The sequence below is a fragment of the Methanimicrococcus blatticola genome (assembly GCF_004363215.1).
Classification (GTDB): domain Archaea; phylum Halobacteriota; class Methanosarcinia; order Methanosarcinales; family Methanosarcinaceae; genus Methanimicrococcus; species Methanimicrococcus blatticola.
The window spans coordinates 172,490-230,160 of the sequence record NZ_SNYS01000008.1 but is presented as its reverse complement, the minus strand read 5'-3'; the positions used below and the strand labels follow the sequence as shown (position 1 = coordinate 230,160).

At 40.9% G+C, this 57,671-nt stretch carries 58 protein-coding genes and 1 tRNA gene (2 of these 59 running past the window's edge); 24 read left to right on the top strand and 35 right to left on the bottom strand.

The window, feature by feature from the left end; genetic code table 11:
- Positions 1-45 carry the 3' end of a hypothetical protein gene (locus C7391_RS08325; RefSeq protein ID WP_166627422.1) on the top strand. Its footprint begins 114 nt before the window's first position, so the window shows 45 of its 159 coding nt (coding positions 115-159); its start codon lies beyond the left edge, outside the window; it ends in the stop codon at positions 43-45.
- A gap of 19 nt (positions 46-64) precedes the next feature.
- Here the strand turns inward: C7391_RS08325 and C7391_RS05555 are convergent, their stop codons facing one another.
- Together C7391_RS05555 and C7391_RS05550 are read right to left on the bottom strand one after the other, a co-directional pair.
- Positions 65-784, bottom strand: coding sequence for a DUF169 domain-containing protein (locus C7391_RS05555; protein ID WP_133517555.1), 720 nt, complete (start codon positions 782-784; stop codon positions 65-67).
- A gap of 111 nt (positions 785-895) precedes the next feature.
- Entirely contained in the window at positions 896-1,489 is a 594-nt protein-coding gene (locus C7391_RS05550) for a lactate utilization protein (protein ID WP_133517554.1), read from the bottom strand.
- Positions 1,490-1,947: 458 nt separating this feature from the next.
- On the opposite strand from C7391_RS05550, the gene C7391_RS05545 reads away from it, so the two are divergent.
- The 3 genes from C7391_RS05545 to C7391_RS05535 are packed head-to-tail and all read left to right on the top strand — an operon-like array spanning position 1,948 to position 3,436.
- Positions 1,948-2,688, top strand: a complete 741-nt coding sequence (locus C7391_RS05545; protein ID WP_133517553.1) for a hypothetical protein — start codon at positions 1,948-1,950, stop codon at positions 2,686-2,688.
- 14 nt (positions 2,689-2,702) lie between these two features.
- On the top strand, positions 2,703-3,005 hold the full coding sequence (locus C7391_RS05540) for a hypothetical protein (RefSeq protein ID WP_133517552.1): 303 nt from the start codon (positions 2,703-2,705) through the stop codon (positions 3,003-3,005).
- On the top strand, positions 3,002-3,436 hold the full coding sequence (locus C7391_RS05535; RefSeq protein WP_133517551.1) for a protein-export chaperone SecB: 435 nt from the start codon (positions 3,002-3,004) through the stop codon (positions 3,434-3,436). Before C7391_RS05540 ends, C7391_RS05535 begins: the two co-directional genes overlap by 4 nt.
- 136 nt (positions 3,437-3,572) lie before the next feature.
- Here C7391_RS05535 and C7391_RS05530 read toward each other — a convergent pair whose 3' ends face one another.
- Together C7391_RS05530 and C7391_RS05525 are read right to left on the bottom strand one after the other, a co-directional pair.
- Positions 3,573-4,754: a hypothetical protein gene (locus C7391_RS05530; RefSeq protein WP_133517550.1), complete on the bottom strand. Its 1,182-nt coding sequence runs from the start codon at positions 4,752-4,754 to the stop codon at positions 3,573-3,575.
- 687 nt (positions 4,755-5,441) lie between these two features.
- Positions 5,442-5,562: transfer RNA gene (locus C7391_RS05525), tRNA-Met, on the bottom strand.
- Between the two features lie 163 nt (positions 5,563-5,725).
- On the opposite strand from C7391_RS05525, the gene C7391_RS05520 reads away from it, so the two are divergent.
- Positions 5,726-6,265, top strand: coding sequence for a flavodoxin family protein (locus C7391_RS05520; RefSeq protein WP_133517549.1), 540 nt, complete (start codon positions 5,726-5,728; stop codon positions 6,263-6,265).
- A 100-nt stretch (positions 6,266-6,365) separates the two neighbouring features.
- Complete coding sequence (locus tag C7391_RS05515) at positions 6,366-6,950, top strand: malonic semialdehyde reductase (RefSeq protein WP_133517548.1); 585 nt, start codon at positions 6,366-6,368, stop codon at positions 6,948-6,950.
- Between the two features lie 75 nt (positions 6,951-7,025).
- Here the strand turns inward: C7391_RS05515 and C7391_RS05510 are convergent, their stop codons facing one another.
- The 10 genes from C7391_RS05510 to C7391_RS05465 form a co-directional block, all read right to left on the bottom strand.
- Positions 7,026-7,700: a DUF4367 domain-containing protein gene (locus C7391_RS05510; RefSeq protein WP_133517547.1), complete on the bottom strand. Its 675-nt coding sequence runs from the start codon at positions 7,698-7,700 to the stop codon at positions 7,026-7,028.
- Between the two features lie 78 nt (positions 7,701-7,778).
- A complete protein-coding gene (locus tag C7391_RS05505; protein ID WP_133517546.1) occupies positions 7,779-8,417 on the bottom strand; it encodes a hypothetical protein in 639 nt (212 codons plus the stop codon).
- A 120-nt stretch (positions 8,418-8,537) separates the two neighbouring features.
- Positions 8,538-9,170 (bottom strand): hypothetical protein, encoded by a 633-nt coding sequence (locus C7391_RS05500; protein WP_133517545.1) that lies wholly within the window; start codon positions 9,168-9,170, stop codon positions 8,538-8,540.
- Positions 9,171-9,337: 167 nt separating this feature from the next.
- On the bottom strand, positions 9,338-9,946 hold the full coding sequence (locus C7391_RS05495) for a hypothetical protein (RefSeq protein WP_133517544.1): 609 nt from the start codon (positions 9,944-9,946) through the stop codon (positions 9,338-9,340).
- 88 nt (positions 9,947-10,034) lie between these two features.
- Positions 10,035-10,268 (bottom strand): 4Fe-4S dicluster domain-containing protein, encoded by a 234-nt coding sequence (locus C7391_RS05490; RefSeq protein ID WP_166627421.1) that lies wholly within the window; start codon positions 10,266-10,268, stop codon positions 10,035-10,037.
- An 81-nt stretch (positions 10,269-10,349) separates the two neighbouring features.
- Positions 10,350-10,937 (bottom strand): hypothetical protein, encoded by a 588-nt coding sequence (locus C7391_RS05485; RefSeq protein ID WP_133517542.1) that lies wholly within the window; start codon positions 10,935-10,937, stop codon positions 10,350-10,352.
- Between the two features lie 36 nt (positions 10,938-10,973).
- Positions 10,974-11,216, bottom strand: coding sequence for a hypothetical protein (locus C7391_RS05480; RefSeq protein WP_133517541.1), 243 nt, complete (start codon positions 11,214-11,216; stop codon positions 10,974-10,976).
- A 341-nt stretch (positions 11,217-11,557) separates the two neighbouring features.
- Positions 11,558-14,095, bottom strand: a complete 2,538-nt coding sequence (locus C7391_RS05475; RefSeq protein WP_133517540.1) for an S-layer protein domain-containing protein — start codon at positions 14,093-14,095, stop codon at positions 11,558-11,560.
- 471 nt (positions 14,096-14,566) lie between these two features.
- Positions 14,567-16,864: an S-layer protein domain-containing protein gene (locus C7391_RS05470; RefSeq protein ID WP_133517539.1), complete on the bottom strand. Its 2,298-nt coding sequence runs from the start codon at positions 16,862-16,864 to the stop codon at positions 14,567-14,569.
- Between the two features lie 309 nt (positions 16,865-17,173).
- On the bottom strand, positions 17,174-19,351 hold the full coding sequence (locus C7391_RS05465) for an S-layer protein domain-containing protein (protein WP_133517538.1): 2,178 nt from the start codon (positions 19,349-19,351) through the stop codon (positions 17,174-17,176).
- Between the two features lie 861 nt (positions 19,352-20,212).
- Between C7391_RS05465 and cptIN the strand changes: the two genes are divergently transcribed.
- A complete protein-coding gene (cptIN, locus tag C7391_RS05460) occupies positions 20,213-20,707 on the top strand; it encodes a type III toxin-antitoxin system CptIN family toxin (protein WP_133517537.1) in 495 nt (164 codons plus the stop codon).
- A 60-nt stretch (positions 20,708-20,767) separates the two neighbouring features.
- On the opposite strand, the gene C7391_RS05455 is transcribed toward cptIN, so the two are convergent.
- Positions 20,768-21,646 carry an NAD+ synthase gene (locus C7391_RS05455; RefSeq protein WP_133517536.1) on the bottom strand — a complete coding sequence of 293 codons (879 nt, stop codon included), beginning with the start codon at positions 21,644-21,646 and terminating at the stop codon, positions 20,768-20,770.
- 202 nt (positions 21,647-21,848) lie between these two features.
- On the opposite strand from C7391_RS05455, the gene C7391_RS05450 reads away from it, so the two are divergent.
- The 5 genes from C7391_RS05450 (at position 21,849) to C7391_RS05430 (ending at position 25,797) form a co-directional block, all read left to right on the top strand.
- A complete protein-coding gene (locus C7391_RS05450) occupies positions 21,849-24,302 on the top strand; it encodes a CDC48 family AAA ATPase (protein WP_133517535.1) in 2,454 nt (817 codons plus the stop codon).
- A 68-nt stretch (positions 24,303-24,370) separates the two neighbouring features.
- Positions 24,371-24,700, top strand: coding sequence for a hypothetical protein (locus C7391_RS05445; RefSeq protein WP_133517534.1), 330 nt, complete (start codon positions 24,371-24,373; stop codon positions 24,698-24,700).
- Between the two features lie 119 nt (positions 24,701-24,819).
- Positions 24,820-25,083, top strand: coding sequence for a PRC-barrel domain-containing protein (locus C7391_RS05440; protein ID WP_133517533.1), 264 nt, complete (start codon positions 24,820-24,822; stop codon positions 25,081-25,083).
- 291 nt (positions 25,084-25,374) lie between these two features.
- Positions 25,375-25,509 (top strand): hypothetical protein, encoded by a 135-nt coding sequence (locus tag C7391_RS08585; protein WP_263295313.1) that lies wholly within the window; start codon positions 25,375-25,377, stop codon positions 25,507-25,509.
- A 57-nt stretch (positions 25,510-25,566) separates the two neighbouring features.
- A complete protein-coding gene (locus C7391_RS05430) occupies positions 25,567-25,797 on the top strand; it encodes a hypothetical protein (protein WP_133517531.1) in 231 nt (76 codons plus the stop codon).
- Positions 25,798-25,831: 34 nt separating this feature from the next.
- Here the strand turns inward: C7391_RS05430 and C7391_RS05425 are convergent, their stop codons facing one another.
- Complete coding sequence (locus C7391_RS05425) at positions 25,832-26,605, bottom strand: phosphoglycolate phosphatase (protein ID WP_133517530.1); 774 nt, start codon at positions 26,603-26,605, stop codon at positions 25,832-25,834.
- Between the two features lie 134 nt (positions 26,606-26,739).
- Here C7391_RS05425 and C7391_RS05420 point away from each other — a divergent pair, with 134 nt between their 5' ends.
- From C7391_RS05420 to C7391_RS05400, 5 genes are all read left to right on the top strand, one after another.
- Positions 26,740-28,338 carry an aminotransferase class I/II-fold pyridoxal phosphate-dependent enzyme gene (locus C7391_RS05420; RefSeq protein WP_133517529.1) on the top strand — a complete coding sequence of 533 codons (1,599 nt, stop codon included), beginning with the start codon at positions 26,740-26,742 and terminating at the stop codon, positions 28,336-28,338.
- A gap of 69 nt (positions 28,339-28,407) precedes the next feature.
- Entirely contained in the window at positions 28,408-29,448 is a 1,041-nt protein-coding gene (locus C7391_RS05415) for a cobalamin biosynthesis protein (RefSeq protein ID WP_133517528.1), read from the top strand.
- 48 nt (positions 29,449-29,496) lie between these two features.
- Positions 29,497-30,039, top strand: coding sequence for an alpha-ribazole phosphatase CobZ (gene cobZ / locus C7391_RS05410; protein ID WP_133517527.1), 543 nt, complete (start codon positions 29,497-29,499; stop codon positions 30,037-30,039).
- Positions 30,036-30,923, top strand: a complete 888-nt coding sequence (locus C7391_RS05405) for an adenosylcobinamide-GDP ribazoletransferase (protein ID WP_133517526.1) — start codon at positions 30,036-30,038, stop codon at positions 30,921-30,923. Before cobZ ends, C7391_RS05405 begins: the two co-directional genes overlap by 4 nt.
- Positions 30,911-31,522, top strand: a complete 612-nt coding sequence (locus tag C7391_RS05400; protein ID WP_133517525.1) for an NTP transferase domain-containing protein — start codon at positions 30,911-30,913, stop codon at positions 31,520-31,522. The genes C7391_RS05405 and C7391_RS05400 overlap by 13 nt, the downstream gene beginning before the upstream one ends.
- A 112-nt stretch (positions 31,523-31,634) precedes the next feature.
- On the opposite strand, the gene C7391_RS05395 is transcribed toward C7391_RS05400, so the two are convergent.
- Together C7391_RS05395 and C7391_RS05390 are read right to left on the bottom strand one after the other, a co-directional pair.
- Positions 31,635-32,447 carry a helix-turn-helix transcriptional regulator gene (locus C7391_RS05395; RefSeq protein WP_133517524.1) on the bottom strand — a complete coding sequence of 271 codons (813 nt, stop codon included), beginning with the start codon at positions 32,445-32,447 and terminating at the stop codon, positions 31,635-31,637.
- Between the two features lie 577 nt (positions 32,448-33,024).
- Entirely contained in the window at positions 33,025-33,732 is a 708-nt protein-coding gene (locus C7391_RS05390) for a DUF5591 domain-containing protein (protein ID WP_133517523.1), read from the bottom strand.
- A gap of 147 nt (positions 33,733-33,879) precedes the next feature.
- Between C7391_RS05390 and rnhB the strand changes: the two genes are divergently transcribed.
- Positions 33,880-34,545, top strand: coding sequence for a ribonuclease HII (gene rnhB / locus C7391_RS05385; RefSeq protein WP_133517522.1), 666 nt, complete (start codon positions 33,880-33,882; stop codon positions 34,543-34,545).
- A 474-nt stretch (positions 34,546-35,019) separates the two neighbouring features.
- On the opposite strand, the gene C7391_RS05380 is transcribed toward rnhB, so the two are convergent.
- The 5 genes from C7391_RS05380 to C7391_RS05360 all read right to left on the bottom strand — a co-directional run bounded on the left by C7391_RS05380 (position 35,020) and on the right by C7391_RS05360 (position 41,587).
- Positions 35,020-36,234 carry an ABC transporter permease gene (locus tag C7391_RS05380; RefSeq protein ID WP_133517521.1) on the bottom strand — a complete coding sequence of 405 codons (1,215 nt, stop codon included), beginning with the start codon at positions 36,232-36,234 and terminating at the stop codon, positions 35,020-35,022.
- A 12-nt stretch (positions 36,235-36,246) separates the two neighbouring features.
- Positions 36,247-37,461, bottom strand: a complete 1,215-nt coding sequence (locus C7391_RS05375) for an ABC transporter permease (protein ID WP_133517520.1) — start codon at positions 37,459-37,461, stop codon at positions 36,247-36,249.
- A 227-nt stretch (positions 37,462-37,688) separates the two neighbouring features.
- Entirely contained in the window at positions 37,689-38,897 is a 1,209-nt protein-coding gene (locus C7391_RS05370; RefSeq protein ID WP_133517519.1) for an ABC transporter permease, read from the bottom strand.
- 70 nt (positions 38,898-38,967) lie between these two features.
- On the bottom strand, positions 38,968-40,173 hold the full coding sequence (locus tag C7391_RS05365) for an ABC transporter permease (RefSeq protein WP_133517518.1): 1,206 nt from the start codon (positions 40,171-40,173) through the stop codon (positions 38,968-38,970).
- 112 nt (positions 40,174-40,285) lie between these two features.
- Positions 40,286-41,587 carry a COG1361 S-layer family protein gene (locus C7391_RS05360; protein WP_133517517.1) on the bottom strand — a complete coding sequence of 434 codons (1,302 nt, stop codon included), beginning with the start codon at positions 41,585-41,587 and terminating at the stop codon, positions 40,286-40,288.
- A gap of 193 nt (positions 41,588-41,780) precedes the next feature.
- Between C7391_RS05360 and C7391_RS05355 the strand changes: the two genes are divergently transcribed.
- Positions 41,781-42,341 (top strand): GNAT family N-acetyltransferase, encoded by a 561-nt coding sequence (locus tag C7391_RS05355; RefSeq protein WP_166627420.1) that lies wholly within the window; start codon positions 41,781-41,783, stop codon positions 42,339-42,341.
- A 150-nt stretch (positions 42,342-42,491) separates the two neighbouring features.
- Here C7391_RS05355 and C7391_RS05345 read toward each other — a convergent pair whose 3' ends face one another.
- Positions 42,492-43,283: an ABC transporter ATP-binding protein gene (locus tag C7391_RS05345; RefSeq protein ID WP_133517515.1), complete on the bottom strand. Its 792-nt coding sequence runs from the start codon at positions 43,281-43,283 to the stop codon at positions 42,492-42,494.
- A gap of 333 nt (positions 43,284-43,616) precedes the next feature.
- Between C7391_RS05345 and C7391_RS05340 the strand changes: the two genes are divergently transcribed.
- Positions 43,617-44,114 carry a ferritin gene (locus C7391_RS05340; RefSeq protein ID WP_133517514.1) on the top strand — a complete coding sequence of 166 codons (498 nt, stop codon included), beginning with the start codon at positions 43,617-43,619 and terminating at the stop codon, positions 44,112-44,114.
- Between the two features lie 292 nt (positions 44,115-44,406).
- Positions 44,407-45,096, top strand: coding sequence for a zinc ribbon domain-containing protein (locus C7391_RS05335; protein WP_166627419.1), 690 nt, complete (start codon positions 44,407-44,409; stop codon positions 45,094-45,096).
- A gap of 912 nt (positions 45,097-46,008) precedes the next feature.
- On the opposite strand, the gene C7391_RS05330 is transcribed toward C7391_RS05335, so the two are convergent.
- Positions 46,009-46,515 carry a nitroreductase family protein gene (locus tag C7391_RS05330; RefSeq protein ID WP_133517512.1) on the bottom strand — a complete coding sequence of 169 codons (507 nt, stop codon included), beginning with the start codon at positions 46,513-46,515 and terminating at the stop codon, positions 46,009-46,011.
- Between the two features lie 230 nt (positions 46,516-46,745).
- On the opposite strand from C7391_RS05330, the gene C7391_RS05325 reads away from it, so the two are divergent.
- Positions 46,746-47,288 (top strand): zinc ribbon domain-containing protein, encoded by a 543-nt coding sequence (locus tag C7391_RS05325; protein ID WP_133517511.1) that lies wholly within the window; start codon positions 46,746-46,748, stop codon positions 47,286-47,288.
- Positions 47,289-47,393: 105 nt separating this feature from the next.
- Here the strand turns inward: C7391_RS05325 and C7391_RS05320 are convergent, their stop codons facing one another.
- Both C7391_RS05320 and C7391_RS05315 read right to left on the bottom strand, forming a co-directional pair.
- A complete protein-coding gene (locus C7391_RS05320) occupies positions 47,394-47,681 on the bottom strand; it encodes a zinc ribbon domain-containing protein (RefSeq protein WP_208107064.1) in 288 nt (95 codons plus the stop codon).
- Positions 47,682-47,717: 36 nt separating this feature from the next.
- Positions 47,718-48,146, bottom strand: coding sequence for a pyridoxamine 5'-phosphate oxidase family protein (locus C7391_RS05315; protein ID WP_133517510.1), 429 nt, complete (start codon positions 48,144-48,146; stop codon positions 47,718-47,720).
- A gap of 235 nt (positions 48,147-48,381) precedes the next feature.
- On the opposite strand from C7391_RS05315, the gene C7391_RS08320 reads away from it, so the two are divergent.
- Entirely contained in the window at positions 48,382-48,534 is a 153-nt protein-coding gene (locus C7391_RS08320; RefSeq protein WP_166627417.1) for a hypothetical protein, read from the top strand.
- A gap of 60 nt (positions 48,535-48,594) precedes the next feature.
- On the opposite strand, the gene ilvC is transcribed toward C7391_RS08320, so the two are convergent.
- From ilvC to C7391_RS05295, 4 genes are all read right to left on the bottom strand, one after another.
- On the bottom strand, positions 48,595-49,602 hold the full coding sequence (gene ilvC / locus C7391_RS05310) for a ketol-acid reductoisomerase (RefSeq protein WP_133517509.1): 1,008 nt from the start codon (positions 49,600-49,602) through the stop codon (positions 48,595-48,597).
- Positions 49,603-49,766: 164 nt separating this feature from the next.
- Positions 49,767-50,270, bottom strand: a complete 504-nt coding sequence (gene ilvN, locus C7391_RS05305; protein ID WP_223611003.1) for an acetolactate synthase small subunit — start codon at positions 50,268-50,270, stop codon at positions 49,767-49,769.
- Between the two features lies 1 nt (position 50,271).
- A complete protein-coding gene (locus C7391_RS05300; protein WP_133517508.1) occupies positions 50,272-51,984 on the bottom strand; it encodes an acetolactate synthase large subunit in 1,713 nt (570 codons plus the stop codon).
- 296 nt (positions 51,985-52,280) lie between these two features.
- Positions 52,281-53,759, bottom strand: a complete 1,479-nt coding sequence (locus C7391_RS05295) for a (R)-citramalate synthase (RefSeq protein ID WP_263295316.1) — start codon at positions 53,757-53,759, stop codon at positions 52,281-52,283.
- Positions 53,760-53,989: 230 nt separating this feature from the next.
- Between C7391_RS05295 and C7391_RS05290 the strand changes: the two genes are divergently transcribed.
- The gene (locus C7391_RS05290; protein ID WP_133517506.1) at positions 53,990-54,415 is read left to right on the top strand and encodes an acyl-CoA thioesterase; all 426 of its coding nucleotides are present in this window, start codon (positions 53,990-53,992) and stop codon (positions 54,413-54,415) included.
- Positions 54,416-54,566: 151 nt separating this feature from the next.
- Here C7391_RS05290 and fic read toward each other — a convergent pair whose 3' ends face one another.
- From fic to pheA, 4 genes are all read right to left on the bottom strand, one after another.
- Complete coding sequence (gene fic, locus C7391_RS05285; RefSeq protein WP_133517505.1) at positions 54,567-55,175, bottom strand: protein adenylyltransferase Fic; 609 nt, start codon at positions 55,173-55,175, stop codon at positions 54,567-54,569.
- 32 nt (positions 55,176-55,207) lie between these two features.
- Complete coding sequence (locus tag C7391_RS05280) at positions 55,208-55,810, bottom strand: TIGR00296 family protein (RefSeq protein WP_133517504.1); 603 nt, start codon at positions 55,808-55,810, stop codon at positions 55,208-55,210.
- A gap of 15 nt (positions 55,811-55,825) precedes the next feature.
- Complete coding sequence (locus C7391_RS05275; protein ID WP_263295312.1) at positions 55,826-57,079, bottom strand: phosphoglycerate kinase; 1,254 nt, start codon at positions 57,077-57,079, stop codon at positions 55,826-55,828.
- A gap of 96 nt (positions 57,080-57,175) precedes the next feature.
- On the bottom strand, positions 57,176-57,671 hold the 3' portion of the coding sequence (pheA, locus tag C7391_RS05270; protein ID WP_133517503.1) for a prephenate dehydratase. Its footprint extends 473 nt past the window's final position; only the last 496 of its 969 coding nucleotides appear in the window; the start codon falls outside the window, past its right edge; its stop codon occupies positions 57,176-57,178.

Sequence of the window (57,671 nt, the reverse complement as noted above, 5' to 3'; positions counted from 1 at the left end):
TTTTCAAACCAATCGATAAAAACATCCCATGTTTTTAGAAAATAAAAAAGAAAAGAAGCAGGAATTACAATCTCTTCTTAATCCCTTTCCAAATCGGCGCAATAAAGAAACATTCATCGGCATCCGAAAGCATATTTTTAAAAGCTGTTGCCGGAATCGTGAAAAAAACGGTTTCTTTGGGGAAATGCGGCCTTGAAAAAATATCCATATTCCCGATAACCGCGCGCGGCTTTTCCCGCCCAAGTTCTCCAAACGGAATTCGGAAAATGGAAGCGCAGCCGGAAAGCATCGGCGCGATAACATTGTCATAATCAATACCCCGATAGCTGAAAAGCGTCACGAGTGCTGCCAATTGATCAGGATTGACCAAAAAAGAAACGAGGTCGGAATCGTCGCCGTCTTCATACGGTTTGATTTCGATGAATTCATTTTCATTTAAGACATTCATCGGCTGATTGAGAAGCATTTGTTCCCCGATTTCAGGCGTTGCCTTAATGCGCTCGCCTGCCGGAAACCCTCCACCGCGACCGGAAGATAAAAACCAACCGACTCCGCCGGGTGTCGGCGGCAATTCGTCATCAAACCCGAAACCCCGATTACCGCCGCGGCAAGAAGTTGTTTTCGCCGACAAAACGATTGTTTCGCCGTCGTTTAGAACTTTATTCAAACCGCGAAGTGTGCAACCCGCTTTAACCGGATCGGCGGCTTCAGAATTGTTTTTCCTTGTGATTGCTAAAATGTGAGTTTGCAGGTTCAGTTCCTGCGCAAGCTCTTTATGATTCATAATAACCCTCCCAAAATATCAGCAATAATTGCGTTTTTTAAAGACAATGTTTTGTTTTGATATTGTCTTTTTGTTGACTTACAGCAAATCATTCGCTGAATTCGATTCAGATTAAAAGCCCAATTCCTCATCCACAAAAATAATTTCACATTTCATACCTAGTGGCGCTCGTTCTATTACTGAAATAATACGGCAAATCCGATCTGGACTGTTGCAATCATAGCATTTGTCGCCCTTGGCAGCACATGGTGTTTTGGCGCAGACCCGCTTGGCATTCAAAGGGGCTGCGACATTCTTGCACCGGTGATAAGCATCGCTGATATTTGCAGTGATTTTATTTTTCCCGACAATGTAGTAACAGGTTTCCGGACCAAAAGCAGTCATTGCGACACGATTTCCGGTTCCGTCGATATTTACAATCCCCCCGGTTTCCGTTACCGCGTTTGCGCTTGTTATGTAGATGTCAGCGCAATTTGCAAGTTTTCGAACGCGTACGCCTGGAGTTTTATTATGCCATATGACAGCGTTCTTTTGTTGCAGAATTTCAAAAAGTCCCATTTCCGTCAAGGTTTCGCTTCCGCCAAACCCGATGGTTTGATTTTGTAAAATATCGGCAAGATAAGTGCAAACCTCTTCCTTTGAGGAAAAAAGCTGTGTTGTAAATCCGTGGCGCTCAAAGTTTTGCCTGATTTGTGAATATTCCATTATGTATCTCCATTACAAATTCCAAGATTTGTAGAAAAATATCAAGAAAGATTGAATATTTTTTGTAAAAGGACAAAGGTCTGAACTTTAAATAATGTCTTCTATTCGTTTGTTATTTATTATGATAAAATGAGATTCCTTGACCGTTCTGAAATTTCAAGATAGAAAAGCAGTCAAGTAAAAGTGTAAAAAAGCAGATATATAGTAGCTCGGGTACGTGACCCGAACCACTAAATCAATGTCCAGAGCGCACTTTGACTCAAGTGTTCAATGCCTACAACTTTTAATTGATTTAATTTGAAAAAAAGATGAAATAGAATATTAAGTTTTTGAGATAATTGCAATTAATTTCAAATAATCCAACTTCTAAAATAATGTAAACATTTAAATTTTTAAGGATAAAATATATAAAATGGCAAATTTATTTATGGTAAAAGTATAAGTTGGGTGTTTTTGGAATGATAGATCTCACAAATGCATTTTCTTTGACAACAGTTAATAATCTGTCATTATTTCATGGTACAGACCGAGAACATGTTAGAAATATCGTCTCGGGTGGTTTTCTTCCTTCAACCAGTGAAATTTATTTAGGGGAGGGAGTTTATTTTTTTGATGGAGAATGTTTTTCGATTTTATGGAAATTTCAGAGAGACGAGTGTTTGGCAAAACCAATTAAAACATTACTGGGTGAAGAGGACTTAACTGAAGATGAATTAAACCAACTGTTAGCAGTATTTTTAGAAAAATATGCAGTATTGTCAGTTAAAATGGATAATTTAAATATGCTGGATATGGATAATTTCAAACACAAAGAAATGTTTGACATTATTTATGAAGAGTTTTACAAAAAAAGCTCTTTAGAATCAATATTTGAAACTAGTATTTACAACACAATGTTTGTAAAAATGGGTTTAAATAACATGTTTGATGGAGTAATATTAACAACAAATTTATATAAATTGACAGATAATGAACCGTTTAAAGATTATGCACCACAAGCAATAATACCTTATAGGATATATTGTATTAAGAAATTGGATAAAATCGCCACAGTCTGTGAATGTTCATTGGATGAAATACACATAGATACTAGCCTGCGTTTAATGGTTTTAAGAAGAATAATGGCTTTAAAAAAAATACGTGCGTTAAAGAGAATACAAGCTTCTTTAAAAATAAGAGCTTTAAGAAGAAAGCAGTAAAAGAGGTAATTAAAATGCAAGAATTCATAAAAAATGTTCAAGCATTCCTGGACAGTATGACTCAAGAGGAGTTTGACCAGATGTTAATAGAGATGGGAAATGAGAATGGAACTCCCGGACCCATGTTTAAAACAAGAGAAGATTTCAAAAAGAAAGCATCGAAATCTTTGTTTAAAAACACTTTCCATTTAAAAATCGAGACAAAAAAAGAAGTATCTTCGATTACAATTAAAGTTACCAAAGATAATAAAGATCGACAAAACTTCATGGGTTTTGAAATAAATAATAATGCCCAGTTATGTGAAATGGTATCATGAATATGGAAGAAATCAAATCACCTATTTTGCTTTTTAATTCATATGGAATAAAAAGCATTGATATGGATATTATTCCTCCACAACTTTCAGCACAAGCCCAAAATACTGAAGTAGAATTAGATGCAAAATTTTCGAAAGAAATTATAAAATTAAATGATAAAAATTTTGCTGTTGATTTAAGTGTGGAAATTTTAGGAAATGATTCCAATTCAAAAAAGGTAATTGACTTAAAAATATGCATGGAAGGATATTTTGAGTTAGTAGGTGACCTTACAGAAAAAGAATTTGAAAACAATTTAAATATAAATGCTGTTTCAATTCTTTTTCCATACTTAAGAACGGCGGTTTCTACAATTTCAATATTAAGTAATTTTAGTAGAATTGATATTCCACCAATGAATATCATACAATGGTTTGAATTAGAGAAATGATAAATAATTTATATCACTTTTTTCGTTTTTCCATTTTATTATTAGAATAGATCAAGTCTCTTCCTCCTTTTTTTTCAAAATTTTATATTTTAGAAATAATCCAGCATTTCATGATTTTAAATTTTAGTAAAAAGAATTATGATTCGATTCTTTTTAGTTCCACATATTTTTCATCAATTTTTTTGTTGATTTCGTTAGTTGCAATATTTATTTTATCAGAAGAAATTTGCTGCTTTTTTATTAATAATTCTAAGATGATTCGATTTCGATCATTTATGTATTCTAAGTCTAAAGCTGTTGCTTTTCCCTTAAACAACCTATTTATTACAACTAATTCTACATTGAGCCAAATTTGTAAAATACTTAAGTACTTACGAATTAAAATATTGAAATTATTATTATTTTGAGTTGAAAAAACAATTTCTTCAGTGTTGATTTGACGTTCATCATGCGCAATATCTTTAAACTCTATATTTGAATTAAAAATATCACCCAAATCACTAATAAAGATAGATTTATATTTATTTAAAAAATCATTAAAAAAGCATAAATCGTTGATGATTACTGAATCCTTAAAAATAACAGAATTGATTTCGTCAGTGTTTAGATACGAATATTTATTTATAATGTTTGCAGAATCATCAATACATTTTCTTATATTATATGCTCTTTTTATAAAATTACGAGTTTCTTTATTTCCGCTTTTGGAAAACTTTTTAAAATTAATTGTATCTAAATTTTCATAATGAGTAGTATAATCTACTAAATGTTCTGAAATCTCTAAAAATTTTTCAGATAATGGAATATAATATTTGTCTAATTGTTTTTCATAAAATTCAATATCAGATCGAATATTTTTTTCTTTGGATTCTTTCTGTGACTTTTGATTTGTAAGAAATAAATTTGTCCCGGTAAAAATCACTAAAACAATATTAGAAATTAAAATAATATAATTGAATATGTTTGCTATTTTTTCAGATGGTAAAAGTGTGCTATCATTGATTACCGAACCTAACAACAATATCAATAAACAGAAAAATATCATGAAGATAAATACGACGATACCTGTAACGATTGATTTTTTATTGATTTTGAAATTTTCAAAATGGTAATAAAGGTAATACGAAGACATTGAATAAACGATGAACCATACAATCAAAAGAACGAATAGTTGAAATAATAATTGAATACTTGGATTTTCTGTTTTTGCATAATAAAAAGAAAAAACAATAAAAGTAAGCAACCCAATTACCAAAAAAAGTGAATTAATTGATTGATATATTTTATTTAGAGATTTATTAAAAATTTCTTTCATCATTTTTCCTCTTTTATGATGCATGATTATTAATTGTACAAGATATTGAAATTCAAAATCGTCAAGTAATTTTATTTCATGCATTCGATATGTGATAAAATTTTTGAAAATTTGGTCTAGTTGGTTTAAATTTGTAAATATAATCATAAATATTGGTTAATTTAATCGAATATTATCGATTTGGTTTTTCCAAAAAACGAAGTATTATATTCATTCGGATTAAAAAAACGACGTTGGTTGTTGAATTCGTTTCCAATATAATGAAGGAAATAAGTATCTAAATTGCACCAAATGAATGAATTTGAATGAGTGATAATTTCGGAATCATCTTTATTACGCTGTATCATTTTTTCAATACATAATGTGGTAAAAAATAGAGTTCCGAATAATCTTCGCCATTAATGACAAAAGCATAGATATTCATATAGCGGAAAACACGAGCTATTGAAAGATTTTTAGAAAAAAAGGTTTCAAAATCAATTGCTGAATTTTTTTGTTCCTGCGATAAAGTGCCAGAATATCTGATACGACCCTCTATCCGTTGTAAATCTTGTTCGTTTCGATAAATTAATTGACCTTCCTTGCACATCCGTAAGTTGTAAGGTAAAAGAGAAATCGAGAAAGATGTGAAAGAATTGATGCGATTGTAATTTGTGGCAGTCCAAGTGCGTGACTTGAACTGCCAATTAGTGCCCGGAGCGTGACTCGAACACGCGACCTCCAGATGTCTCAGGAATTTTGAAATTCCAACAAGACGCCGTCATTTATTTCCCTATGAGTCTGGCGCCCCAACCGACTAGGCTATCCGGGCAGTCGAATGACTTAGAATAGACATTTTGATATTAAAAGATATTGATTGAAAAGGCGTTTTTTTCGAATCCGATTCATTTTTATAAAAATATAAATAAGAGTCAGGCTAATTTTAAATTGCTTTTGAGCGATTAAAAAATTAAAAACACGACAAGAGGATTATAATGGTCAAAATAACAGGCTTCAGCGGAAGCCCTCGGAAAAACGGTAATACGAATTTTTTGGTACAGACAATCTTAAAAAAAGCGGCAGAGAAAGGTTATGAAACTGATTTTGTTTCACTCAATAAAGCCGACATCGGATTTTGCGAAGCATGTGACGCTTGCCATAAATCCGGAAAAGGATGCGTCAAAAAAGACGGCATGCAGGAACTCGGCGAAAAAATGAAAGAAGCGGATGTCTGGGTTCTCGGAACGCCCGTTTACTGGTGGGGGCCGACCGCGCAAATGAAAGTTTTCACTGACAGATGGTACGGTTTGCCGCGCGAAACGTTCCAAAACAAAAAAGTGATATTGGTCGTTCCGATGGAAGACACGGAAGAAAAAACGGCGTCTCACGTGATCGGCATGTATCAGGATAGTTTTGATTATATCGGCGTTGAAATCGCAGACATCATCGTGGCAAAAGGTGTGATGGAAGCGGGCGCCGTTCAATCCAAGCCCGACATCATTCAGCAAGCCGAAAATGCGGTTGACAAAATTTAAGAAAATAAAACAAAATAAAGCAAACATAAAACAAACATAAAGCGAAATAAAACAAAATAAAGCAAAAATAAAAACAATAAAAGATTCGGAAGACGGTAAAATGAAACTTGACAAAGAATCCATGGACATCATCTTCGATGAAGCCCGAACACACAAATATTTTGAGAAAACGGATATTTCCGATGATTTGCTGATTCAAATTTACGATGAGCTGAAAACAGCGCCAACCTGGGCGAATTGTCAGGCGGGCCGTTTTATTTTTTTGAAAAGCCCCGAAGCAAAACAAAGGCTGATTCCGCATTTGGACCCGAGCAACGTCAAAAAAACAGAAGACGCGTCAGTCACCGTCATCATTGCGCATGACACGAAATTTTATGAATATATGCCTCGCCTCTATCCGCACGGCGATTATTTGACAATGTTTGCCCAAAACAAAGATTTCGCCGACAAAGCGATGCTTTTAAGCAGCAGCCTTCAAGGCGCCTACCTGATTATCGCGGCGCGCGCGCTCGGCCTCGACTGCGGCCCAATGGGCGGCTTTGACAATGCCGGCGTGGACAAAGAGTTTTTCCCTGACGGGCGCTGGAAATCAAACTTTTTGTGCAATCTCGGAATCGGTGACAAAAGCAAACTTCACCCGCGCGATGACAGATTCAAGTTTGATGAAGCGTGTAAAATTCTTTAATTTTAAAAAAATGAAAATAAAAAAATGAAAATGAAAAAAAGAGAGACAAAAGTCTCTCATCTGTTTTATTAAATTTTAATATCCGGTCGCTATCGCCAATGACTCCAGTGCCGATTCATCAACTGCGCCGGTCACCGTGACAAACATACCGTCGCCGAGCGTCCAGGCAATCATGTATCTGCCGTATTGAGGCACTTCATCCGTTGTTGCTTCAAACAATGTCGCGTCGTGACCGTTGATTTGAATGGTTGAAATTTTGCTGTCGCTGTCATATTGTTTGACATGACTGTCTTTCATCATCTGAATATAATCCTCAGACGTTTTTGTTGTATTCGCAATCGCGACATCATAATAAGTCAGAAAAACAGGCGTTTCATTATCGCCGTAGTGATAAATTCCCTGGTAACCGTAAAGAGCATCAGTCACGCCGATATGTTGGCCGTGAGATTTGACGGTTGCCGTTGATAAAAACGTAAATCCTGTCGGGATCGGATCAACCAAAGTTAAATTAGAATCAAACGTCGGAACAGGTTTAGATTCATTAGAAGAATTATCAGACCCGGATCCGTTGGTTGAATTGTTTGTCGAATTATTCGTTGGATTATCTGAATTATTCGTAGAGTTATTCGTAGAATTGTTCGTTGAATTATTGGTTGTGTTATTGGCATCATCATCGCCGCCCAAACAGCCGGAAATACAGACTGCCAAAACGACCGCAAGAAGCAAAACAACAAGAATGTGTTTTTTCATTATTGGTCCCTCGTATTGTTTTTTGAATGCAGCCGAAATTAAAAAACGAAATTAAAAAATCGGCTGTGGTGTGTCAAATTAAAGATTGGAAGCGGTTGCAAGCTCTTCGATAACAGAATAATTGACTTGTCCGTAAACAACAACCAAATAACTGTCATCATACTCATCTCCGGACCAGTTGGTCCAAGCCAACATATAACGGCCTTCTTGAGGCGTTTCTTGAACAGTTGCTTCAAAGCGTGTTGCGTTGTGACCGTTGATTTGAACGGTTGAGATGTTGCTGTCACCGCCGTATTTAGAAGCATGAGAAGCAGTCATTTCTGAGATATAATCGTCAGCCGTTTTTTCCCCACTGCATTTGAAAACGGAAAGATAGACATTGCTGTTATTGTAAGTCAGCATGTTTCTGTAACCGACAACCGGATCGGAAATGCCGATTTTTTCACCGTTTGCGTTAACAGTACGGGTTGCCAAATGCGTGAACCCTCCCGGAAGCGGATTTACCGTAACAATGCTGGCACTGAAATTGGTAATGATTGTTGCGTTGCTCTGATTGGAATTGTTTGATTCATTCGACTCAGTTTCATTTAACGGCGGCTCGGTTGTGTTGTTTGACGTGTTGTTATCTGTTACATTATCACTGCTGTCAAGACAGCCGGAAACGCCAACAAACGCAGCTGCGATAAGAATGATGAGAATAAAAAATGCTTTTTTCACAAAAATCCCCCTTGGATTTAACAATTAAGCATATTCAATTATATTATAAAAGAAATTGGAAGAAAAATCATAGAATTGAGACGAAAAAGAAAAAAATAAAACGGATTTTCGTTTTCAAATTCAGAGTTCGGATGCAATAACCAAAGATTCCAAGGTTGCGTAATCAATTTGACCGGCAACTTGTCCTTTCGTTACAAAAATCAGATTGCTGCGTGTCCAGACAATCATGTCCGAGCCGTTTTCGGCCGTTGTTGTAAATTTTGTTGCGTCGTGTCCGTTTAACTTAACCGTTGAAACCGTTCCGCTATCGCCGTAATTTTCGATATAAGAGTCTTTCATTTGCCGAGAATATTTAGCGGCATCCTCTGTTGAATTTGTCTTGAAACAGTAGAAATAAACGGTTGCGTTTGAAACAGAATCGTTTGTGAATTTGTAGTAACCGCGGTAACCGGATAAGATATCTGTCATCCCAATGCCTTCACCGTGTGATTTTACCATTTGCGTTGACAAAAATTCGAACCCTGTCGGAAGATCACGAACGGTGACAATGTTTGTACTGTAATTTAAGTCGTCGTCATCAATGCCTGTTGAATTGTTTGATGGATTGTTGCCGGTCGAATTGTCGGCGTCGTCACCGCCCAAACAGCCGGAAACGCCGACTGCAATGAAAATGACAAGAAGTAATGTTAAAATTTGAATGATTTTTTTCATAATAACCCCTCTGAATGTAGAATCGGCTGTTGAATCAGCCATAAAGAAACTGATTTTATGTTATATTAACCGAATGCTTCATTCAAAAATTTAGAAAGAGCGACAAGCGATGTCTCGAAAAAACATTTAGAGAAAAAAGCAATGTCGATAAAAATAAAATTAAAAAAAAGAAATTGAAAAAGGAATTAAAAAAGAGGAAAATGAAAAAATTAGAGGTAAGAACAAATGGCAAAATCCTCCAGATTATCAAAGTCGACACCTTTCACCTGCCCTTTGATAACAAAAAGATAATCGCCGCGCGTCCATGAAATCATATCAGGGCCGGAAATTCCGACACCATTTAAACCGGATTTAAATACCACTGCTTCATGACGGTTTATTGATATTTCAGAAATAGAAACCGACGTGTATGTTTCTTCATAAGAATCAATCATCTGCCGATAATATATTGAAGCGTCTTCGATTGAATTTGCTTTAAAACAATAGAAATAAACGGTTTTGTTGCTGACGGTGTCATTATTAAATATATAATCGCCGCGATAGCCATCCAAATCGCCGTTGATTCCAATATTTTCATTTTTTGCCTTAACGGTTTGAGCGGATAAAAATTTAAACCCCGCCGGTTTTAAAAAAGGTTTGACAACGCCCTCCCCATAGTTGATCTCCTCATAAGGAATTGTAGAATTATATTCGGAATTATCTACAGAATAATTTGCATAAAAATCATTCCTTGACCATCCTGAAAGAATAAGCGCCATAGAGAGAACAAGAATCAGAATCAGACCCAGAATCAATACCAACCAATAAATTCGTTTCATACAGAACCCTTCTAAAAAGTAAAGAATGTAAAGACAACAAATAAAAATTGTTATGATGGTATATTAACCGAATGCTTAACTCAAAAATTTAGAAAGAGCAGCAATCGCACGGTTTTGCCGGCCGGATAACGCCGACGGCATTGTTCGGACACGCTTGAGCGCATTTAAAACAGTTGACCGGGCATAAATCGGAATCTGAGAGAGAGGGTATTGAATCGGCAGAATCATTGAATTTAAGGATTTCAAAAGGACAAGCAGAAAGACAAGTTTTGCATTGTTTGCATTTTTCGGAAGAGAAAACGGGATACCAATGTTTTGCCATAAAAATCAACATGAAAAACGAGACATAAAAAAGATTAAGAGAGGGAAAAAATCCCTCATCAAAATTTTAAATTAAACAGAATTAAAGATCGGATGCTTCAGCAATTGCTTTGATCTGGTCATATGTGGCCGGACCGTTCACAACAACGAGTTTGTCACCGCTTGCCCAGGCAAGTGTGTATCTTTCAACGGTGGATCCGCCGGATGTAACATTTGTTGTGATCAAAGTTGCATTATGATCATGAACTGTAACGGTTGTGACGTTGCCGGAGTTCGGATATTTGGCGTTGTGCGCGTCAATCATGGACTGAACATAGGCTTGTGCAGAGCTGTTGTTCTCAGTTTGGAAAGCGGAGAGATAGACATTGGATGAACCTGCTGCATAAGAAGCGGAGAATCCGTTCAGTGCGTCTGTCACGCCGTCAATGTTTTCTTTGTCTGCAGTAACTTCTTTCACAGCCAAAAGCTCGTAGCCGGACGGCAAAGATTCAATAATGACTGAACTGTTATTGAATGTCGCATTCGGTGTTGCGTTTGTTGTATTGTTTGTAGAGTTGTTCGTCGAATTGTTTGTCGTGTTATTTGCGTCATCGCCGCCCAAACAGCCGGAAACGCCGACTGCGACTGCGAGAAGCGCAATCAATAAAACGATTAAAATGCTTTTTTTCATAGTATCACTTTGTTTGTTTTGTTTAAACCATAACAATTATGTTTCATTCCCCGAATAAGGCTGTAATGCTGAAAACATACCGGTCCACCGATTGGTGCCGGTTTGCAGAAGATATCCTTCTTCAACATTATCAATATCGGATGTTGATTCGACTGATTTTGCGTTCAAATACTCTTGACTTGTGAAATTTTCACTTGCGCTTTTATTTTCAATCGCCATTGCGGTTGCAGTAAGCAGAAAAATCAAAACGACTGCAATGAGTAAACTTTTTTTGCTCAATCAAATCCCCCCTGTCCCTGAATCCTGACAAGTACGGAATTTTTCAAAGAATCATGAGAAATCAAGACTGATTTGAAAAATTGAATTAACCACCATACCGTACTTGGTATAGATGCAAATCACGGAATTCCCTTAATTAAGTTTTGCGGTCACAATTTTGGAAAAACGCAATCTGTTACATGATATAACGTTTAACTCGTCGATAATTGACGACAAGATAAAAGCGGGAAACATTTAAAAAATTGAGGAAAAGAAATACAAAAATGAAAAAATACAAAAATTAAAAGGAAGAAAAAAAGAAGATTTCATATGAAACCTTCTTTGAAACACTTATATCAATTTTATTTTTGGGCTTGGCTGACTTTATACCGTCTGTAAAGGTAAATTGCCAAAACGAGCACAACCAGAAGGAACAGCCAAAATGCGATTGCTCCGGCACCGACTCCGTCAATCAAATTGTACGGGTTGACTTCATTTTCCGGAGAGTCCGTTTCAGACCCTTTGTTTGAGCCGTCGCCTGATTCATTGCTGTCGTTGCCGCCACCGTTGTCGCTGCCATCACCGTCGTCGTTTCCGGAAGAGAAGTTTCCGATTTCCTTTGTGACATAGAAATAATATTTGAAACTGTTTGTGTCTCCGTACATCACACGCGGACCAATCGGAGGAATAGAAAACAGATCGGGTGCAGACTCAAATTCATATGCTTTCAAAGACATACTGTTTGCAATTACGACATCCATTTCGTCAGTCATTGTCAAATTATTTTTCAAATAGAAAACAAGAAGACTTTCGGGTTCTGACAGTCGTAACTCAGAGAGCCTCATGCGGGACGGAACGGCGTGACTGAGGGGAACTAAACCGGCATATTTCAGCAAACCGATTTCATCGTCTGCATTTAATTCGGTTACATTTTTGAAGTCAGTCAGCCAAACGGCATCAATTTCAACAAGATTTGTTTTTCCGCCGTTGAACACGTCTTTGACATGAACTCTCATCAGCTGAACATCTTTGACATTCAGAACTGTGTCTTTATAAATCCAGTTGCCTGAACCGCCGCTTGAAGATGTTGCGACAATAGAAGACGTGACAAGAGCGTTATCTTTGTAAAGCGCAAGGTCTGCCTTATTTCCTTTAAGATCAATTTGAGTGACGGAAAGAGAATAGCCGTTTCCGAGTTCAAGCGAATCACCCGTTTTAAGAGTGTATTTCGTGTCGTCATCTGTTACCAAAGGCGAGAATTTTTCAAGCTTTGAGCGGTCATGAATATGGAAACCGTCTGCATCAACAACATTCAACGGAACGTATTTTTCACCGAAATAACCCATGATGTCGTAGCCGGAATCCCAGGAATTAATTAAATTATCATCCTCATCCATTCCTGCCTCCGGAACGTAGTCATAATCCGTGTGCGCAGTGGTTGTCAGATACATAAATGACGGACTTTCTTTTAAAAAGGATTGGCTGCCGCCATAATTAGACTGAGGAACGGCAATTAACAATTCTGTTGACAAATCCGCATCAATATCATAATAGAAAGCTGCGAAATTATAGGATGTATAAACCCCATCCGGCAAGGGCAAATTCTGTGAGGCAGAATCACGAGCAATAACATCAGCAAAGGCGGGAGTGATGAGACCATTGATTCGGGAAGGACCCGGAACGTAAGGATTGGGGATTATTACGAAATCAGGATCTCTTGGAGGCTCGACATGTTGTAAAATATTGGCAGAGTCTGAAATCGAACTTCTGATATCATATTTTCCGGGCTCGGTATATTCTTTGAAGAGATAGAATCTGTTGTTGAGCTTTGGTTCGGCACCCCGAGAAATTTCATTCGGAACTTCAAAACCGTCTTGGACGCGGATGTTCCAATCTTTGCCCAAGGGAATAACAGAATTGCTGCTTAAGGCGACATCTTCTGCAATATAGACAAGGGATTCTGACGAGATATGAGTCGCTTTCCATTTTCCGTAATCAACGTCTGATTTAACTTCGATGGCGTTTAAATAATCGACAAGCCAAAGTCCGTCGATTGTAACCAAAGCATCTTTGGACCCTTGGAAAACGCTTTCGACATGAACGCGTAAAACTTGTCTGTCTTTGTCGCCTAAGACGGTTGTTTTGAGAATCCAATCTTTTGAAGCTTCTGCGTTAACAATACTTGTTTCCAGCTTCTGACCGTCTTTCATGAGAATCAAATGGACTTTGTTTCCTTTGATATCAATTTGTTCGATGAAAAGCGAATATCCGTTTCCGAGTTCAAGAGAGTCATCGGTTTTAAGAGTATATTTCGCATCATCATTAACGACGAGCGGCGCGATTTTGTTTGCTTTGTAATCATCGTATCCTTCAACAAAGAAGGAATAACCGTTTGAGAGATACCCGGTAATTTGATCATCACTGAGGGCAACATACGGCTCGCCGAAGAAACCGAGAACAGCAAATCCTGCCGGACCGGGAACTTCTTGAATCATCATCTGCGGCATGGGCGGCATATCAGGATTTTCTTCTTTGATCAAAATCGACCAATCATATTCAAATTTCTGAAAAGCGGGCTCGGTGACATAGACAATTCCGACATGCCCGGGAGCCAGCGGTTTTACTTCATCAAAAGAAGCACTGCCGTCCCATCCGACTTCAGAATCCGTGAGATAAAGTTCCTCAGTGTGAACAGTGTTTTTGACATCGTAGTATAATGCAGCCCAGTTGTTGGGATAAACGTAAACTCCAAACTCAGGATAATATGCTAAAACTTCACTGCGGACTTCAACGGATTCCGCTTTAACTGATTCTGCCGCATATGCGGTTCCGACAAATGAAACCAGAACAAGCAATGCAGATAAAATAAGTAAGGTAACCAACATGTTTTTTATTTTCATTTTAACTCCGTAAGCATCGATTTAAGATCGTTTTTGTTCGGCAGCTCAACCCAAAAATACTGCCGCCGTTTTGAATAAATCGGCCCAACATATTACAAGATATAAAATTATGCAAAATGAACCACATGGATACAATAATGCATAATAGAGATTCAAAACCACTTTAAACCATAGATCCAATAAAAAGACGAAAATGATATAAAAGTATCGTAGTATAATAAAAATATATATAGAACGTAATATTTTTCAGAAATATAATACATAATAAATAATCCCAAGATGTCTTTGAAATAAAAACAGACCCGACCTCAGGAAAACAGAATAAAAGAACCAATCTGAGAAAAAGAACCAATCTGAGAAAAAGAACCATCTGAGAATAAAAAACCAATTTGAGAAAAAGAAAAAAAATGAAAGATTTCACGTGAAATCTTCATTCTTCATTTGAAACAATTGCGGCAAATTGCAGCAATTTTATTTTTGACTCTGTCCCATTCTGGTTTTATACCGTCTGTAAAGGTAAGCGATCAGGATGAGCGCGATTAAAAGGAACAGACCTAATACGATTGCCCCGATTCCGCCGGCCAATTTACCCGGTTTGGTTTCATTTTCCGGATTGGTGGTTTCAGAACTTTTGTTTGAACTGTCGCCGGATCCTTTATTGCCATCGCCGTTTCCGCTGTCACCATCACCATCGTTGCCGGAAGATAAGTTTCCGATTTCTTCAGTGACATAGAAATAATAGTTGTATTCACCGTAAAAACCATAGGCAACCCCTCTGGCAATATTGGGAAGAGGGAAATAATCACTTTTGTATGCTTTTAAAGACATATTGTTTGCGATGACCAAATCCATTTCATCGGTTAACGTCAGATTATTTTTCAGCGTAAAGACAAGAACGCTTTCCGCATCGACCTTGTAAAGAGCATTCGGGGAAGAATATCGTTGCAGATTTCCATACCCATCAACAGAATCGATTGAGGATAATCCTTCGTATTTTAAAAGACCGACTTCGTCACCGGATTTCAAATCGGTGACATTGTTGTAATCCATTAACCAAATGCCGTCGATTTCAACAAGTTCATCCTGACCTTGGAAAACGTCTTTGACGTGGACTCTTAAATGCTGCACGTCTTTGACATTCAAAAGGATATCTTTATAGATCCAATTGCTTGAGCCGTCTCCGGATTTTGTGGTTACGATACTTGAATTAACAAAAACGCCGTCCTTTTGAAGTTCAAGATGGGCTTTATTGCCTTTGATATCAATTTGACGAACATGAAGCGTATAGTTGTTGCCCAGTTCAATCCAATCGCCTGTTTTTAATGTATATTTGGAATCGTCATCCATAACCAGCGGCGCGAATTTATCGAGTTTTGTGCTTTCATAAACATAGAAGCCATCACCGTCAACAACATTCAGCGGAACATAGAGTTCGCCGAAATAGCCCATGATGTCGTAACCGGAATCCCAGGAATTAATCAGGATATCATCTTCATCAAATCCGTCGTTCGGCAAATATTTGTAATCGGCATGAACATACGTTGTTGTATAACTGAAAGAATCCGGATCCTCTTTTTCGAATTGCCCGTCGTAACCTGCATATGCATTCAAAACTTCTGTTGCCAGGTTTTTGTCTAAATCATAATAAAAAGCGGCAAAGTTATTGTAAGTATATTGACAGTCAGAAACGGAACTTCTGATTTCATATGTTCCGGGTTCTGTATATTCTTTGAAAAGATAGAACCTGTTATTTGGTTCCATGAATCTCAGTTCCAACATTGGATTAAAACCGTCCTGCACTTTCAAATTCCAGTCTTTTCCTAAAGCGATAGTCGCATTGCTACTCAGCGCGATGTCTTCGGCAATATAGACTAATTCTTCCGAATTGATTGACGTTGCGTTCCATTTGCCGTAATTCACATCGGATTTGACTTCAAAAGCATTCAAATAATCAATCAGCCAAAGGCCGTCAATTTCGACAATCGCGTCGTTTCCGTGGAAAACATCTTTGACATGAACGCGTAAAACATGAACATTCGGCATATTCAAAAGATCTTTTTCAAAAATCCAGTCGCCGCCTGACTCGGAAGCGGTGACAATGCCTGATCCTAATTGTGTGTCGCCGTGTTTTAAAATTAAATTTGTTTTATTTCCGCCAACATCAATCTGCTCGACATAAAGCGCATATCCTTTGCCTAAATCAATGCTGTCCCCGACTTTCAAGGAATATTTTGTATTATCATTCACAACAAGCGGCGCGATTTTATTTGCACCCACATTGGGAAAAGCAGGCATATCCCTACCAAGCATATTGTTGTTGTAAAGAATCGTTTCATTATTTAACGCGACATACGGCTCGCCGAAAAATCCGATAACTGCAAAACCGGTTGGACGAGGGACTAAAATAATAGATTCTTCCCAATCTTCACCATTCCAGTTCCAATCAGGTTCTTCGACAAGAACAGTCCAATTGTATTCAAATTTTTGAATTACCGGTGATGTGCTGTAAAGAATATTAATATGACCGGGACTTAACGGATTATCGTAATCGGACCCGCCGTAATTATTGATCTCATAGATAGACAAATAGATTTGTTCTGTGCAAATATTATTTTTTAAATCATAATAGAATGCTGCCCAATCTTGAAGCCAGTCACTAGACCCGTACCATAAAATTTCACTTCGAATCTCAACGGATTCCGCTGCAAAAGAGACGCCTACCATTGAAAAAAGAATCAGCGCCGCTGCTAACAAATACCTCATTTTCATTAAACTCACCCATAAAAACGAACATTATTGCCGTTTTTACCAATTATTATAATTCGTGATACAACCAAAATATACACGAATCAACCCCGATGGTTGAATGTGAAGATTTCTATAAATAAGAGTCGGTCGACACTGTAAATATAAATAGAGTGAGAAAAAAGAGACGGGCGAAATAAACTCAAAAGAAGAGAATAAGCAAGAAGAATAAACAGACAGCAAAAGCTGTTCAAAATTTAATTTTTAAAAAAATAGAAAAGTAAAGGATTTCAGAGAAATCCTTACTTTATTTGTTTAATCTTTAGAAAAGGCTTATGCCTGTTTCTTGTAGACCATGAAGTAGTATGCTGCACCAGCGATGATGATGATCAACACGATTACGCCAATGATGAGCCACATGTTCTTCTTGAACCAGGAGGGTTCATCATCTTTCGGGGGTTCCGGGTCGGTTGTGTTGTTTCCGCCTTCTGTCGGGGGTGTCACCGGGGGTTCGGTTTCGTTTCCGCCTTCAGAGGGAACCGGGTCAGGGTCTGTGACGTTTCCGCCGTCGCCGACTTCTGCGTTAACGTAGAAGTATGCGAGTTTGTTGGAAGTGCTGTCAGCTGTCTTCAAGTACATGTTGTTTGCAATCTGTTTGTCCATGTCGGAAGCCCATGTAATCTTGGTACCGGAACTGAATTCGAGCACAGATGTGTCATAGGGAAGGAGATAGACGGTATTACCGATAGTGTATTCGTAGTCATAAGTATTAGTGACATCAGAGGAGCCATCGTATTCGAGGATACCGAATTTGTCATCAGATTTGAGTTCATTTGCGTTCTGGTAGTCCATGAGCCAGAAACCATCGATTTCAACAAGGCTGTCCTGTGTACCCTGGAACACGTCTTTCACGTGAATTCTGAGGACCTGAACGTTCTTTTCGTTGGTGATGTTTTGTCTGAGGATCCAGTTGCTTGTGTTGTCTTTTGTGTTGACAATGCTGGAGTTGATTTCCTTACCATCTTTGAGGAATTTGAGGTATGCTTTGTTACCGTCAACATCAATCTGGTCAACGATGATGGTGTAGCCTTCACCGAGTTCCAATGTTGCGCCGGTCTTCAAAGTGTACTTTTCATCATCGTCGATAATGAGTTTTGCCATCTTTTCAGGTTTCAAATCTGTGTTGTGACCATTCACATCAACAATGTTGAACGGAACGTATTTTTCACCAAAGAAGCCCATAATGAAATAGAATTCAGGTGCATCTTCAATGCCGCCGTTAACGGTGTCATTGAATGTCCAATCATATTCGTATGAAACAGCTTTGGGTGTTGTGTTGTAAGTAAGGTCACCTTCATCAATGATAGAACCATCACCGTCAAAGGCAAGAACTTCAGTGTCAACACCGTTGTCCATGTCATAGAAGAATGCAGCGAACGTTGTGTAGTTGAGTTCTGACTCTACGTTACCATTCTTTAAAGCAATGGATCCACCTGTAGAAGTGGAATAATTGAAGACACTGCTGCGGATTTCATATGTTCCGGCTTCGGTGTATTCTTTGTAGACATAGAATTTGTCGAGACCCATAGCATCAGTTTTGTCAAAGTTCTTTTCGGTCTTGATAAAGATACCCTTACCGAGTTCAATGTCAGAGTCTGCGCTTAATGTAATTTCTTCAGCTTCGAATTCCAACTTGTAGTTGTCTGCTGTAATGCATTCAAATTTACCGAATTTGTCATCGGATTTAACTTCGATTGCATTCTGATAGTCGACCATCCAAAGACCATCGATTTCAACAAGGCTGCTTTCTGTGCCCTGGAAAACGTCTTTGACGTGGACTCTCATGACCTGCATGTTCTTTTCACCGAGAACGGTTAAATCGAACATCCATGTAGAGGAGTTAAGACCTGTTTCGTTGGTGTTAACGATGCTGGAGTTAAGTTCTTTGCCGTCTTTCATGAGTTTGAGGTATGCTTTGTTACCGTCAACATCAATCTGGTCAACAATAATAGAGTAGCCGCTTCCGAGTTCAAGGGTTGCGCCTGTTTTTAATGTATATTTTTCGTCATCATCAATAACGAGTTTTGCGATTTTGGTTGCTTTGATAGCAGGAGTGTCGCCACCAGAGAGGTCGAAGGATGTAACATCTTTCTTACCGAGTGCAACATAAGGTTCAGCGAAGAAACCAATCACAGCGTAGCCGTAATTTTCAGTACTTCCGGTTGAGGTATTTGCCCATCCATCATATTCATAATTCTGGAAAACCGGAATGGTTTCATAGACAATATCTGTATCGCCTTTGTTGGTAGGAGTGTTAAGATAAAGAATTTCTGTTGATGTATCATCATCAAGATCATACCAAAGACCTGCCCAGTCAGCAGGAGTAATTTGGGTGCTAAGTTCGTCATAGTGAACAATTGTACTTCTGATTTCAACGGAGTCAGCTGCTGCTGCCATGCCGGTAAAAGCAAGAAGGACAAGTAATGCCACTAATAAGTGTTTCATTTGCATTTATTTTTCCTCCATTATTAGAATGGTAAACACGGGTTTTGTATTCGAAAAAGAACGAAATTCAACGAATTTGTGAAATGTGTTCGGAAAATCACTGAAATATGAGGAAAATTATCCAAATACAGTGATAGTTACGAATACCCGAGCTTATACAGAGGTTAAAACTGACAAAAGGGTTATTAAACTTTTGCGGTCAGTTCAATAAAAAGAGGACGAAAATTACACTTTCAAACGATTGACAAGTCGATAATCGACGACAAGGATTTTAGAGAGCAGTAAAGCTATAAATCAAATTGAAGTTATCGATTGATACTGTTTTAAGAGTGAAAATGTATGTTTAAGGACGAAATCTGACCGAAATTTCGACAAATTTTATGAATTATTCTGAAAAATGTCGTAAATTCATATAATTGTGTCGATAAATTGCCAGAGTTCGGCAATAGAGACAAAAAGCAAAAAAACTCAAAATAGATTTACAGAGAATGGTGAGCGATAAATTTTTTCCTTTTTATAAATGGATGGTTATTTTTTTCTGAAAAATTGAAAAAGTAAATATACCAAAAAATCGTATTTGAAACCAACTGTATGCAGTAGCATCCAGTAATAGGAAGGAAATCTATTCCATTCGCCGCCATCCGGAAGGCGGCTGTAATAACAATAGCCCGGACCCAAATATCCCCAGCTTTCCGACGGCTGGTGACAAAAATCAGTCGGATGCGAAATCGTGAATAGATTCCTTCCAACCTTTGACTTTATTTTATTAGTTGTATTATATATGTAAAATACCTCTTCCCGACATAAGCCTCCCAATATTAAATTCCCATATTAAAGGGATATATAATTAGAATAATTGGTGATTAAATGTCAGGATGTTTCTATTTTATATCAAACCGTTTTTATGACGATTTTTCAGATAGCGGTTTAATGAGAAATAAAAAGGGAAAGCCGGGAGAACTTGGCGGAAGACCTTGTTTTTTTGCATTTCAAGATTCCGTCAATTCGGACATATTTTGGCTAATTCCAATCTCATCCAAACTTGAAAAATACAAAATGATTCAAAAAAGAATCACTGAGAAACATAAATCATGCAACACCCTTTATTTTTGCAATGTCCTCGGAAAGGAAAGAGTTTTTTTAATTCAAAATATGTTCCCGATTACAAGGAACTACATTGAGGAGACATATTTGAATCAAAGAAATGAAGAGGTTAAAATATCCTCAGCCAATGAAAAACAAATAATCCGCAAAGCAAAAACGGCTTTTAGATTACATCATCGAGGAAAAAATATTTTTTTTGTTGACATTGAATTCATAAAAAAAGAATTGATCAAGAAATTAAATCCTCCCAACCCCTAAGAAGGAGACGAAAGCATACTATGCCCTTGATCAGTTGCAACGATTCGAAAAACAAAAAAATTAAGAAATCTTCGGAAAGTCCGGAAGTTTTTGTTTGTGTTTCGCAGAATCCATTCTTGAAAGAATAGACTCATATTGTTTTTCAGACAGATTCGTCATTTTTAAAATCTCGTTCAACTCGTCAGAACCGGATTTCGGCAATTTCTGCCCGTTTTTCTCAAGCACATATAATATAGAGTCTAATTGATCATACCGAACACCGAAATCATCTTCATCGGATTGACCGTCCCAGAATCCGGCAGACGGCGCTTTTGACAAAATCGATTCCGGCAAACCCAAATATTGAGACAGTAAACGAACTTCTGTTTTATACAAATCCGCGATCGGATCCAAATCAACCGCGCCGTCGCCGTACTTTGTATAATATCCGGTGAGACGTTCGGTTTTGTTTTTCGTCCCGATCACCAAAAGAGTGTTGTTGTTCGCATAATAATAGAGCAGCGACATTCGAAGCCGGGATTTCAGATTACCCGCGGAAATCGAATTCTTCGTGACAGGGTTTAAAGAAGAATGGGTCGCTGAAGGAGTTGCAGAAGGAGCTGCGGAAAAAGCCTCCGAAAATAAAGAAGATAAATTCACTTTTTGAAGCGTTAAATTAAATTGATTGCATATTTGGGATGCATCCCGAAAATCTGCGGAATCAAATTGAGATGGATCATCAGCGGATTCATAAAAGAAAATCGGATACACATTCTCCGCGCCCAACGCTTTGACGGAAAGAGCAGCGACAAGCGCAGAATCAATGCCGCCGGAAAGCCCGAGGACAACGCCGTTTGTGCCGGAGTCTTTAACAGTGTTTTGGATAAATTCAACGATTGTTTTTTCGGCTGCTGCTGAATTGAATTTTTGAAAAGGTTTGGGAACGGAGAAAGAAGTCATTAGATGAATGTATGCGGATTCGGTTTTAAAGCTTATCGACAATTTAGGATTTGAATGGATGAACAATATTATTACATGAAACAAAAAAGAATACAGAAAGAAATAAATTATAACGAGCGCATTTATAGAACAATTAAAAGAAGAAGATACGCCGCATCGAAAAACAAAACGATTGCAGCAAATAAATAAAGCGGGAAATTTTATGAAAAAAAATGAGATTATTGAGCCGGAAGTGACCGAACGGAAAAAGATTGCCAAAGCGGACGAGCTTCAAATGGAAGTGGAAAAAGTCTACCCGACCGATGATTTCGGCAAAGGCATTATCCCGCTGACATCCGAAGTCATGGAAATACTCGGCCTCACCGTCGGCGAGCCTGTTGAAATCGAAGGCGAGCGAAAGACGGTAGCGCGCGTTTGGAAAGCAAATATATTAGACGGCTCAACTGACGAAACCGTTCGCATTGACACATTTATCAGATACAATGCAAAAGTGACCGTCGGCGATAAAGTAACCATTCGAAAAGCCAAAGTCATCCCCGCCAAAAAGATAACGGTTGCGCCGCTTGAAGAAGAAAAAGTTACATTGAACGGAGAAATCGAAGACAGAATCCGTTACAATTTAAGAGAACGCTATTTAGTGAAGGAAGACATCATTCCCGTCAGAAAAGACATGCTCGGCCTCAATGATGTATCTCAGCCTGAAATGAAAAAGCAGACGGTTGAGTTTATGGTAACCCAAGTGACACCGTCAAAATCCATGGTTGTCATCACTGACGAAACTCAAATTTCTTTTGAAAAAAGCGCGGAAGGATACCGCAAAAAACATATTTCTTATGAAGACATCGGCGGCCTCGGCGACAAATTAGCTGAAATTCGAGAAGCCATTGAATTGCCGATGAAACAGCCGCGTCTCTTTAAACGCCTGAAAATCAGCCCGCCGAAAGGTTTAATCCTCCACGGCATCCCGGGAACCGGAAAAACAATTATTGCGCGCGCGGTTGCCGACGAAATCGGCGCCAACTTTTATTATGTCGCCGGCCCCGAAATTATACGCAGCGGTTACGGGCAAAGCGAAGAGAAAATCAGAGAATTATTCACAGAAGCCGCCAAAAATGCGCCTTCAATCATTTTTATTGATGAAATTGATTCCGTCGCCCCGAAGCGTGAGCAGTCAGGCGAAGTTGAAAGACGAATCGTCTCGCAGCTGTTAACCGTCATGGACGGCATGATGGACACGACGCAAGTATTCGTCATCGGCGCAACCAACAGAATCGATTCCATCGACAATGCATTACGCCGCCCCGGTCGCTTTGACCGCGAAATTGAAATCGGCGCTCCCGATGCTGCCGGCAGAGAGGAAATCATCAGAATTCATGCCCGCGCCATGCCGCTTGAAGGTTATCCGAAGATCAGAATGATTGAAGCCGCGCTTCGAAAAGCGAAAGAAACGGCGAAATCCAACACCGATAACGGCATCAAAGACGAAACAACGAAAACCGCGGATAAATCCGCAATTGCCGATTATACGAAAAAACTGGCTGCTGCAAAGGAACAATACGAATTGAACGCCAAATCTTTGTTTAAAGAAATGGCAGCACAGACGCAAGGTTATGTCGGTGCCGATTTGGCCGCCCTTTGCCGCGAAGCTGCCTTGAATGCCGTCAAGAGAATTGCGCCGACTGTCGATTTGGATGAAAACTTAAGCGATGAAATATTAGAAACGCTTGTCGTCACCAATAAAGACTTTGAGAAAGCCGTCAGAAACAGCGAGCCGTCCGCCCTTCGCGAGATTTATGTTGAAATACCGGAAATTTCATGGGAAGACATCGGCGGTCTTGAAAACGTCAAGCGTCAGATTGTTGAAACATTGGAATGGCCGCTCAAGTATCCGGAAAAATTCGAACAATTCGGTATTGCGCCGCCCAAAGGCATTTTGCTTTACGGTCCGCCCGGAACCGGTAAAACCATGCTGGCCCAAGCCGTCGCGCATGAATGTGAAACCAGCTTCATCAGCATCAAAAGCACGGAACTGCTTCTGAAATGGGTCGGCGAATCCGAAAAAGCCATGAAAGAAATATTCAGAAAAGCAAAACAAGCATCTCCCACAATTATTTTCTTCGATGAAATTGATGCGTTTGCAACCGCCCGTGAAAGCGGCTCTGCAGGAACGCGCTCGGTCGCCGAAAGCACGCTCAATCAAATGCTGGTTGAAATGGACGGCATTGAACGCCTCAAAGATGTGTTCGTCGTTGCCGCAACCAACCGTCCCGACACGCTGGATCCGGCACTCATCCGTCCTGGTCGCCTGGACAGAATGGTTTATGTCGGCGTCCCCGATTTGACCGGCAGAAAATCCATCTTTGAAATTTACTTGAAAAAGACGCCGCTGTCAGACGATGTCAGCATTGACAAATTAGCGGAAATGACAGACGGTTACACTGGTGCCGACATTGAAGCGGTTTGCCGCGAAGCCGTGATGACGGCGCTTCGAACAGATATGAGTGTTCAAACCGTAACGGCTGAAAACTTTAAAGCCGCGTTGGATGTCATCCGCCCGTCTGTCGGCGAAGAGCTTAACGAAAAATATGAAAAGATGGAAGACTTCATCAAACACAAAGACGAGCCGGCTGACGATTACTTCACCGCCTATAACTGATTTGAAGTTTTTGAACAAAACAGATTAGAGCTGATAATTAATTATTTCAACACTTTGGAGAGTCAATAATGAGACATTTTACAGACGACGACGCAAAAGAGTATGTAAATACGCATCTAAAGAATGAAAATGATTTGTTCAAAGAGATCATTTCGGTAAAATATAAAGGAACGATTGCCGGACAAGAAGAAAACTGCGGCGGCTGTACGCTTATGGACGGGCAGGATTGCACGCCGCCTAAACATTACATGGATGTGTTTTTGATAGAAGCAAACGATAATGACAACAAAAAACACGCCGGTTATTTACATATGGGTTGGTCCGATGGTGGTCCCAATTGTATAAATGCATATGGGGATTATAATAAAATGTGGCATCAGCCCATTTATGAAAAATGAGATTAATGGTTATTTTTTGTATAAACAAAATGAAAATGTATATAAAATAAAAGTGAATTAAATAGAGCAAAGAATTTGTTAATTTAAATTCACTTTTCACAATTCAAAGAGGAAATGAAATGAAATATTATGCAAAGCGCCTTCTCGACAACAAAAAAATCATGTCGACTGATGCCAAAGAACTCGGAATGCTCGAAGACATTCACATCAATGCCAAAACAGGCTCCATTATGGATTTGGTCGTCAGCCCCGCAGACGGTTTGGACGTCGCCAAATACCAGAAAGAAGAAGACTATATCTTGATTCCGTTCAGTGCCGTCAGCGCCGTCAAAGACTACATCATTGTTGACAAAGACAAAGCAAAATCATTCATGACGAGATAATTATTTCGTCCCATTCTCTTTTTTTAATATTTAAAAAATAAAAGCATACATGCTGCAATTTTTAAAATTATTTTTAAATTTCTAAAACGGCATAATCTTTGAAATTGCACAATATTTGAAACAGCATAATTCTTGAAACTGAAAACTCCTGCACCCGTTGAAACTGCATAACTCCTACAAACCTTTTGAAAATTATTAAAAGTTCATATACGACCGCTAATTCCGAATTCTGACCGGAGCAAAGCGAAGGGCAGAATCGGAATTTGCGGCTGCTCAAAGAAGAAGATGCAAATGGGAACGCGAAACACTTTCCTTTTAGTGTTGCTGCTGCCGGCACTGTTCGCTTTACACCCATCTGCCTGGTTTGTGCTGCCGCTTGCAACCACCCTTGATTTGAGCCGCAGCTTGCACCCACACTTGGTTTGAGCCGCAGCTTGCACCCACACTTGGTTTGATTCACTGCTTACATCCGCTTGGTTTGAGTTGCCGTTAGCATCTGCTTTTTATCACACCCGTTCGCTTACGCGAACGGAAGCGCCGTTACCTGCCGTTTGTGTTGTGGTCTGTTGCTGTCTGCGCTGTCTGTTGCTGCCTGTTGCGGTCTGCACTGCCTGTTGCTGCCACCGTGCCGTCACCGCGCCATCACACAACCGCGCCGCCGACGCGCGAGCCGCTCCGCTTTTCATAAAATATTCAGCCTACCCCCGGCTTTAAAAAGAAAATAAAAAATGTCCCCGTTTTTAAAAAATCAAACGTAATAATCGCGGCGTTCGTCTTCTAATTCGATTAAATCATTTTGAAGGAGATAATCAATCATTTCAGCGAACCCGTCGCCGAAACTTTTTTGGAGAACATAATCCGCTTCTTTTTTGACGGTGTCTGTCGCGTTGGCAACCGCGAAAGAAAAACCGGATGCGTGGAAGAGATCAATATCATTGTTGGAATCACCGACGGCGACAAAATCACCGGCTTTCATGCTCATCATTTTTGCCGTTCTTTGAAGCGCGTCCCCTTTGCAGATATTTTTGTCCGTCAAATGATACGCAAATTCCGCATCAACAAAATGGATATTCTGAAAATCTGTAAGATACGGCAGAATATCTTCTTTTGAAACCGTTTTGGCAAAAGAAATGTCCGTCACACGGTCCCGAGAATCAAAAACCGTCAAATCAAAATGCTCAAGCAGCAACGCAAGTGCTGCGTTCAGTTCATCCATGCACGGTTCAATTCGAATCGGGTCGGCATCATAAGAAGGCAGCAGCAACCCGCCGTTTTCAGCGATTAACGGCGAGCGCGTCCCCATCATTTTAGAGATGGCGCGCGTAAAACAAAGCGTATTTCCGGAAGCCAAAACAACCGGAATGCGGCCCGAAATCGTGTGCGCCGCTTTGAGCGCCTCAACCGACAAGCGGCGGTCATCATGCGTTACCGTACCGTCAATGTCTGTTACAATTCCGGAAAAACGTGCCATGAAAAAGAAAAAGCCGTATTCCGATATAGAAGTTGTGTTTGCGGCAGTCATTCCCGCCGAAGATAAATTAAGCGGATTGGATTTAAAACGAATTGATTTTCGAATGCTGCCGCCAAAAAAACAATTAAAATGATTATACGAACAGCTTAATATACGTTAAAATCCAATTTCATAACAGATAAGCCATGCATCAGAATCCTTTAAAAAAACACATTCAGAGTTTTCAAGGTTGTCTTCACGGGGGATTAATTAAGGAAAGCGCGGAAAAATACGGCCTTTCCGAAGATGAGATTTTGGATTTCAGCGCCAATCTCAATCCTTTAAAAACACCATTTGACCATCCCGAATACGGATTAGATTTTCTGAAGCTGGCCGCGGAGTCATATCCCGAAACTTACAATTATCCCGATAACCGGTATTTAAGATTCAGAGAAGCTGCGGCATCCTTTTTGAATTCGGGAATCACGTCAGACATTCGCCTGACTGAAGAAAACATAATTCCCGGGAACGGATCAACCGAAATCATCCGCTTGTTCTGCCAATGCGTTTTAAACGACGGCGATAAAGTCATTATTCCGTACCCGACATTCGGCGAATACGAAATCCAATGTCGCGTGCAGAATGCCGAAATCGTATACATTCCGCAGGAAAAAATCGAAACAATCACCGCCGAAGAATTAACACAAATCGGCGCAAAAATCCTTTTTATTTGTAATCCGAACAACCCGACAGCCGTTCTTCGAAAACGCGAAGATTTGATGTTGCTTGCCGAAAAATGTAAAAAATCGGAAACGGTTTTGTTCATGGATGAAGCTTTTATCGAGCTTTCCGACCCGCTCCAATCCGTTTGCGATTTGGTCGCGGACAACAAATTCATCTTTATAATGCGGTCGCTGACCAAATGCTTTGAAATTCCGGGAATCCGTCTCGGCTTCGGTGTGGCGCACCCCGAAATTGCCGGCGCGCTCAACGCGGCCCGTCTCTCATGGAACCTCAGCCCGCTTCAGGAAAACGTCGGCGCAGCCTTAATGGAAATAGACGGCGGCGTCAACAGTGATTACCTGAAAAAATCCAGAGAATTGATTTTAAAAGAAGCGAATTTCCTCAAAGAGGAGCTCACCAAAATTTGGGGATTCAAACCGGGTGTTGCGACAACGAATTTTCTGCTTGTCGATATCAGCGAAAGGACGGTCAAATCAACCGAACTCGTCGAACGTTTTGCCAAGAACGGCATATTGATCCGTAATTGCATTTCATTCCACGGCCTCGGTGAAGATTACATTCGCATCGCCGTTCGAACCCGCCCCGAAAATGAAAAATTTATCAAAACAATTTCAATCGTTTTTGACGAATGGGCAAAAGATTTCGCGGACAGCGAACTCAAATCCGCTTTGACGACACACAAACAGGGACTTCAGCAAAACAAACGGGAGACGTGTGAATATTACCCGTGCCATTTTGAAGGCCAGGACTGCACTTTCTGTTACTGCCCGTTCTACCCGTGTAAAGACGAAAGAGGCGGCGGCAAATACATTCAAAGTTCCAAAGGCGGTCAAGTCTGGAGCTGCGTAGACTGCTACATTCCGCACATTCCATCTGTTGTTGAAAGCATGATGGAAGGATTAATGGAAGAAGGAGAAACGGAAGACATCCTGAAAAAAGAATGGGATGAAATCATACTCCCGATCATGGAAGAAAAAGATGCCGACCACGTTCTCGAATTATGCCGGAAAATCAAAGAAGAAAACGAGAAAAATCCCCCGAAAAAGGGTAGGGTATCTTAAATTGTGTTTATAATTGTGTTGTGAATTCATATCACACGTTGCGATGTTTATCTGCCGGAGCCGAATGTTATGGTTTTAGAATTATTCCAAACGCTGACGCCTTTATATCAGCATTTATCGGATGCATTTACGTACACGTCAGCCGAATTGATTTTGGTTCTGCTTTTAGCCGTTTTAATTGATTTAATATTCGGCGAGCCCCCGACTGCTGTCCATCCGGTTGTTTGGATCGGAAAGCTGATCGGGTTTTTGAAATCAAAAGCACCGAAAACACACCGAAAACTTTACGGAACGCTGATGGCTTTAACAGTCATTTGTTTTGCCGTTTTGCTGGCAGTTCTTGTTGTTTTGATTGCGCATTACGAACACATGCCCGACATCATCGGGATTTTAATTCAAGCCGTTTTCCTGAAAGCGACATTCGCCATCAAATGCATGGTTCAGCCGGCGAAGGAAATTCAAAAAAAAATGGACAACGATATTGAAACGGTGCGAAAGGAATTAATGACATACGTCAGCCGCGACACTTCCGCCCTGAGCAAGAGCCAGATTATATCAGCCGTTGTGGAATCCATTTCGGAAAATTATGTCGACGCGTTGCTGACCCCGATTTTCTTTTACGTCGTATTCGGTCCGCTCGGTCTGCCCGCAGCATACCTTTTTAAAGCGGCCAGTACGCTTGATTCGATGGTCGGGTACAAAAATGAAAAATACATTCATCTCGGCTGGTTTTCCGCCAAATTCGATGATGTTTTGAATTGGATTCCGGCGCGGCTTTCGCCGATATTTATTGCAGTCGGCGCCGGCGTTTCAAATTTCATGACAGGCGACCTTGAAAAAATGAAACCCGTTGACGGACTGAAATTGGCATGGAAAGAAAACAAAACGACACCGTCTCCGAATTCCGGTTGGCCGATGGCGGCCGCGGCCGGAGCGCTTCAAATCAGATTTGAAAAGCCGAATACGTATGTCATCGGAAACGATTACAGAGAACCGGAATCACAGGATATTTCACGCGTTTCAATATTAATCATTATGACTTCAATCAATTCCGCCGTTGCCGGTGTTTTGGCAATCGGCTTGATTTGGTACGCGGCTTCACTGATTTAAACCGGGAAAGGAAAATAAAGAATAAAAAAGTTAATGAGAGGGAGAAGGATGAAATTATCAAACATGGACGACGGCTTCAAAAAAGAACAGCCGAATGTCATTGAAGAAGAAACTTCAAAAACCATCATGGATGTTTTGAAGGGATTCGGCATCAGTTACGCGGATTTGGAAAACACCGCGATGGAATTTTATGTGCCGCATCCGGGAATTGAAACCGAAGAAAAAGCGCGCGCATATTTTAAGAGAGAATTCGATTACGCAATCGGCGACTCAAACCTTCAGCTTTTGATTTATACCGCTCTTCTCTTGGAAAAAGAAGGAAAAGAAGGCACCCTCCCCGGCCTCAGTAAAAAATCATATGAACAGGACCTTTCCTTTATCATTGCCGATGAAATTCTCGGTGAAGCCGTTGCCGGATATATCGGCGGTACCAAAGGCAAATTTGAATTCGTCCGTTTTGATAAAAACAAACCCGGAATAATAAAAGAGCTGGGCATGTTTATGGACGACATCATCGGCGGCCTTCTCGGCGGCGTTTCAGCCAATATGTATTCACGCGCGATGTCAGAGTTATCGGAGGAAAAGAAATGACACTATGGGAAGCCTTTAAAGCGGGTTTCGGATTTTTATCCGTCATCCCAGTCGGAATCACAATGGAAGGCATTGACGCTTTAATGAAACGCCTTTATATGTACCCGATTGTCGGTTTCTGCCTCGGCATTTTAATCGGCATCATCACATTCGTTGCGGAAATCGTCCTCCCGACGCCGCTGACAATTATTTCAATTATGCTTGCCGTTTACGGAATTATTTGGTTCAATCATTTAGACGGCGTCTCCGACCTCGGCGACGGCATGACAGCCCACGGCTCATTGGAAAAGAAGAGAAAAGCGCTCAAAGACATGGCACTCGGCATCGGCGGCGTTGCGTTTGCCGTTCTTTTGATGCTGTTCTTTTATTCATCCTTGACAGCTCTTGAAAATGCAATAAGAATGGGGACAGGAATTGGCATAAATCCAATCGTAACCGGCATAACGGGATTAATCATCCCAAGCCTTGCTGATGCCGGCATATCATTCGCTTGGGCATTGGCACCGGCATTTTTGCTTGCTGTGACAATGATTGTCGCTGAAACAAACGGCAAGCAAGCCATGCTGACAATTGCGACATTCGGCAAATCCTTCAGCGAAGGACTCGGCTCAATGACGATTGCCGGCGGCACCCGCAAAAATTTCACAATCGGATTCATTTTTACGGCAATTGTTTCATTCCTGCTGCTTGGTTTAATCGGTCTTGCCGCGCTTATTGTGTCAACGCTTTCGGCACTCATTATATTAAAAATCAGCAACCGCCACTTTGAAGGACTCAACGGCGACGGTATCGGAACCGCCAACGAAGTCGGCAGAATTATCACAATCGCCACGGTTGCCGTTATCCTTTCTTGGTTATACGGAGGGATGATTTGGACGCTTTAATTATGGCCGGCGGACTTGCGCAGCGTATGGGTTGCGGCGAAAAATCCTGCATTGAATTAAACGGCAGACCGCTGATTTCATACATTATCAACGCGCTTGACGGCGCAAAAGGAATTGACAATATTCATGTCTCCGTCACGCAGGCAACGCCTGAAACGAAGAAATTGATTGAAGCCGACTATCCCGAGATTCATTTAATTGAAGCTGCTGAAGGCAGTTATGTCGGGGATATGATATATTCGATTAAAAAAGCAGAACTCATCGGCCCCGTCATGGTGGTGATGTGTGATCTGCCGCTTGTCCGCTCCGACATCATTGATGAAGTGCTTGAAAAATACGAAACGTGTGATGAACCGGCTCTGTCTGTTTATGTGCCGATTGCGCTTTGCAAAAAAATAGGAATTCGACCCGACACGGTGTTTCATAAAAATACGAAACTGATTGTGCCGACCGGAATCAATATTTTAGATGCGTCAGACATCAATAACGAACAGCCGGATTACAATTATATTGTTGATGATCCGCGGCTGGCAATGAATGTCAACACGCCTGAAGACTTGGCAAAATGCCGCCAAATGCTCTCGGAAGGATTTGAATAAAAAATCAGAGTATCAGAGATAGATGAATCATAGATGAATCAAAAATAGGATACCAAAAAATAAATTGAAACAAGATAAAAGATAAAATAAAAAACGTGTTAAAGCTGAAATTTCAGTCTTTAACATTTGTTTCGATTCGTTTTGCTTCTTTTGAAAGGAACGCGAAAAGCTCCATTCCCCATTGGTGAGAGCGGTCGCCCGAACTCAGAATGTATCTGGAGTCAAATCTGTTGTCGCTGTCAAACAAGCCGAGCAGCACGATATTATTCGTCACAGAAATTTCCGTAATGCCGAGCCCGTCCGGAATGACATAGAACTTTGTATTTTTCCAGTCCAGGAATTTAACATCGTCCAATTCGGCCGTTCCGTCGTAAACATATTCAGACAAAATTCTGTCAAAAACGGACTGGGAATAAATCAATGTTAAATCGCAGCCGTTCTTAATCATGGTATTGTACATTTTATTGTACTGCGGCTGGAAGAAATTCGAGAGCGTTCCGCAAAATGTCGCGTCAATCATTGCTTCGACAACATCTTTGTTTGCGTCAAAGACGTGCGCCAAGTCGGATTCAAGCAACTTGCAGGGACCAAGCTCCCCGATGCGGTCAAGAAGATCTGTCGGAATACGCGACAGGTCATGTGTTGCCCAGTATTTTTGGTTGTTTTCGTAAACACAAAGAATGTTTAAAAGCTGTTTTGAATTATTCGCAATGGCGCGTCCCATATCTGTCAAATAATAAACGCGGTCTTTGCTGGTGATCAGATCCCATTCCTCTAATTTTTTTATTTGCGGAATCATCGCACCCCAATTAACATTTAACTTATCTTTAATGTCGTCAGATGTCTGCGGCCCCTCAAGTAAAAGAAGGAGCAGATTCTTTCGTTTATCGGAAAGAAAAATTGTATCTATTAAACACGATTTCATATTGATGTAACCTCCATAACATCAACAAACTACGGTTTTCAAAATTGCAAGCCCAAAAATCGACAATCGAGATCCCCATCCCTTCTCGACTTTTGTGGAAAGCCTTTCATCGAACAAATCCTAATTCGTTGTCGGCATTTCTGGTAAATTATGTACCTGAATTAACCACATTGTAATATTAGAGAAGATAGGATTTGAATGTTTCGATTGTAAAATTAAAAAAGAGAATGATTTTGAATAAGAGTGCGGAAATTACAACGCCGTTAGAATCGGATTTTACAATACAGCCATTAAAATGCAACACTATGTTAAAAGTTTTTCGGCAAAATATATTGAATATATATTAAAAATACCGGAAATCGATCAAATCCGATTAAAAATAGCAGAAATCAGTCAACCTGATTAAAGATAGCAGAAATCAATCAACCTGATTAAAGATAGCAGAAATCAATCAACCTGATTAAAAATAGCAGAAATCAGTCAACCTGATTAAAGATAGCAAAACTCAGTCAACCGATTAAAAATAGCAAAAATCGGTTAACCCGATTAAAAATAGTAAGAATCAAAATTCAAACTATCAAGATTCATACCATTCCGAATCATCCGAATCATTTTCGCACTGAATGGCTGATTCATCAAGGACGGCTTCGTTTTCAGAAATATTTGTTTGCACTGCCGCTTTTGAAATAGCGTCGGCAAAATCAGATAAATAATCGGAACAGGATAAACTGTTGTAAATAAATTTCTTATTCGGCTGAATGTTGCGTTCAATGGTTTTTGAATGCGGAACAATAACGACAGGAATGCCGGTTTGTTCGGCAGCGCGTGTCATCGCTTCTCTGAAATCACCGATACAGTAAGCGATTCTGTATTCATAATTGTCTTTTGTCCGTTCCAAATATTCGGAAATTCTTTGGGTTTCGGTTTTTAAGAAATCCCGTTTCACTTTCGCGACATTACATTGCCCCATCATGAAAGAATAATTCATAAAGGGATATTCGACATCGAGTTCTCTCGGAACGACGCCGCAGGTTCCGAAAGTAACGATATGAACATCTTCTTCGCCCAAAAGAGAATAAATGATTTCATCAAATTTCTGATGAGACGGACTTGTATGATACGGTTTCTTTTTGGAACACGGTACAAAAATACAAATTTTGCGTGACGGAATTTCATATTCAGTTACGATCCATTCATTGGCGCGTTCCATATCCGGATGGTGAATGATATTCTCAGTATCGAGCGGTTCGTTTGAACGCTCCTCTTCAGGAATGATGCGGGTCATTAAATTCCTAATGCATCTTCTCCTATTAAAAAAAGCCGTTGAAATCAAATTAAAAAATCATTGAAATCAAAATTTAAAAAAACCATAAAGCATAAAAGAAAAGGAACATATTAAACAAATTATTAAAAAATCAGGGTTGGAGAAAAAATGCCGGTTATAAAATTAGGAATTGATGAAGCGGGAAAAGGGCCTGTCATCGGCCCCATGTGTATTGCCGGCGTCTCTGCGACAGCGGAGCAGGAAAATAAACTTAAAATTCTGGGCGTTGACGATTCCAAAAAACTTTCTTCGAAAAAGAGAGAACAATTAGCGGTTTCCATTAAAAAATACGTGACATCGTGGTATGTTTACGAAGTTGAGCCGAAACAAATTGACGATCTCAGAAAAATCATGACGATGAACGAAATCATGGTTCTTTGTTTTTCAAAAGTGATGGAAGAGCTGTCGGTTCCTGAAGAAAACGCGTTTAACATTGTGATTTTAGATGCCGCTGACGTATCGGAAGAACGATTCGCCCGCCGCGTTCATGACGAATACGCCAAAAAATTTGAGAAACGGGCGGACCAAGTTGAATACATTTCAAAACACAAAGCAGACGCAATCAGCCCGATCGTATCAGCCGCCTCCATTATCGCAAAAACGCGCCGTGACGAATTGATTGAAGAAATCAAGAAAAGAGAAAATGTGGATTTCGGAAGCGGTTATCCGTCCGACCCGAAAACAAAAACATTTTTAGAAAATTACGCGAAAGAGCACGGCGATTTTCCCGATTATGTCCGAAAATCCTGGAAAACGGCTGAAAATCTGCTTTGATTTTTTTCTTTTTTGATTTATTTTCGGGTAAACAGAAATATCGGTTTTTAAAAAATAGATTTAAACCCCAAGCAACCACCGCTAATTTTCATTTCACTCGAAGCATAAGCGGAGAGTGAAATGGAAATTTGAGGATTCGTACCCGCCTGATACAGCAAAACCAAAAAACAGCTTTTTGAGACAAATACATTTTCCGTCTCGATCGACTTTGCTGCGCGTCCGACTTTGTGACTTGCATCTGCTTTTTTTTATCACATCCGTTCGCTTGCGCGAACGGGACTGCCGTCACCTGCCGCCTTTGTTTTTGCCGCTGTCGCCATCGGATTCTCACCGCAAACAAAACTGCTGCCACCGTGCGATCTGCATCACTTTTCATAATATTACAAAAACGAGAAACAAGGTTTGTAAATTAAAAAAGGAAAAAGAAAATACAATTTCAATAAATTAATCGCAATCAATCAATCTATTGATGAATTAAACGGTTCGAAGCGCATCAACCGGATTCATGTCTGCCGCCCGCTTGGCCGGATAAGCGCCTGCGATAACGCCAATCAGAACCGAAATAACAATTGCCGCAACGATTGCGCCGTAAGAGAGCGACATCGAAATTCCAAGCAAGGAGGAGCCGACATAGGAAATGAAGAGACCCAAAACCGTCCCGATGGCGCCGCCGATGACACTGATGACGATTGATTCAATGATAAACAAAATCAAAACATCAGAAGATGTGTAGCCGAGCGCTTTTAAGGTTCCGATTTCTTTTGTCCGTTCGGTCACGGTCACAATCATAATGTTCATGATACCGACAGAGCCGACAATCAATGAAATGCCGCCGATTGCGATTAAGAAAAGCTGCATCGTTTGAGTCATGGAACTGACCTGCTCCAAAATTTCAACCTGATTCATCGTCATAAAAGGAATCAAATCATCGTTATCCAAATTCCGTTCGGAAACGCCTAAATTTCGGGCCAGATTTTTTTCGATCTCGGCATCTGTTTCCTTGACTGTTTCATTTGATTCCGTCATTGCAAACATGCTTGGATAATCATCGCGCCCCGACATATCTTTTAAAACCGAAAGCGGCACATAGATGGCAGAATTTGAATCCGCGCCCGTCACAATACTTGTATTTTCCGACCCGGAAAGGCCTTTGACACGGAACGTTTGCGTGACATACACCTTTGTGTCATTGTTATAAACAGTAATTTCAATAGAACTGCGCGTCGTGATTTGATTTTTATATTCTTCCTGAGCAATTTTTTTCCCGATAACGACGGCGGAAGTGTCCTGATCACTGATAAAAACGCCGTCATACATCGGAATGACGCCGATTTCCTCGTAATCTTCCAGCACGCCTATCACTCTAAAATCATGCGATTCCCCCATAAAAGTCACATTGCCGTCAACGCCCAGAATCGGAGAAACAGCGACAACGCCGCGCGTGTTGCGGACGACTTCAACCTGCTGGTCAAAAAATAAATTTTCCTTTAGCGACATAATCATTACATAATTAGAGCCGCTGGAACTGATTTGATCAGAAAAATAAGCGCCGAAGCTGGCACCGAGCGTAAAAGTGGCGATAACCGCCGCAATGCCGATAATGATGCCGAGCGCCGTCAATCCGGAACGTAGTTTTGAACTTTTTAAGCTTTCGACCGCCATTTTCGCGCTGTGAGAAATACTGATCATTTTTTTCACACCTCAGATATCCCTCAATGCGTCAACCGGATTCATTTTCGCGGCACGGTAAGACGGCTGCGCGCCGGCCAAGACGCCGACTGCAATAGATAAGCCGACACCGATTAAGACACCGGAAAACGGAATTGCCATCGGAAGTCCCAGAATGTTTGCGCCGATGTAAGCAATTGTAAGGCCAAGAAGCGTCCCGATCAGCCCGCCGATTGCGCTGATAATAATAGATTCAATCACGAAAAGCATCAAAACGTCTTTAGAAGAATAACCGAGCGCTTTAAGCGTTCCGATTTCACGTGTCCGCTCCGTGACGGTGACAATCATAATATTCATAATACCGACAGCGCCGACAACCAGCGAAATGCCGCCGATTGCAAGCAAAAACATTTGAAGCGTGTTTGTCAAAGTGCGGACCTGTTCCAAAAGTTCAGCTTGATTCATCGTCATAAACGGAATTTTTTCATCATCATCCAAATCCCGCTCGGAAACACCGAGATTTCGCGCGAGACGGCGTTCGATTTCATCCGTCGTCGCATTGATATCTTCACGTGAATCGGACATAGCGTAAATCTGTTGGTATGCGTTTTCCCCGGTCATCTGCTGCATAATATGCGTCGGAATTGCGATCAAAGTGTTTTCACTGCCGCCGGTAATCAAACTGGTTTCATCCGACCCCAAAATGCCGACGACCCTAAATGTTTCCGTTACATATTCTTTAGATTCGGAATTGTAAAGCGTAATTTCAATCGTGCTTCGAAGACCGATTTCTTTGCGGAATTCCTCTTGGGAAATATTTTTACCGATAACTGCGACATAAGAATCTTTATCGGAATACATCTGACCGTCATAAATCGGCAGCGACAGGATTTCTATCATGCCTTCCTGCGTCCCGAGAACGGTTAAATTCTTCGCTTCATTCGCGAAAGTGACAAGACCGGTTTGAGAATTATCAGTCGCAACACCCGTCACACCCGGCGTATTTCGGACAATATCAAGCTGAGAGTCATAAAAAAGATTCGGCTTAGAAGCCGCAATCAAAATGTAATTTGATCCTTGTGTGTCCAACTGATCTGTAAAATAACCGGTAAAACTGGAGCCGAGCGTAAAAGTCGCAATGACTGCGGCAATCCCGATAATGATGCCAAGCGCCGTCAGTCCTGAGCGAAGCTTGGAGCTTTTCAAGCTTGCAATTGCCATTTTCAAACAATAAGACAGACTGATCATTTCGGCATTCCTTCTTTGTCATTATTCCGGTTCATTAAAATTATTTTTAAGCTTTTTCTAAAATTGTTTCATTGCTCATAAATTCTTCCGGAAAATGAAACCGGATTTCGATTTTTCAAAATCGAAAAACGGCTTCAGTATTTCAAAGAAAACGGTTTCAAATTTTTAAAGAAAACGTCATCAAATGCTTCAAAGAAGTCGTTCTCAAAGTTAAACCGTTCTCAAAGTTAAGCCGTTCTCAAAGCATCGACCGGATTCATTTTTGCCGCGCGCCGCGCCGGATAAACGCCTGCGATAATGCCGATAACCATAGAAATGAAAATGCCGAGGAACAACATGCTCAACGGGAAACCGGCCGGCATGCCGAGCAAAACGGCACCGATATAGGAAATAATTAAACCGATTAACGCGCCGGCAAATCCGCCAAGGCCGCTGATAATAACGGATTCAACCAGGAACAAAACCAAAACATCTTTAGATGTATAACCGAGTGCCTTGAGCGTTCCGATTTCTTTGGTTCTTTCAGTGACTGTGACAAACATAATATTCATAATGCCGACCGATCCGACAATCAATGAAATGCTGCCGATCGCAAGCAAAAAGTATTGGATTGTTAACACCATACCATTGACTTCCTCAATCAAATCTGCCTGATTGATGAAATAAAGCGGGACGGCACTTCGATTATCATATTCACGCTGTGAGATTCCCAAGTTACGCATCAAACTCAATTTGATTTCTTCTTCAGTCTCATTAAGCGCTTCCATGGATTCAGCCGTTGCGTAAACGCTGCTGTAGAAATCCTTTCCCGTCATTTCCTGCAAAACTTCGATCGGCACATAAATCGTCTTGTAAGAGCCGATTGTAATCATCGAAGCCGGTGTTTCCATAACGCCTTTGATTGTGAAAGTTCTCGTAACATCTTCATTATTTTCATTTTTGACAGTCATTGTAATTCGGGAACCGGTACCGAGTTCGTTCTTGAACTCATCCACTGCAGTATCGTGCCCGATAACCGCCATGAATGAATCTTTATCGGTGATGAAACTGCCTTCTTCGATTGTGACCGACGTAACGTTTTGATAATCTTCAGTCACGCCGTATATTTCAATCGTTTTCGTCTCCCCCATAAATTCAACGTCTGCCGACGCGCCGACCACAGGAGATACATCGACAACGCCTTTCGAATTGCGAATAACGTCAATCTGTTGTTCATGAAGCAAATCCTCTTTATACGCGCCGATTGCGATGTAATTTGATCCGCTTGCATCAACTTCGCTGCTGAAATAATCGCCGAAACTGCTGCCAAGCGTCAAGGTCGCAATCACTGCCGCAATCCCGATAATGATACCAAGCGCGGTCAGACCGGAACGCAGCTTAGAGCTTTTCAAACTGGCAACCGCCATGTTCGTACTGTATGCAAGATCAATCATCATCTCAGCTCCATCGTATTCAGCTTCATCGTCTCAGCTCCATCATACATCTTCATCGCTTTCGGCTTCATCATCACAGATCCCTCAATGCGTCAACAGGATTCATTTTAGCGGCGCGGTAAGACGGCTGCGCACCGGCCAAAACGCCGACAAAGACAGACAATCCGACACCAATCAAGATGCTTGAGTAGGGGAAAGCCATCGGCATGTCGAGCAAAGATGTCAGCACATACGCGACCAGCAAACCGAGAAGTGTTCCGATAATGCCGCCGAGAACGCTGATAATAATGGATTCGATGACAAACATCGTCAGGATATCTTTGGCTGAATAACCGAGTGCTTTGAGCGTTCCGATTTCTTTGGTGCGTTCTGTCACGGTAACAATCATAATATTCATAATGCCGACAGCGCCGACAATCAGAGAAATGCCGCCGATGCCGACAAGGAAATACTGAAGCGTTGACGTTAAGCTTTGGAATTGCTCAAGCATTTCGATTTTATTGTAAGTTGTAAACGGCACTTTGCCTTCATCATCCAAATCCCTTTCAGAAACGCCCAAATTACGTGCCAGCCGGCGTTCGATTTCATCTTCCGTTTCATTGATAGAATTGACATCATCCACAACGGCGGTCATTACATTGAAATCTGTTCGGCCGGACATCTGCTGCATTGTTTTAATGGGAATGAAGATCGAACTCTGACCGTAGGAATATCCTAATTCCGAATCGGAGCCGGCGATGCCGATGACTTGGAAAGATTCGGTCACGTATTCTTTTGTGTCATAATTGTAAATCGAAATATCCATCGAACTCCGAACACCGATTTCATTTCGGAATGAATCCTCAGCAATGCTTTTTCCGACAACCGCGACATACGAATCTTTGTCCGTAAAGAATCGGCCGTCTGTGAAATTCATTTCCATTATGTCGGCCATGCTTTCATTCGTGCCGATAACCGTGATGTTTTGCTCTTCATTCGAAAAGCCGACCACCCCCGTCGCGCCCCATTCAATGGTCACGCTTTCAACACCGGGCGCGTTTGCGACAAGATCAGCCTGCTGCTGGTAGAAAATACGCTCTTTCGTTGAATAAATTTCAATATACGGCGGTCCTTGGTCCATTTGCGAATTGACAAAGCCGCTCATGCTGTCACCGAGCGTAAAAGTTGTAATCACAGCGGCAATGCCGATAATAATGCCGAGTGCCGTTAATCCGGAACGTAATTTAGAGCTTTTCAAGCTGGCAACAGCCATAGAAATGCAATGAGATAAACTAATCATTGAGACACCCGAACGTTTTGAACATTGTTTTTCAGAAGAATTTAAGAATCAAAAGAGTTGGCAGCTTTCGAAACGAATCGAAAAGCTGCGCTGTAACTCTGCATGATCAAAATCATTCGTTTTTCTGTTTCTTATTTTTTCTTGCCGCCCATTTTTCCTGAGCATTTCCTTTTTGGATTTTCAACCAGTCAATCAAAGACATATCTCTCTTTTTCTTGAGATAGAAGTGACCGACAACGGCTGCAATCAAAAGAATGACAATCAGATAAATGATATAAGTTCCAATACCGGAAGACTGTTTAATCACAGGACCGACATCAAGTTCAACACTGTCTTCGTGGTAATTGTCGCCGTTGTAGTAAACAGCTTTAAATTCGACAACGGAATCGCCGACACCCTGAGAAATATTGAATTTGGCAGTGTACAAGTCATCCGGTTTCATTTCGCCGATGAAATATTCAGTCGGGTAGAAAGACATGCCTTCCGCAACCGGAACAATAGAGACGCCGCGAACGGATCCCTGGTGATAATTGACAATGTCGATTTCCATTGTTTTTCCGGAGGCACTCATTGACGCTGCTTTGGACTGGATGGCTTTGATGCCGGAGGAATCAACTTTGATTTCAACATTTCTCTTAATGTTGTACTCGTAAGAGCTGCCGGTGACGTTTAATGTTAAAAGGTAAGTGCCGTCGGTTGTGTTTTCAGGAATGCTGACACGGAACGGAATGGAAATATTATCGCCGGGCGCAATGATACCAAGGTCGTTGACAGCTTCACTCTTGACAATGATGTTGTCTTTGGAATACAAATCGGCAGATTGAATTCTGGCGTTTGTCATGTAAACGCTTTTGTTGGATGTAGAAATGGTTTGGTTGGTCGCGTTGTTTTTCAAGGTGACCCAAATGATACCTTCATCTCCCGGCATAAAAACTTCCGGGCTGCTGGTCACGCTTTCAATAATAAGCGTGCCGCGGTTGTCTGTGTCAACAATGCCGCCGATGTTAACTGTGAATTTTTCTTCAATCCAGTTGCTGCTGTTGTTAGACTTGTACCGGACTGTTAAATCGCGCGGACCGTCAGGCGCATCGCTTGCAACATACATGACATATTCGTGGTAAACTTTGGTACCGGCATAAATATTATCATATGTTTTTGAAGATTCGGAAGACGAAGCGGAGAAAACGCCGTCGGAAACGACTTGAACCGTAACGTTGTTCAAAGTGCCGTCACCGATATTTTCGGCCTGAATCCAAAAACGGATTTGTTGTCCGGGTTGAGCCGGATACGGTGTTTGATCGACAAGCGTGATTTTTAAGCCGGCAGCAGCTGAGGCGGTGCCGGAGAAAATCGAGAGAATAAGCATTAACGCAATGAATATTCGAAGTGCAGAGTTAAATGTTTTTTTAGACATAGATTCACCCATCATAAAAATTAAAACCCTGCTGAGACCAAAACGGCATCCCAAAGTTCTAATGTTTACCAAGATTTGATTTGTAGTTTACAATTAACCTTTATATAAGTTTCCCCAGATTAAATGTATTTAAGATATAAATAAGATATAAAAGATATAAAGGAATCAATCAAAGAATTAAAAAATGAGATGTATGACCTTCAAAATTAAAAAACTTGAAACGGACAAAGAATTGGATAATGTCGCCGCGTTGGCAAAAGAGATTTGGACGGAACATTATACCCCGCTTATCGGGCCGGCGCAAACAGAATATATGCTTCGCGTGTTTCAGTCCCCCGAAAGAATCAAAACAGACATCCGAGAACGAAATTTCAGTTATTTCGCGGTCGTTTCGGAAGATTCTGAGGAGCAGATTGCATATCTTGCATTGCAGCCGGATGAGAGAGGCGTTTTCATCAGCAAGATCTATGTCAAAAAAGAGTTTCGCCGACTTGGAATTGCGAAAATGTTAATTCGTTTTTCATTGGATTTTGCAAAAGAAGAAATCAAATCTCCGAATTCGGTTTTTGATGCTTCAAAAAATACCAGGCCGTGCCTTTGGCTGACGGTTAACAAAGGGAATTCAGGTCCCATTGAATTTTACAAAAAAGAAGGTTTTGTGATTGATAACGAAGCCGTCACGGATATCGGCCATGATTTTTACATGAACGATTACATTATGACATTATATTTCGATGACGAAAAAGAATGCTAAAAATAAAACTGAAAAAGAAAAACAAAAAGAAATTTCTAAAAAACGGATAAATTAAAAAATAAAAGAGAAAAAAATAAAACTGAAAAAGAAAAACAAAACGAAATTTCTGAAAAACGGATAAATAAAAAAAAATAATCAGCATCAAGCTGATTAATTCGAGGATTCGTTCGGAGATTCGTGCGCAGCCAATTGTTCCATGACCGTTATCTGTTCATCTCTGATGTGCTGCACATATTCGGCGGCGGGAACGTCTAATGTGATTTGACCGTCTCGAATCGTAATCACGCGGTCTGTTTGAACGGCGAGTTCGTTGTTGTGCGTAATCATGATAATGGTTGAGCCGTTTCGGTTCAGCTCGCGGAAATAATCCATGACTTCCGCAGTTGTTTTGGTATCTAAATTACCGGTCGGTTCATCGGCCAAAAGAATAACCGGATCATTGATTAAAGCACGAGCGACAGCAACACGTTGAATCTGACCGCCTGAAAGCTCTGACGGTTTGTGTTTCATACGGTCTTCCAAGCCGACCATTTTGAGAAGTTCTTTGGCTTTTTTCGGATAATCAATGCCGCTTTTTTTGCTGGCGTAAGTCGGAAGCATCACATTTTCATAAGCGGTTAATCTCGGAATGAGGTTGAACTGCTGGAAAATAAACCCGATTTCCATGCCGCGCAAATGCGCCAATTCGTTGTCGTCTAATTGATTAATGTCCTGACCGTTCACGGCAATGATGCCGGAAGTCGGGCGGTCCAAACAGCCGAGCAAATTCATCAGCGTACTTTTGCCGGATCCTGACGGGCCGACAATCGCGACAAAATCACCTTCGTTGATTTGGAAATTTACGCCTTTTAAAATGGGAACTTCCTCATGCCCCAAATAATAAGTTTTATAGACATTATTCACGTCAACGACGACTTTTCGAGAATCGGCTGTTTTATTCATATTTTTTAACCTCGTTTTTATTTTGCAGTAATTATGTGTTGAGTAAAGACAAGAGATTTATACTTATCCCAATGTGAACCAATTTTCAGAGGAAAAGTTGACAATTCGGAAGAAAAAGAAAAACAAAAAGGAAAAAAGGAAAAACAAAAGCAGAAAAAATGAAACAAATCGGAGACAAGAATAAAAAAAGAACGAAACAGATTAACCGCAAAGATAGACACAAGATATAAAAAACGTATGAAGAGGTATAATAAAATATACATAAGACAGTATATATAAAAGAAGTTTGATACTAATAACTGACTGTTTAGAAAATAAACAGGAGAAACAAAAATGATTAAAAAAAGCGTATTAAAATTATTGAACGAACAGATTAACAAAGAATTTTATGCCGCTTACCTTTACCTCGGTATGTCTGCCAAATGTACGGATATGAACAGAGACGGCTATGCCTCGTGGCTCAGACTCCAAGCTGAAGAAGAAATTGAGCATGCCATGAAAATTTATGATTACATCACCGAACAGTCTGAAAGCGTTGAATTAACGCCGATTGCAAAGCCGGACATCAAAGGAAAAACGCTTTTAGATTTCTTTAAGCAGGCTTACGAGCATGAACAATTGGTGACGGCTTCCATTAACAACATCATGGATGTCGCTGTCAAAGAAAAGGATTATGCGTCTCAGATTTTCCTCCAATGGTTCGTCACTGAACAAATTGAAGAAGAAAACCAGACATCCAATATCGTTGACGATTTAACGCTCGCTAAAACCGATATCGCCGCTATTTTGGCAATTGAAAAAAGACTTGCCAAAAGAGAAGGCGATGACTGATTTAAATGAAATCAGACGTTAAAACGAGTAAAATGTAAAAATAAAAAAATGTAAAAATAAAAAAATGTAAAAAACGAATAAATTAAGCAAATAGACGTAAAAACGAACAAAATTAAAACAAACAAATGAAACGGTAAACAGAAAAAAGATTTCTTTTTACCGTTTCCTCCTTCTTAAAAACATATTTTTCGATAGCGCCTCACCCGACGGTTTTTTATAGCACAAACCCGTCAATAACTTTAGAAAAACGATTTAAATGTTTTGCATGGGAAACAGTAATCAGAGGCAAACTATGGCAAATAATTTCTGTTCTAATTGCGGTGAACCGATTCCCGAATCGGGCGCAAATGTCTGCACCAACTGCGGCAAACCGCTTCGCGAACCTCAAACTGAATCGACTTCAACTGACAGTTATCAAAGTACAACCGGCGGCAATTTCCAACAATCCGGAAGCAGTAATGCACAATCCGGTAGCAGCAATGCACAAGCAGGCAGCAGTAATGCGCAAGCAGGCAGCAGCAACGCACAGCAAGCAGAAAGCGGCGATGCGCAACAAACCTATACCAATGATCAAAATACAAACTATGAGCAGCAGACTCGAAATGAGAACTATAACTCATACGCGCGTCCCGGAAATACGGCTTATGTCAATGATAAAAATCCGATTGTTTCGGTGATTTTGTCGTTCTTCTTCCCGGGTGCCGGTCAGGTTTATAACGGTGATTTGAAAAAGGGTTTAATGATCGTCATTGGTGCTATCATTACATTATTCATTTTCTTCCCGGCTTCATTTGTCGTTTGGGTTTACGGATTATATGATGCATACACAGACGCCGACAAGATGAACAAAGGACAAATACCGTATGCTGAAGCAACAATGCAAGACGCTTTGATTTATGCAGGCGTTTTCATCGGCTCATTCATTCTTCTCTTTGTTATATTCTTCTTTATCGGGCTCTTTTTCGGCTTGATGATGATTTAAACAAAATGAAATACGGATTTTAAAATCCGTATTCAATTTATTTTTAAATTTAAAATTTTTTGAAATTGGTTTTAGAAATTGATTTTATTAAGAACAAAACATCTTTTTTTCGTTCAATTTAATAAAAAAGCGAACGCCGACTAAACCCAAAAATTAAAGAGATTATATTTTTCGAAGTCAGCCGGCGTTCGGGTATAATAAATAATCAAACCCGATGTTTAATTTCGCTTAAAATTAAAGAAAAGTTCGAGAACGACCGCAATTTTCGGTTTTTGCGAGCGACAGTGAGCAAAAATTGAAAAATGCGGTTTATTTCCCCGCCGTTTATAAAGTCATTTTCCGTTTTACGATATTTTTACTGTTTCTGATGTTTATTCAACGAATGAGTACGAATCTCCAACACCTTCTTTCACTCACTACGTTCGTGAAACGCGTCGTTGGAGGTGGTTGATTTGGTTTTTCATTTATTTTGGTTAAATGGAAACATCAGTTTTTCAATTTAACAAAAAGGGGAACGCCGATTAAATTCCAAAATAAAATCGGTTTTTATTTTTAGGTTTTAAAAGGGCATTCCTTTTTCAAAAATAATGAAAACGATGTTTGGATTTGTTTAAATTGGAAAAAGGTTCGAGAACGACCGCAATTCAAAATTTTGTGAGCGTCAGCGAACAAAATTGCAGAATTGCGGATTATTCCCCTGCGTTTACAAAAAAGACATCGTCGAATGATTGAAATTTAATTACAAAGCTGTTTATGTTGTTTATGTCACGAATGGGTACGAATCTCCAACGCCTTCTTTCCTCGCGTTGCTCGGAAACGCGTCGTTGGAGGCGGTTGCTTCGTCTTTTCGATTATTTAAATTAAAGAAAATACAGAATTTTTAATATTACAAAAATTACAATTTCATGTTTTTTAAAAAACCAATTCATTCAACGGTTTTCGATCAGTTGTTCCCGGTGAAGGCTCGGCCGACTGACCGACAGCAAGAACAGCCGCCAATTCAAACTCATCAGGCGCATTCAATATTTTCGAAACTTCTTCCTTGTTTTTCAAAATTTCACCAAGCCACACGGCACCGAGATTCAGAGAATGCGCCGCAAGCAAAATATTTTGAATACAGGCGCCGATTGCCATTAAATCTTTTTCACGATGATAAGAGGACACCGTATCTAAAAAAACAGAGATAATCAGCGGCGCGGATGAAACAATTTCAGAATAATGCGTCAGATTGGAAAGCTGCCGTCCGATTTCTTTATCTTCAATCACGGAAAACCGCCACGGCTGATTATTCAAACCCGACGGCGCGAATCGGGCACATTCAAGAAGCGTTGAAAGATCATCTTTTGGAATCGGGTCAGACAAATATTGGCGAACGCTTCGGCGGGAAAGAATTGTTTCAATCGTTTCATTTTGACTCATAGAAATCACATTTTACATTAAATAGAATTAAACATGAATTGAATAACATGAATTGAATAACATGAATTGGTAAACATGAATTGGTAAACATGAATGAAATTAAACATAAACTGAATCTAAAAATAATTGTTGATTTTATTTCAGAATAGTATTTATAATTTTGAGAAATAAATAACCGACAAGGGTTAAAGGGACAAAACGATTGGCATTAAAAAATAAGAGAGAGAAATATGGCAGCAAATTATTGTTCAAATTGCGGCGAACCTTTGAAAGAGTACGCAATTGTCTGTTCCAACTGCGGCAAGCCGATTCCCGGCCGAAGCGAAGTGCATGAAACAGGACGAGAAGAAACAAGAAAAGAATCCGGAACGCACAGCGAAGAAAAAGTACATGCCGAACACGTTTACACCAACAGTAAACAGAGGAATGTCGATCAATCGAAAAATACATTTTTCGCGCTTATTTTATCATTTTTCATCCCCGGCCTCGGCCAGGTTTACAACGGTCGCTTCTGGAAAGGTGTCGGCTTTATGATTGCGGTTCCGCTCGGAACATTATTATTACTCATCCCCGGCATTATCATTTGGGCGTGGGGCATGTATGACGCATACACGGAATCAGATAGAATAAACAAAGGAGAATTGCCGTACAAAGAACCGACTGTTTGGGAAATTATCGGATTTTTGTTGCTTCCGATTTTGGTCGGATTATTGTTTGTCCTCCTATCCTTTATTTTCTTTATGATTATTGCAATCCCGCTTGCTTTAATTTAATAAAAATTGAATAGAGATGGAAACAAAGACAAATGAAGATTGAATTCAATCTTCACTTTATTTTTTTGAATTTTTTTCAACTTATTTTCGATTTATTTTTTCAATTTATTTTTTCCAGCGTTTTAATTCCGGAAAATATTTTTGCATCATTTCGCGGGCGGTTTCTTCAGTCATGCCTTCATTGCATGAAACCATATGCGGAACGCAAAATTCAATCATTTCTTCCATAGTCGCATCAGGTGCCGTGAACACGCCGTCTTTGTAGCAATAGACACAATATTCATCGCTTTTACTGCCGTCGGCTTCTGTTCCTTTCAATTCGCCTGCTTCATCCATCGGCATGGCGCAGCATTGACAAAATGTCATATTTTCAGGGAATTCTTGATTTTCCATAGTTTTTCACCTTTTTTATTGCATTAAAATTGATACTTAAAATGAAACAGTTCCGATATCTTCCATACCGGCAATAACAGTCGCTTCTTTTATATGGATTTCATAAACGGACAAATATGCGCCGGCCATTTCAAACATTTCTGCAAGACCCGGAGAATGTTCCAAAAATAAATTTTTGAGATCATCTAAAGTCTTGTCACTTTTTTGAACAACGGCGCTGTGAGAGCGAATATGGGGCGTATCGTTCAAGTCGGTCGGGATTGTCGTAAACGCAACGCGGTTGTTTTCATTAAACTCAATCACTTTGGGATTGTCGTTTCCTGTTGAAAAATAAAGAACGGAAGGGTTTTCTTTGTCACAGCAGAAATTAACGATTCTGACATTGGGCATATCATTCACAGAAGTTGCTAAAGCAATAACGCCGCTTCCTTTTACGATTTTCCGATAGCTTTCTAAATAATCCATAAACTGTATCCTGCTCAAAATCTGAGCAAATAAAGAAGCAATCAAAAACAGATAAAGATGTAGAACGAGGTGAAAGTAATAAAAGAAAAAGATGGCGGCAAGTACAAAATATTGTCTTTTGCTTGCCGTTTATTATTCAAAATTCGTTTTAATAATTGCTTGCCATTTATATTCAGTCAGATTATTGCTTGCCATTTCCATATGTATCAGCTCATTTTAATAACATCCGTTCGCTGTGCGAACGTGTCACATTTACCTACCGTCCAAGTTTACCACAGCTATCTACCATTCAAGTTTGCTACAGCTACCTACCGTTCAAGTTTGCTACAGCTACCTACCGATTCCGTTCAGCAAATGCCGCCGCACGCGCGAGCCGCACAAACTTTAAAAAATAGAAACAAGAATGAAAACACGTTTTTAAAAAATAAAAGAAAAGACTGATATGAAATCAGTCGTCGTCAATTCCTTTGTTCAACCACGGAATCTTGGAGCGGATTTCTTTTCCGACGATTTCGATTTCAAGTTCGCTTTCGTGGCGTTCCATTGCTTTCAAAACCGGGTGGTTGAGCATGCCTTCCAAAATGAATTCTTTGGCGAATTCGCCGTTTTGGATGCGGGCGAGTGCTTCATACATCGCGTCTTCGGATTCAGCGTTAATCACGCGCGGACCGACTGTCATGCCGCCGTATTCTGCGGTGTTGGAAACGGAGTACCACATTTTTTCAAGACCGCCTTCGTGAATGAGATCAACAATTAATTTCAATTCGTGAACAGTTTCAAAGTAAGCCATTTCGGGCTGGTAACCGGCTTCAACCAAAATATCAAAAGCCGCTTTCATTAAACTGGCAGCGCCGCCGCACAAATCAACCTGTTCGCCGAACAAATCGGTTTCAGTTTCCTCTCTGAAAGTGGTTTCATAGACACCGGCACGTGTACAGCCGACACCTTTGGCGAATGCGAGGCCGATCTTCTTAGCGTTGCCGCTTTTGTCCTGATAAACAGCAACCAACCCGGGAACGCCGATGCCTTCTGAGAATGTTCTTCTCACAATATGGCCGGGGCTTTTCGGAGCAACCAAAAAGACATCCAAATCATCGCGCGGCGTAATCTGGTTATAGTGAACATTAAAGCCGTGGGAGAAAGAAAGTGCTGCACCCTGTTTTAAGTTCGGCTCGATTTCAGCGTAATAAAGTTTGGACTGCGCTTCATCGGGTGCCAAAACGTGAACGACATCCGCAGATTTAACAGCGTCCGGAACTTCCATGACTTTCATGCCGTCGGCTTCAGCTTTTTTCCAGCTGCGGCCGCCTTTTCTTAAACCGACAATCACGTCGAGGCCGGAATCTTTCAAATTCATTGCCTGAGCGTGGCCCTGGCTTCCATAGCCGATGACGGCAATTGTTTTTCCCTTCAATACATTCAAATCTGCATCTTTGTCGTAGTACATTTGTGCCATAATTTATGACTCCTGTTAATGAATAATAAAATGAAATCAAAAAAATGAAATTTCAAATATAAATAGAAAAGAAAAATGATGAAAACTCATTAAGTTTTCGATTCATTTTTCGAATTATTTTTGAATTATTTTCAAATTGTTTTTCAAATTGTTTTTCGTTATTTTTATTTGGCTGTGTCCTTGGAGCCGCGCAAAAGCCCGACTTTTCCGGTACGCGCCAATTCTTTAATGCCGAACGGACGGAGCAATTTTTCAATCGCGGAAATCTTTTCGCTGCCGCCTGTGATTTCAATCACCATTGTGTTAGAGCCGACATCAATCACTTTCGCGCGGAAAATTTCAACTATTTGTAAAATCTCGGCGCGGGTTTCAGATGTTGTCGCGACTTTAATCAACGCAAGCTCGCGGTCAACGTATTCTTCTTTGCTCAAGTCGACGACTTTAATGACTTCAATCAGCTTGTAAAGCTGCTTAATCACTTGTTCGATAACGGCATCGTCACCGTGAACGACAATCGTCATTCTGGAAACATCCGGATCTTCTGTCATACCGACAGCCAAACTGTCAATATTGTACCCGCGGCGCGCGAAAAGAGCGGCAACACGCGTCAGAACACCGGAATTGTTTTCAACCAAAATGGAAAGCGTATGATATTGCATGTCCGTCATTTCAGATGCCTCCGTATTTTCTTTCATCAATCAATTCATTGATGGATGCACCTGCCGGAACCATCGGGAACACATTTTCACCGCGGTCAACGCGAACGTCAATAACTGACGGGCGGCCTGATTTAATGGCCGTTTGAACCGCTTCTTTGAGTTCGGATTTCTTCTCAACGCGAATACCGAGCGCGCCGTAAGCTTCGGCGAGTTTGACGAAGTCAACGCTGTCAATGATATCGGTGTGGGAATAATGGCAGTCATAGAAGAGTTCCTGCCACTGGCGAACCATTCCAAGGTAACCGTTGTTTAAAATCACGGAAATCACCGGAATATCGTTGGCGACAAGCGTTGCGAGTTCCTGAGAATTCATTTGGAAAGATCCGTCACCGGCAACATCGAAAACGATTTGGTCGGGACAACCGACTTTTGCGCCCATCGCTGCCGGAAGACCGTAGCCCATTGTTCCGAGACCGCCGGATGAAATGAATTTGCGCGGCTGCTTAAACTTGAAATAATGCGCTGTCCACATCTGGTGCTGTCCGACTTCTGTTGCGACAATCGCATCGGGAGCGACTTCACAGAGTGTTTCAATCACAAACTGCGGCTTAATGGTTGAGCCGTCGTCCTTGTAAGCGAGCGGATACTCTTTTTTCCACTGGTCGACACGTTTAATCCAATCCGTTGTCTTGCCCGCGACTATTTTTTCCGAAACGGCCGGAATCAATTCCGCCAAAACAGACCCTGCGTCGCCGACAATCGGCAAGTCAACCGCCACGTTCTTTGAAATTTCGGCGGGATCGATATCAATATGAATGATTTTTGCGCCGGCGGCAAACGATGAAATTTTACTGGTCACGCGGTCATCAAAGCGAGCACCGACGGCGATAAGCAAGTCGGAATCCTGAATGCTGAAGTTCGCGTATTTTGTGCCGTGCATACCGGGCATACCGATAAAGAGCGGATGGTCCATCGGAAACGCGCCCAATCCCATCAAAGTCGTCGTAACGGGCGCGTTGATGAGTTCCGCTAATTTGTATAATTCGGAGGATGCGTTTGCAGCAATCACGCCGCCGCCTGCATAAATCACAGGTTTCTTGGCTTTGGCGATCATTGCAGCCGCATTTTGAATCTGTTTGGCATTTCCCTTAACAGTCGGCTTATAGCTGCGCATCTCCACCTTGTCGGGATAAGAAAATTTCAACTCGTTGATGGTCGCATCTTTTGTGATATCAACAAGAACCGGACCGGGGCGGCCGGTTGAAGCGACATAGAAAGCTTCCTTAATGCTTTTCGGGATATCTTCCGCTTTCTGAACGAGATAATTGTGCTTTGTAATCGGAAGTGTGATTCCTGTAATATTTGCCTCTTGGAACGCGTCGTTTCCGATTAAAGTGCTTGTCACTTGCCCGGTAAACGCGACCATCGGAACGGAATCCATGTGCGCGGTTGCAATACCGGTAACCAAATTCGTGGCGCCCGGCCCGGATGTTGCGAGACAGACGCCTGTTTTACCTGTTGCGCGGGCATAACCGTCAGCAGCGTGCGCTGCCGCCTGTTCGTGACGAACAAGGATGTGGCGCAAATCACAATCGTAAATCTCATCGTAGATGTGAAGTAAAACACCGCCCGGATACCCGAATATAGTGTCCACACCTTCCTTTTTGAGAGATTCGATGAACGCTTTGGCGCCGTTCATCTGCTCCGCAGAATTTTTTGTCATTTAAAACAGCATCTCCTTTTCAGCCGGAAACCCGGCCTGATTCTTTCTGATGTTCTTGATTGAACGAATTTTTGCAATTTATTGTTTGTTTATTATTTCTGCCGATTTTAAGGAAACGGCATTTAATTTTCTTGACAGAATATTAAGGCATGATATTTAATGATTGTTTTAAGAACGCGGAAAAATGAACTTTAGAGACTTGAAAAATCAAAAAAGCTGCCCGATTCAAAAGATGAAAACCGCCTCAAAGAAGCGGCTTTAAATTTGAACCGGATTCCGCGCTTAAAACGGCCGACTCAAACGAGCCGGTTCATGCCGTTAATAACCGCTTCAACCGATGCTTCAATGATGTCGGTTCGAGCGCCGCGGGCGGTAATGGATTTACCGTCTTTGGACATCTTTACTGTGACTTCAACCAAAGCACCCGTTCCGCCCGTAATTGAATCGACGTGATATTCTTCTAAAATAATATCACCGACCGACGCAACCGCGCGCTGAATCGCACGAATCGCCGCGTCAACCGGACCGTCGCCCGTGTCAACACAAACGGCTTCATTGCCGTTAACTTCCAAAATAACGGAAGCCATCGGAATGGCAGGCCGTCCGGAAACCGCCGTGAACGATTTTAATTTAACCGTCGGCTCACAGTGAATTTCCAAAACAGATTCGGCAATTGTTTGTAAATCGGCGTCCGTCACATGAAGACCGTTGTCTCCGAGTTCTTTGACGCGCTTAAAAATTTCCTGTTTCTGCGCCGGATTAGCATCCAAATGAAGCTCAGTCAACGCAAGCTCAATGGAACTGGCCCCGGCATGTTTTCCGAGAACAACGCGGCGGGTTCTGCCGACAAATTCCGGTGAAATCGGCTCATACGATGCCGTATTTTTCACAAGATCGTGAACATGGATGCCGGCTTCATGCGTAAATGAATTGCCGCCGACAAGCGCTTTGTTCGGCGCAACCGGAATGTTTGTCAACCGGCTGACCAATCTGGAAACCTTATACAGATTTTCGGTTTTAATGCCCGTGTTCACACCGTAAAGATGTTCCAGCTGAACAATAACTTCTTCCAGCGCGGCATTTCCGCTGCGCTCACCGATGCCGTTAATTGTCATGTGTCCTTCTGCGGCGCCGGCCCGGAAGGCGGCAACTGTATTCGCCACTGCCAACCCGAAATCATTGTGGCAGTGAATACTGACAGGCGCGCCCGCAACAAATGCGAGTTCCGAGAAAATATTGAAAGTCTTCTCAGGTGTCAGCATTCCGACCGTATCACAGTAGCAGAGCCGGTCTGCGCCGTGCGCGACACCGCTTGCATAAAGGTCTTTTAAAAATTTAAAATCGGCCCGAGAGGCGTCTTCAGCACTGAATTCGACAATTAAGCCGTGAGATTTTGCATATTCCGCCACCTCACCGGCCATCATCAGAACATCTTCTTTGTCCTGTTGATTGCGAATGTCTTTCTTCAATTTTGTTTCAATATGAAGATTAGAAGACGGAACGACAAGATGAACCGAATCAACGTCACATTCAAGAGCTAAATCAATGTCTGATGTGCGCATCCGGCAATAGCTGCAAATTTCTGCATCCAGCCCGAGATCGGCAACCGCTTTAATGGCTGCGCGCTCGCCTTCGGATGTGACTGCGGATCCCGCTTCAATTACGTGAACGCCTAAGTCATCCAAAGCTGTCGCTATTTTCAGTTTGTCATCTGTACTCAACGCCACGCCCGGAGTTTGTTCACCGTCACGAAGCGTTGTATCAAGGAAACGCAGGTTTTCGAATAATATAATCCCTTCTTTTTATAGTTGATACAACAGGCCTTTCATTGCTGTTTTTAGAATCAGCCGAAAAACCAGAGCAGAATTGAAAATTCATTTATGGGTTAAATATGTTTTCATGCATTTGTCATTGTTTATCATGATATTAAATCGCACAAAATCAATAATAAAAACCGTATAAAATATGATAGGTTTAAATAGATTCTACAGAATTAGAAAGAAACATGTTTACTGCAACGGTTACCCCCAGTTTCGGAGAAGTGGACGGCCTTGGCCACATCAATAATACGGTCCTCGCACGTTGGTTTGAAATGGCGAGAAATCCTGTTTTCCGTATTTTCGAACCGAATTTGAATTTATCACACGATGTTTGGCCGCTTATCATGGCGTACACCGATTTCAATTTTGTCGGCGAAATGTTCTTTGAATTCGATGTTGAGCTGAGAACATACATTGAAAAAATCGGCACAAAATCATTTACAATTTACCACGAAGCCTGGCAGGGAGGACGTTTATGCACATACGGAAGAGCCGTTGTCGTCCATTACGATTTCAAAGCAGGCGTGACAACCCCGATTCCCGAAGATAAAAAAGCAAAACTCGCCGAACACATGATTCCTGAAGGCGTTGCTCAGGGAATTAAAAATTGAGATAATAAAAATAAAAAAAATAAATGATAAAATAAAAAAAACAATAAGAAAAATAGAATAAAAAATGAGAAATTAAATAATAAAAATAAAAAATTAATAACAAAAAAGGATTTCAGCGGAGAGAACAATAGATTCGAACCCGCGTTTTCCATTACAATTCTTCGGTTTTAAATTCGGAATACCCTTCGTAATAGTAACTTACGTCTATGCCTTTCATAAATAATTCACGGTCATTGATTTTTTCAGTTAAGGCATTTTTCAGCAACACTTTAATTTCAATATCTTTTATAGGACTCCGTTCCATCGCTGACAAGTAATCATTTTTATCAACCATATTCCAATCAATGACTTTAAAGAGTTCATTTTTCAGGATCAGATCCAACCAAATGCGCATTGACCGTCCGTTCCCTTCCCGAAACGGGTGTGCAACATTCATTTCAATATATTTTTCAATAATTTCATCAAACGTACTTTGCGGCATTTTATCAATATACGCCAAAGAATGTTCCAAATACATTAAAGGAGCAAACCTGAAATTTCCTTTTGAGATATTTACATCACGGATAGAGCCTGCGAAATCATAAATATCTCCGAATAAATACTTATGAATTTGTTTAAGACCTGCAAAAGTTCCGATTTCAATTTTGGAAATATCACCGCTGTCATAAAGCCGCTTGGCATTTGCTTTACTTATGCGTTCTTCTTCACGGTTCAGTTCTGTCTGATCTGTAATTCCGAGTTTATTTTTAAGAACCGCCATTTTCAATATGTCTCCGACTCTTTTGGAAAGAATTAGTCTTCCCCTTCAACAATTGATCCGCCGGGCTCGGTCTCCCGATAAATTTGACCTTCAAAACGATAAACTTTCGCACCGTATTTCCACATCATCGGCGTCAGTTCCGCTTTTACGCAAGTCTGGCAGAGGAATTCAATCGCGTCCCAGCCTTGCTCAACCGCGACCTGCGGCAGCAAAAGACCGCGATGTTCACCGTATTCAGCCATAAGACCGTGTTTTCCGATTTCAATCAAAGACGAATATTTTGTAAACGCACCTTCTAAGAGTTCCGGAAGCGTGAGCGTTGTCACTTCAACTGTTGTTTTCGCGAAATCCTTTTTTTCAATCGGGAAGAAGCGCGGATCTTCAAACGCCGCGGCAACAGCGGATTGAACCAAAACTTCCTTGAGCGGAAGAACAGGATAAGGATAACCGATACAGCCGCGCAGATCGCCTTCTTTTTCAAGCGTTACGAATGCGCCGCGTTTTTCGGAAAAAATAATCGGAACGGAAGGCAAATCATCTTCAGGCTCTTTGCCGTCCAAAACGTTTTCAATTGCTTTGCGGGCAACTTTGACGGCGAGGATGCCTTCACTTTTATGAAGAATATTTTTAGACATCTTTTTACCTCAGAATTACAACATTTCCCGATCATCAAGATCGTTTTCTTTTTTGCGCGCTGCCGCGTCCCGAAGCGCTTTGATTCCCGGAAGTTCGGTTCCGGACAAATATTCAATACAAGCGCCGCCGCCGGTACTGATGTGCGAGAACTGAGCATCCATTCCGAGACGGTGAACTTCGGCAGAAATATGGCCGCCGCCGATGATTGAGAATTGCGCGTTTGTCGCTGCGCGGATAATTTCATGCGTTCCCATCGCAAAATCAGGGTTTTCAGAAACGCCGGCAGGACCGTTTAAAATGACGGTTCCCGCAGATTCAATAATAGAAGTGTAAGAAACAATGGTTTCAAGACCGATATCATTTGCCGGATATTGGGATTTGCCCATTTCTTTAATGCTTGCTTCAACGCGTTTGCCGTCAATGTTTAACGCAACATCTGTCGGGTAACGGATTCTGTCACCGAATTCTTTGAGCATATTGCGGACGGGAGAAATATAAGACGCGTAGCCTAATTTTTCAATCAAATCCATATTGGTTTGACCGATGTTAAAGCCGGCCGCTGCGAGAACAACGTTTCCGACGATACCGCTGAAAAGCACGATATCTGCACTGCCTTTGGACAAAACGTTGTTGGCAACACGAAGCGAGTCATCGACTTTGGCACCGCCGAGCGCATAAACGCAAGGGCGGTCACCGTTTAAACCGCGGTCGAGACTGACAATTTCAGACTCCATGATTCTGCCGGCACCGCACGGCACGTCGCGGGTGAACCCGACAACAGACAAATGAGAGCGGTGGGAAACGGCAAAAGCGTCATTGAAGAAATAATCAACAAGCGGTAAAAGTTTTTTAATAAAATAAGAATCAGCGTGTTCAGAAACGGGGCGTTCGAGTGATTCTTCGGAATAAAACCGAACGTTTTCGAGTAAAATAATGTCTCCGGGTTCCATCGCGGAGATGCATGAACGCGCGTAAGCACCGAAAATGTCATCCACATAACGGACTTCGCGCCCGATTAATTGGGATAAAACTTTAGCGTGAGACTGCATTGTTGTGAAGTCTGACTTTCCGGGGCGGCTCTGGTGCGCCAAAAGAACAATTTTCGCGTCTTTCAAATCATTGATTGTTCGAATGTGGCTTCTGATACGGGCGTCATCTAAAATTCTGCCGTCCGGTCCCATCGGCGCGTTAAAATCGACTCTTAAAAGAACTGTTTTTCCGGAAACATCAAAATCATCAATTGTAAAGAAATCTTTGGTCAACGTCAAACCTCTCGCCGTCTCTTGTATACTGTTTCAAACTGTCTGAAGGATTTCAAACACTTGTTTTTCCAATCTTTATCATTAACCCAATGATTATTAAGGTTATTGTCGGTTCGGCAGAATCCGTCCGTATGTTCCGAGAATTTTCAAGCGCGATGAACGCTCTTGAACAAGTTTCAAAGCGTCATCTACATTTTTATCCGACGGGCGCCCTTCAAAATCAATATAGAAATTGTATTCGCCGAGCGACTTTTTCGACGGCCGGGATTCAATACGCGTCAAATTGATATCGTTTTCATAAAACGCTTCTAAAATGTGGAAAAGAACGCCGGGGCGGTCCTGAATCGGCGCCGCAATGATTGATGTTTTATAAAAAACATCCCCGCTACCGGTTTGAGATAAATTTTCCGGTAAAATATGAAGCCCGACATCACCCGCGTGAATTTTTAAAAGCGGCAGCGATTCCGAGCGAATCAAAAGCAAGAACCGCGTTGAATTATTGAGATTGTCCTGAATTTGACAGTCAACGGCTTTTAATCCGTACGCTTTGCCGGCTTCGGCGGACGCGATTGCCGCACGGACTTTGCCGTCAGCACTG

What these genes read in the sequence shown, in the direction of transcription:
- C7391_RS05440 (WP_133517533.1), top strand. Translation starts at nt 24,820, where the DNA reads ATGAAATATTATGCAAAGCGCCTTCTCGACAACAAAAAAATCATGTCG.
- C7391_RS05360 (WP_133517517.1), bottom strand. Translation starts at nt 41,587, where the DNA reads ATGTCTAAAAAAACATTTAACTCTGCACTTCGAATATTCATTGCGTTA.
- C7391_RS05280 (WP_133517504.1), bottom strand. Translation starts at nt 55,810, where the DNA reads ATGTCTAAAAATATTCTTCATAAAAGTGAAGGCATCCTCGCCGTCAAA.
- C7391_RS05475 (WP_133517540.1), bottom strand. Translation starts at nt 14,095, where the DNA reads ATGAAAATAAAAAACATGTTGGTTACCTTACTTATTTTATCTGCATTG.
- C7391_RS05420 (WP_133517529.1), top strand. Translation starts at nt 26,740, where the DNA reads ATGCATCAGAATCCTTTAAAAAAACACATTCAGAGTTTTCAAGGTTGT.
- C7391_RS05315 (WP_133517510.1), bottom strand. Translation starts at nt 48,146, where the DNA reads ATGGATTATTTAGAAAGCTATCGGAAAATCGTAAAAGGAAGCGGCGTT.
- C7391_RS05520 (WP_133517549.1), top strand. Translation starts at nt 5,726, where the DNA reads ATGGTCAAAATAACAGGCTTCAGCGGAAGCCCTCGGAAAAACGGTAAT.
- ilvC (WP_133517509.1), bottom strand. Translation starts at nt 49,602, where the DNA reads ATGGCACAAATGTACTACGACAAAGATGCAGATTTGAATGTATTGAAG.
- C7391_RS05300 (WP_133517508.1), bottom strand. Translation starts at nt 51,984, where the DNA reads ATGACAAAAAATTCTGCGGAGCAGATGAACGGCGCCAAAGCGTTCATC.
- C7391_RS05550 (WP_133517554.1), bottom strand. Translation starts at nt 1,489, where the DNA reads ATGGAATATTCACAAATCAGGCAAAACTTTGAGCGCCACGGATTTACA.
- C7391_RS05465 (WP_133517538.1), bottom strand. Translation starts at nt 19,351, where the DNA reads ATGCAAATGAAACACTTATTAGTGGCATTACTTGTCCTTCTTGCTTTT.
- C7391_RS05345 (WP_133517515.1), bottom strand. Translation starts at nt 43,283, where the DNA reads ATGAATAAAACAGCCGATTCTCGAAAAGTCGTCGTTGACGTGAATAAT.
- C7391_RS08585 (WP_263295313.1), top strand. Translation starts at nt 25,375, where the DNA reads ATGGGAACGCGAAACACTTTCCTTTTAGTGTTGCTGCTGCCGGCACTG.
- cptIN (WP_133517537.1), top strand. Translation starts at nt 20,213, where the DNA reads ATGTCAGGATGTTTCTATTTTATATCAAACCGTTTTTATGACGATTTT.
- C7391_RS05365 (WP_133517518.1), bottom strand. Translation starts at nt 40,173, where the DNA reads ATGATTAGTTTATCTCATTGCATTTCTATGGCTGTTGCCAGCTTGAAA.
- fic (WP_133517505.1), bottom strand. Translation starts at nt 55,175, where the DNA reads ATGGCGGTTCTTAAAAATAAACTCGGAATTACAGATCAGACAGAACTG.
- C7391_RS05455 (WP_133517536.1), bottom strand. Translation starts at nt 21,646, where the DNA reads ATGACTTCTTTCTCCGTTCCCAAACCTTTTCAAAAATTCAATTCAGCA.
- C7391_RS05355 (WP_166627420.1), top strand. Translation starts at nt 41,781, where the DNA reads ATGACCTTCAAAATTAAAAAACTTGAAACGGACAAAGAATTGGATAAT.
- rnhB (WP_133517522.1), top strand. Translation starts at nt 33,880, where the DNA reads ATGCCGGTTATAAAATTAGGAATTGATGAAGCGGGAAAAGGGCCTGTC.
- C7391_RS05335 (WP_166627419.1), top strand. Translation starts at nt 44,407, where the DNA reads ATGGCAAATAATTTCTGTTCTAATTGCGGTGAACCGATTCCCGAATCG.
- C7391_RS05485 (WP_133517542.1), bottom strand. Translation starts at nt 10,937, where the DNA reads ATGAAAAAAAGCATTTTAATCGTTTTATTGATTGCGCTTCTCGCAGTC.
- C7391_RS05290 (WP_133517506.1), top strand. Translation starts at nt 53,990, where the DNA reads ATGTTTACTGCAACGGTTACCCCCAGTTTCGGAGAAGTGGACGGCCTT.
- C7391_RS05555 (WP_133517555.1), bottom strand. Translation starts at nt 784, where the DNA reads ATGAATCATAAAGAGCTTGCGCAGGAACTGAACCTGCAAACTCACATT.
- C7391_RS05340 (WP_133517514.1), top strand. Translation starts at nt 43,617, where the DNA reads ATGATTAAAAAAAGCGTATTAAAATTATTGAACGAACAGATTAACAAA.
- cobZ (WP_133517527.1), top strand. Translation starts at nt 29,497, where the DNA reads ATGAAATTATCAAACATGGACGACGGCTTCAAAAAAGAACAGCCGAAT.
- C7391_RS05530 (WP_133517550.1), bottom strand. Translation starts at nt 4,754, where the DNA reads ATGATGAAAGAAATTTTTAATAAATCTCTAAATAAAATATATCAATCA.
- C7391_RS05535 (WP_133517551.1), top strand. Translation starts at nt 3,002, where the DNA reads ATGAATATGGAAGAAATCAAATCACCTATTTTGCTTTTTAATTCATAT.
- C7391_RS05405 (WP_133517526.1), top strand. Translation starts at nt 30,036, where the DNA reads ATGACACTATGGGAAGCCTTTAAAGCGGGTTTCGGATTTTTATCCGTC.
- C7391_RS05325 (WP_133517511.1), top strand. Translation starts at nt 46,746, where the DNA reads ATGGCAGCAAATTATTGTTCAAATTGCGGCGAACCTTTGAAAGAGTAC.
- C7391_RS05380 (WP_133517521.1), bottom strand. Translation starts at nt 36,234, where the DNA reads ATGATCAGTATTTCTCACAGCGCGAAAATGGCGGTCGAAAGCTTAAAA.
- C7391_RS05375 (WP_133517520.1), bottom strand. Translation starts at nt 37,461, where the DNA reads ATGATCAGTCTGTCTTATTGTTTGAAAATGGCAATTGCAAGCTTGAAA.
- C7391_RS05470 (WP_133517539.1), bottom strand. Translation starts at nt 16,864, where the DNA reads ATGAAAATGAGGTATTTGTTAGCAGCGGCGCTGATTCTTTTTTCAATG.
- C7391_RS05500 (WP_133517545.1), bottom strand. Translation starts at nt 9,170, where the DNA reads ATGGCTGATTCAACAGCCGATTCTACATTCAGAGGGGTTATTATGAAA.
- C7391_RS05510 (WP_133517547.1), bottom strand. Translation starts at nt 7,700, where the DNA reads ATGAAAAAACACATTCTTGTTGTTTTGCTTCTTGCGGTCGTTTTGGCA.
- C7391_RS05490 (WP_166627421.1), bottom strand. Translation starts at nt 10,268, where the DNA reads ATGGCAAAACATTGGTATCCCGTTTTCTCTTCCGAAAAATGCAAACAA.
- C7391_RS05450 (WP_133517535.1), top strand. Translation starts at nt 21,849, where the DNA reads ATGAAAAAAAATGAGATTATTGAGCCGGAAGTGACCGAACGGAAAAAG.
- C7391_RS05425 (WP_133517530.1), bottom strand. Translation starts at nt 26,605, where the DNA reads ATGACTGCCGCAAACACAACTTCTATATCGGAATACGGCTTTTTCTTT.
- ilvN (WP_223611003.1), bottom strand. Translation starts at nt 50,270, where the DNA reads ATGACGGACATGCAATATCATACGCTTTCCATTTTGGTTGAAAACAAT.
- C7391_RS05415 (WP_133517528.1), top strand. Translation starts at nt 28,408, where the DNA reads ATGGTTTTAGAATTATTCCAAACGCTGACGCCTTTATATCAGCATTTA.
- C7391_RS05445 (WP_133517534.1), top strand. Translation starts at nt 24,371, where the DNA reads ATGAGACATTTTACAGACGACGACGCAAAAGAGTATGTAAATACGCAT.
- C7391_RS05390 (WP_133517523.1), bottom strand. Translation starts at nt 33,732, where the DNA reads ATGACCCGCATCATTCCTGAAGAGGAGCGTTCAAACGAACCGCTCGAT.
- C7391_RS05370 (WP_133517519.1), bottom strand. Translation starts at nt 38,897, where the DNA reads ATGATGATTGATCTTGCATACAGTACGAACATGGCGGTTGCCAGTTTG.
- C7391_RS05395 (WP_133517524.1), bottom strand. Translation starts at nt 32,447, where the DNA reads ATGAAATCGTGTTTAATAGATACAATTTTTCTTTCCGATAAACGAAAG.
- C7391_RS05320 (WP_208107064.1), bottom strand. Translation starts at nt 47,681, where the DNA reads ATGGAAAATCAAGAATTCCCTGAAAATATGACATTTTGTCAATGCTGC.
- C7391_RS05495 (WP_133517544.1), bottom strand. Translation starts at nt 9,946, where the DNA reads ATGAAACGAATTTATTGGTTGGTATTGATTCTGGGTCTGATTCTGATT.
- C7391_RS05540 (WP_133517552.1), top strand. Translation starts at nt 2,703, where the DNA reads ATGCAAGAATTCATAAAAAATGTTCAAGCATTCCTGGACAGTATGACT.
- C7391_RS05330 (WP_133517512.1), bottom strand. Translation starts at nt 46,515, where the DNA reads ATGAGTCAAAATGAAACGATTGAAACAATTCTTTCCCGCCGAAGCGTT.
- C7391_RS05545 (WP_133517553.1), top strand. Translation starts at nt 1,948, where the DNA reads ATGATAGATCTCACAAATGCATTTTCTTTGACAACAGTTAATAATCTG.
- C7391_RS05515 (WP_133517548.1), top strand. Translation starts at nt 6,366, where the DNA reads ATGAAACTTGACAAAGAATCCATGGACATCATCTTCGATGAAGCCCGA.